The sequence below is a fragment of the Pseudomonas sp. 14P_5.3_Bac1 genome, from assembly GCF_025466135.1.
Classification (GTDB): Bacteria; Pseudomonadota; Gammaproteobacteria; order Pseudomonadales; family Pseudomonadaceae; genus Aquipseudomonas.
Genome location: NZ_JANLOF010000056.1, coordinates 1 through 56802, shown reverse-complemented (window position 1 = coordinate 56802; position 56802 = coordinate 1). Strand labels below are relative to the sequence as shown.

50 protein-coding genes and 1 pseudogene (1 of these 51 only partly in view) are annotated in these 56802 nt (G+C 62.0%); 18 read left to right on the top strand and 33 right to left on the bottom strand.

Annotation, left to right across the window (positions count from 1 at the left end):
- Together NTD89_RS12645 and NTD89_RS12640 are read left to right on the top strand one after the other, a co-directional pair.
- Positions 1-122, top strand: partial view of a phasin family protein gene (locus tag NTD89_RS12645; RefSeq protein WP_242198790.1) — the 3' portion only. 301 nt of this gene lie to the left of the window's left edge; the window shows 122 of its 423 coding nt (coding positions 302-423); the start codon falls outside the window, past its left edge; its stop codon occupies positions 120-122.
- A 12-nt stretch (positions 123-134) separates the two neighbouring features.
- Positions 135-1106, top strand: a complete 972-nt coding sequence (locus NTD89_RS12640) for a phasin family protein (protein WP_262207983.1) — start codon at positions 135-137, stop codon at positions 1104-1106.
- Positions 1107-1279: 173 nt separating this feature from the next.
- On the opposite strand, the gene NTD89_RS12635 is transcribed toward NTD89_RS12640, so the two are convergent.
- The 10 genes from NTD89_RS12635 to NTD89_RS12590 all read right to left on the bottom strand — a co-directional run bounded on the left by NTD89_RS12635 (position 1280) and on the right by NTD89_RS12590 (position 14187).
- Entirely contained in the window at positions 1280-1900 is a 621-nt protein-coding gene (locus tag NTD89_RS12635; RefSeq protein WP_145159967.1) for a TetR/AcrR family transcriptional regulator, read from the bottom strand.
- 27 nt (positions 1901-1927) lie between these two features.
- Entirely contained in the window at positions 1928-3610 is a 1683-nt protein-coding gene (gene phaC / locus NTD89_RS12630) for a class II poly(R)-hydroxyalkanoic acid synthase (protein ID WP_262207982.1), read from the bottom strand.
- Between the two features lie 88 nt (positions 3611-3698).
- Entirely contained in the window at positions 3699-4544 is an 846-nt protein-coding gene (phaZ, locus tag NTD89_RS12625) for a poly(3-hydroxyalkanoate) depolymerase (RefSeq protein ID WP_262207981.1), read from the bottom strand.
- Positions 4545-4696: 152 nt separating this feature from the next.
- The gene (gene phaC, locus NTD89_RS12620; protein ID WP_145159971.1) at positions 4697-6376 is read right to left on the bottom strand and encodes a class II poly(R)-hydroxyalkanoic acid synthase; all 1680 of its coding nucleotides are present in this window, start codon (positions 6374-6376) and stop codon (positions 4697-4699) included.
- Positions 6377-6625: 249 nt separating this feature from the next.
- Complete coding sequence (locus NTD89_RS12615) at positions 6626-7003, bottom strand: gamma-butyrobetaine hydroxylase-like domain-containing protein (protein ID WP_145159973.1); 378 nt, start codon at positions 7001-7003, stop codon at positions 6626-6628.
- Positions 7004-7174: 171 nt separating this feature from the next.
- A complete protein-coding gene (gene hslU, locus NTD89_RS12610; RefSeq protein WP_076018085.1) occupies positions 7175-8512 on the bottom strand; it encodes an ATP-dependent protease ATPase subunit HslU in 1338 nt (445 codons plus the stop codon).
- Between the two features lie 37 nt (positions 8513-8549).
- On the bottom strand, positions 8550-9080 hold the full coding sequence (hslV, locus tag NTD89_RS12605) for an ATP-dependent protease subunit HslV (RefSeq protein ID WP_003237338.1): 531 nt from the start codon (positions 9078-9080) through the stop codon (positions 8550-8552).
- 258 nt (positions 9081-9338) lie between these two features.
- Complete coding sequence (locus NTD89_RS12600; protein WP_053253947.1) at positions 9339-10040, bottom strand: SPOR domain-containing protein; 702 nt, start codon at positions 10038-10040, stop codon at positions 9339-9341.
- Between the two features lies 1 nt (position 10041).
- On the bottom strand, positions 10042-11778 hold the full coding sequence (gene argS / locus NTD89_RS12595; protein WP_242198799.1) for an arginine--tRNA ligase: 1737 nt from the start codon (positions 11776-11778) through the stop codon (positions 10042-10044).
- Positions 11779-11967: 189 nt separating this feature from the next.
- The gene (locus NTD89_RS12590) at positions 11968-14187 is read right to left on the bottom strand and encodes a primosomal protein N' (protein ID WP_106577524.1); all 2220 of its coding nucleotides are present in this window, start codon (positions 14185-14187) and stop codon (positions 11968-11970) included.
- 438 nt (positions 14188-14625) lie between these two features.
- On the opposite strand from NTD89_RS12590, the gene rpmE reads away from it, so the two are divergent.
- Positions 14626-14856, top strand: coding sequence for a 50S ribosomal protein L31 (rpmE, locus tag NTD89_RS12585; RefSeq protein WP_049710411.1), 231 nt, complete (start codon positions 14626-14628; stop codon positions 14854-14856).
- Between the two features lie 287 nt (positions 14857-15143).
- On the top strand, positions 15144-16412 hold the full coding sequence (locus NTD89_RS12580) for a malic enzyme-like NAD(P)-binding protein (protein WP_056860619.1): 1269 nt from the start codon (positions 15144-15146) through the stop codon (positions 16410-16412).
- Between the two features lie 211 nt (positions 16413-16623).
- On the opposite strand, the gene NTD89_RS12575 is transcribed toward NTD89_RS12580, so the two are convergent.
- On the bottom strand, positions 16624-19089 hold the full coding sequence (locus NTD89_RS12575; RefSeq protein ID WP_410017212.1) for a penicillin-binding protein 1A: 2466 nt from the start codon (positions 19087-19089) through the stop codon (positions 16624-16626).
- A gap of 221 nt (positions 19090-19310) precedes the next feature.
- Between NTD89_RS12575 and NTD89_RS12570 the strand changes: the two genes are divergently transcribed.
- The 10 genes and pseudogenes from NTD89_RS12570 (at position 19311) to hemE (ending at position 33771) form a co-directional block, all read left to right on the top strand.
- A complete protein-coding gene (locus tag NTD89_RS12570; protein WP_262207973.1) occupies positions 19311-19964 on the top strand; it encodes a pilus assembly protein PilM in 654 nt (217 codons plus the stop codon).
- Entirely contained in the window at positions 19964-20515 is a 552-nt protein-coding gene (locus NTD89_RS12565) for a PilN domain-containing protein (protein ID WP_106577526.1), read from the top strand. The genes NTD89_RS12570 and NTD89_RS12565 overlap by 1 nt, the downstream gene beginning before the upstream one ends.
- Positions 20512-21483 (top strand): pilus assembly protein PilP, encoded by a 972-nt coding sequence (locus NTD89_RS12560; RefSeq protein ID WP_262207971.1) that lies wholly within the window; start codon positions 20512-20514, stop codon positions 21481-21483. The genes NTD89_RS12565 and NTD89_RS12560 overlap by 4 nt, the downstream gene beginning before the upstream one ends.
- Before the next feature lie 141 nt (positions 21484-21624).
- Positions 21625-22878 (top strand): annotated as a pseudogene (locus NTD89_RS12555) (type IV pilus secretin PilQ); the annotation flags it as partial.
- 4 nt (positions 22879-22882) lie between these two features.
- On the top strand, positions 22883-23401 hold the full coding sequence (gene aroK, locus NTD89_RS12550) for a shikimate kinase AroK (protein ID WP_145159987.1): 519 nt from the start codon (positions 22883-22885) through the stop codon (positions 23399-23401).
- Positions 23402-23525: 124 nt separating this feature from the next.
- Complete coding sequence (gene aroB / locus NTD89_RS12545; RefSeq protein ID WP_242198807.1) at positions 23526-24626, top strand: 3-dehydroquinate synthase; 1101 nt, start codon at positions 23526-23528, stop codon at positions 24624-24626.
- A 10-nt stretch (positions 24627-24636) separates the two neighbouring features.
- Positions 24637-26211 (top strand): SPOR domain-containing protein, encoded by a 1575-nt coding sequence (locus tag NTD89_RS12540; RefSeq protein ID WP_262207970.1) that lies wholly within the window; start codon positions 24637-24639, stop codon positions 26209-26211.
- A gap of 348 nt (positions 26212-26559) precedes the next feature.
- Positions 26560-31005, top strand: a complete 4446-nt coding sequence (gene gltB, locus NTD89_RS12535; RefSeq protein ID WP_262207969.1) for a glutamate synthase large subunit — start codon at positions 26560-26562, stop codon at positions 31003-31005.
- 32 nt (positions 31006-31037) lie between these two features.
- Positions 31038-32456, top strand: a complete 1419-nt coding sequence (locus NTD89_RS12530) for an FAD-dependent oxidoreductase (protein ID WP_003171228.1) — start codon at positions 31038-31040, stop codon at positions 32454-32456.
- Between the two features lie 247 nt (positions 32457-32703).
- A complete protein-coding gene (gene hemE, locus NTD89_RS12525) occupies positions 32704-33771 on the top strand; it encodes a uroporphyrinogen decarboxylase (protein WP_106577532.1) in 1068 nt (355 codons plus the stop codon).
- 119 nt (positions 33772-33890) lie between these two features.
- Here hemE and NTD89_RS12520 read toward each other — a convergent pair whose 3' ends face one another.
- Positions 33891-35117 carry an MFS transporter gene (locus NTD89_RS12520; protein WP_370004712.1) on the bottom strand — a complete coding sequence of 409 codons (1227 nt, stop codon included), beginning with the start codon at positions 35115-35117 and terminating at the stop codon, positions 33891-33893.
- Positions 35118-35289: 172 nt separating this feature from the next.
- Here NTD89_RS12520 and NTD89_RS12515 point away from each other — a divergent pair, with 172 nt between their 5' ends.
- Positions 35290-36183 (top strand): LysR family transcriptional regulator, encoded by an 894-nt coding sequence (locus NTD89_RS12515; protein ID WP_242198815.1) that lies wholly within the window; start codon positions 35290-35292, stop codon positions 36181-36183.
- 10 nt (positions 36184-36193) lie between these two features.
- Complete coding sequence (locus NTD89_RS12510) at positions 36194-36475, top strand: type II toxin-antitoxin system PemK/MazF family toxin (protein ID WP_262208246.1); 282 nt, start codon at positions 36194-36196, stop codon at positions 36473-36475.
- Positions 36476-36688: 213 nt separating this feature from the next.
- Here the strand turns inward: NTD89_RS12510 and NTD89_RS12505 are convergent, their stop codons facing one another.
- From NTD89_RS12505 to NTD89_RS12410, 20 genes are all read right to left on the bottom strand, one after another.
- Complete coding sequence (locus tag NTD89_RS12505) at positions 36689-37141, bottom strand: hypothetical protein (protein ID WP_145160003.1); 453 nt, start codon at positions 37139-37141, stop codon at positions 36689-36691.
- A gap of 26 nt (positions 37142-37167) precedes the next feature.
- Positions 37168-38394, bottom strand: a complete 1227-nt coding sequence (locus NTD89_RS12500) for a beta-ketoacyl-ACP synthase (protein ID WP_106577537.1) — start codon at positions 38392-38394, stop codon at positions 37168-37170.
- Positions 38394-39122, bottom strand: coding sequence for a 3-oxoacyl-ACP reductase FabG (gene fabG, locus NTD89_RS12495; protein WP_145160005.1), 729 nt, complete (start codon positions 39120-39122; stop codon positions 38394-38396). The genes NTD89_RS12500 and fabG overlap by 1 nt, the downstream gene beginning before the upstream one ends.
- Positions 39119-39580, bottom strand: coding sequence for a hotdog family protein (locus NTD89_RS12490; protein ID WP_145160007.1), 462 nt, complete (start codon positions 39578-39580; stop codon positions 39119-39121). The genes fabG and NTD89_RS12490 overlap by 4 nt, the downstream gene beginning before the upstream one ends.
- A complete protein-coding gene (locus NTD89_RS12485; protein ID WP_262207968.1) occupies positions 39577-40743 on the bottom strand; it encodes a beta-ketoacyl-[acyl-carrier-protein] synthase family protein in 1167 nt (388 codons plus the stop codon). Before NTD89_RS12485 ends, NTD89_RS12490 begins: the two co-directional genes overlap by 4 nt.
- The gene (locus NTD89_RS12480) at positions 40740-41222 is read right to left on the bottom strand and encodes a hypothetical protein (protein WP_262207967.1); all 483 of its coding nucleotides are present in this window, start codon (positions 41220-41222) and stop codon (positions 40740-40742) included. Before NTD89_RS12480 ends, NTD89_RS12485 begins: the two co-directional genes overlap by 4 nt.
- Entirely contained in the window at positions 41219-41953 is a 735-nt protein-coding gene (locus tag NTD89_RS12475; protein WP_262208244.1) for a class I SAM-dependent methyltransferase, read from the bottom strand. Before NTD89_RS12475 ends, NTD89_RS12480 begins: the two co-directional genes overlap by 4 nt.
- An 11-nt stretch (positions 41954-41964) precedes the next feature.
- Positions 41965-43212, bottom strand: coding sequence for an NAD(P)/FAD-dependent oxidoreductase (locus NTD89_RS12470; RefSeq protein ID WP_262207966.1), 1248 nt, complete (start codon positions 43210-43212; stop codon positions 41965-41967).
- A 33-nt stretch (positions 43213-43245) separates the two neighbouring features.
- Positions 43246-45558 carry an MMPL family transporter gene (locus NTD89_RS12465; RefSeq protein WP_262207965.1) on the bottom strand — a complete coding sequence of 771 codons (2313 nt, stop codon included), beginning with the start codon at positions 45556-45558 and terminating at the stop codon, positions 43246-43248.
- Positions 45548-46243: an outer membrane lipoprotein carrier protein LolA gene (locus tag NTD89_RS12460; RefSeq protein WP_262207964.1), complete on the bottom strand. Its 696-nt coding sequence runs from the start codon at positions 46241-46243 to the stop codon at positions 45548-45550. Before NTD89_RS12460 ends, NTD89_RS12465 begins: the two co-directional genes overlap by 11 nt.
- Positions 46240-46665: an acyl-CoA thioesterase gene (locus tag NTD89_RS12455; RefSeq protein ID WP_262207963.1), complete on the bottom strand. Its 426-nt coding sequence runs from the start codon at positions 46663-46665 to the stop codon at positions 46240-46242. The genes NTD89_RS12460 and NTD89_RS12455 overlap by 4 nt, the downstream gene beginning before the upstream one ends.
- Entirely contained in the window at positions 46658-48199 is a 1542-nt protein-coding gene (hutH, locus tag NTD89_RS12450; protein WP_262207962.1) for a histidine ammonia-lyase, read from the bottom strand. Before hutH ends, NTD89_RS12455 begins: the two co-directional genes overlap by 8 nt.
- On the bottom strand, positions 48183-49118 hold the full coding sequence (locus tag NTD89_RS12445; RefSeq protein ID WP_262207961.1) for a glycosyl transferase: 936 nt from the start codon (positions 49116-49118) through the stop codon (positions 48183-48185). Before NTD89_RS12445 ends, hutH begins: the two co-directional genes overlap by 17 nt.
- A complete protein-coding gene (locus NTD89_RS12440; protein ID WP_262207960.1) occupies positions 49115-49849 on the bottom strand; it encodes a glycosyltransferase family 2 protein in 735 nt (244 codons plus the stop codon). The genes NTD89_RS12445 and NTD89_RS12440 overlap by 4 nt, the downstream gene beginning before the upstream one ends.
- Positions 49850-50091: 242 nt before the next feature.
- Positions 50092-51762, bottom strand: a complete 1671-nt coding sequence (locus NTD89_RS12435) for an AMP-binding protein (RefSeq protein WP_262207959.1) — start codon at positions 51760-51762, stop codon at positions 50092-50094.
- Positions 51759-52304: a hypothetical protein gene (locus NTD89_RS12430; protein WP_262207958.1), complete on the bottom strand. Its 546-nt coding sequence runs from the start codon at positions 52302-52304 to the stop codon at positions 51759-51761. The genes NTD89_RS12435 and NTD89_RS12430 overlap by 4 nt, the downstream gene beginning before the upstream one ends.
- Positions 52301-52555, bottom strand: coding sequence for an acyl carrier protein (locus tag NTD89_RS12425; RefSeq protein WP_106577551.1), 255 nt, complete (start codon positions 52553-52555; stop codon positions 52301-52303). The genes NTD89_RS12430 and NTD89_RS12425 overlap by 4 nt, the downstream gene beginning before the upstream one ends.
- A 9-nt stretch (positions 52556-52564) precedes the next feature.
- Positions 52565-52834 (bottom strand): phosphopantetheine-binding protein, encoded by a 270-nt coding sequence (locus tag NTD89_RS12420; protein WP_010213712.1) that lies wholly within the window; start codon positions 52832-52834, stop codon positions 52565-52567.
- Positions 52812-53624: a lysophospholipid acyltransferase family protein gene (locus NTD89_RS12415; protein WP_262207957.1), complete on the bottom strand. Its 813-nt coding sequence runs from the start codon at positions 53622-53624 to the stop codon at positions 52812-52814. The genes NTD89_RS12420 and NTD89_RS12415 overlap by 23 nt, the downstream gene beginning before the upstream one ends.
- On the bottom strand, positions 53600-54319 hold the full coding sequence (locus tag NTD89_RS12410; protein WP_262207956.1) for a beta-ketoacyl synthase chain length factor: 720 nt from the start codon (positions 54317-54319) through the stop codon (positions 53600-53602). Before NTD89_RS12410 ends, NTD89_RS12415 begins: the two co-directional genes overlap by 25 nt.
- 349 nt (positions 54320-54668) lie before the next feature.
- On the opposite strand from NTD89_RS12410, the gene NTD89_RS12405 reads away from it, so the two are divergent.
- Positions 54669-55439, top strand: coding sequence for a ParA family protein (locus NTD89_RS12405; protein ID WP_106577554.1), 771 nt, complete (start codon positions 54669-54671; stop codon positions 55437-55439).
- Positions 55440-55909: 470 nt separating this feature from the next.
- Complete coding sequence (locus NTD89_RS12400; RefSeq protein ID WP_145160035.1) at positions 55910-56131, top strand: DUF6124 family protein; 222 nt, start codon at positions 55910-55912, stop codon at positions 56129-56131.
- Between the two features lie 125 nt (positions 56132-56256).
- On the opposite strand, the gene trxC is transcribed toward NTD89_RS12400, so the two are convergent.
- On the bottom strand, positions 56257-56691 hold the full coding sequence (gene trxC, locus NTD89_RS12395; protein ID WP_262207953.1) for a thioredoxin TrxC: 435 nt from the start codon (positions 56689-56691) through the stop codon (positions 56257-56259).
- Between the last annotated feature and the right edge of the window lie 111 nt (positions 56692-56802).

Sequence of the window (56802 nt, the reverse complement as noted above, 5' to 3'; positions counted from 1 at the left end):
ACACGCGTGTTGCAAGTGCCTTGAATCGGATCGGCATTGCGTCTAAACATGACGTTGAGACACTCTCTGCTAAGCTCGAAGAGCTGACGGCATTGCTAGAACGTGTCGCGCGTAAACACTAAGGAGACATCGGGATGGCTGTTAAAAAGACTACTCAGAAAGAAGGCAGCTCGTGGATCGGGGAAGTTGAAAAATATTCCCGTAAGATCTGGCTTGCTGGTTTAGGCGTGTACTCGAAGGTTAGCAGTGACGGCGGTAAGTACTTCGAGACTTTGGTCAAGGACGGCGAAAAGGCCGAGAAGTTGACCAAGACTACAGTCGGTAAGAAAGTAGAAGCGGCAAAGGCGAGTGCGGGTTCTGCCAAGTCGAGCATTTCTGACACGTGGGGCAAGTTGGAAGAAACTTTCGACAAGCGCCTTAACAGTGCCATTTCGCGACTGGGCGTGCCGAGCAAAGCTGAGCTGAAGACGCTGCACGGCAAAGTCGATACGCTGACCCGTCAAATCGAAAAGCTCACGGGCGCAAAAGTGGCCCCGGCTAAAGCCGCAGCGGCCAAACCAGCGGCCAAACCAGCTGCCAAGCCTGCCGCTAAAACGGCTGCGGCTAAACCTGCTGCGAAAGCTGCAACCAAGCCTCTGGTTAAAGCGGCGGCTAAACCCGCTGCCAAACCTGCGGCCAAGGCTCCAGCCAAAGCCGCGGCTAAACCGGCTGCCAAGCCTGCCGCTAAAACAGCCGCTGCCAAACCAGCCGCCAAGTCTGCTGCTAAGCCAGTGGCGGCTAAAGCAACTGCCAAGCCAGCGGCTAAACCTGCGGCTAAAACGGCTGCTGCAAAACCCGCTGCCAAGCCTGCCGCGAAATCTGCAGCCAAGCCAGCCGCGGCAAAACCGGCTGCCAAAGCTGTGGCGGCCAAGCCAGCGGCAAAACCAGCCGCCGCCAAGAAGCCTGCTGTAGCGAAAAAGCCAGCAGCGGCAAAACCAGCGGTTGCGGCCAAGCCTGCAACGCCGGCGCCGACCGCTTCGACAGCCAACTCGGTGTCCGCATCGACGCACGCTGCTACTGCCCCGACTGCATCGCCGGCAACCCCGACGCCATCCAGTCAGTCCTGATTTTTTCAGGGCACAAAAAACGCCCGGCCTGTGAAGGTCGGGCGTTTTTTATTGGCCATCTTATGACCCACATAGTTCCAATGTGGGAGCGGGCTTGCCCGCGATTGCGGTCTGCCGATGACATAGGTGCTAACTGACTCACCGCTATCGCGGGCAAGCCCGCTCCCACATTTTCAATCCAGATCATCCAGATATTTCAGGGCAAACTTCTCGGTCGCCTGTCGCGCCGGCAGCAACAGATGCGGCGCCACCAGCATCATGATCTGGTACACCACCACGCGCACTTCGCCTTCTCGGTCGAGGATGCGCTGGTAGTCCAGCGAAAACAGCAGCGTCAGGGTGATCTGCTCTACCAATTGCCCCAGTGCCTGGGTATCACTGACCAACTGCCCCGCCGCCTTCAAGCGCGCAAGCAGCGACGCCAGCGTGCGCTTGAGCGCCGTGAGCAAGGTGCGAATGCCCTTGGCCAGCTTTGGCAGGCGCCCCGCGAGGTTTGACAGGTCCTGAAACAGGAACCGGTAATGGGCCATGCGCTCGACGATCAGGTGCAGGAACAGCCAGTAATCCTCGGCGCTGAGCTGCGCGTCCGCCGGCGGGTCAAGCAGCGGCGCCAGTTCATTCTGAAAGCGCTCGAACAACCCGAGCACCAACGGCTCCTTGCCATGGAAGTGGTAGTAGAGGTTGCCGGGGCTGATCCCCATTTCATTGGCTACCTCCATGGTCGACACGTTCGGTTCGCCCTTGTGGTTGAACAACTGCAAGGCACATTCAAGGATACGGTCGCGGGTCTTCATCCAGTCTTCTTAATGTGATCGTTGAGCTCAGCGCACATGCACGTAAGTGCCCGGCGCCGCTTCCATCGGTGGGTAATTCTGGTTGCCCAGGGCGGTGAGGGTTTCGCGCTGCACGCCGGAGCGTTGTTGAATCCACTCCAGCCACTGCGGCCACCAGCTGCCTTCGACGTGGTGGGCGTCGTAGTACCAGGCTCGCGGGTCGCTGCTCAGCTTGAGGTTTTCGACGTAATTGGCCTTGGGGTTGCCCGGCGGGTTGAGGATGCTCTGCACATGCCCGCTGTTGGACAGCACGAAGCGCCGCTCACCGCCCAGCAATTGCGTGGAGCGATACACCGCATCCCACGGCGTGATGTGGTCGTTGATGCCCGCCACGCTGAAGCTGTCCACCGTGACCTTCTGCAAGTCGATAGGCGTGCCGCACACCTCCAGGCCACCGGGATGGCTCAAAGGGTTGTGCTTGAAGAAGTCCAGCAAGTCGCCATGCAGCGCGGCAGGCAGGCGCGTGTTGTCGTTGTTCCAGTACAGGATGTCGAACGCCGGCGGCTCCTTGCCCAGCAGGTAATTGTTGATCCAGTAGTTCCAGATCAGGTCGTTGGGGCGCATCCAGGCAAACACCTTGGCCATGTCCCGGCCGTCGAGCACGCCTTGCTGGTAGGAACGGCGCTTGGCGGCTTCCAGGGTCTGCTCATCGGCGAACAGAGTGGCGGGGCTGTCGATCTGGCTGTCCAGCAGGCTCACCAGGTAGCTGGCGCTGGAGATGCGTCGCAACTGGCGCTTGGCTTGCAGATGGCCTTGCAGTGCGGCGATGGTCAGGCCACCCGCGCAGGCGCCCATCAGGTTGACTTCGCGGGCCCCGGTAATCGCGCGGCACACGTTCAGCGCTTCCTCCAGCGCGGCGACGTAGGTGGACAGGCCCCATTCACGGTGACGCACATCCGGGTTGCGCCAGCTGACCATAAACGTCTGCAGGCCGTTTTTCAGTGCGTACTGCACAAAGCTGTTGGCTGGGCTGAGGTCAAAAATGTAGTACTTGTTGATTTGCGGCGGCACGATCAGCAGCGGCTTGGCGTACTGTTTTTCGCTCATGGGTTTGTACTGGATCAGCTCCAGCAGCTCGTTGCGAAACACCACCGAGCCGGGTGTGGTCGCCACGGTCTTGCCGACTTCGAACGCATGCTTGCTGACCTGGCGGGGCAGGCCGTTGTTGTGCAGCAAATCATCAACCAGGTTGCTCACGCCGCGCACCACGCTGTTGCCGCCGGAGTTGAGCAGTTCCTTGACGGCCAATGGGTTGAGCAAGGTGTTGGAGGGCGACACCGCATCGTTGAGCAGCGAGAACGCAAAGTGCGCGCGGGCGCGATCGTCAGGGTTGAGGGTGCTGTCGTCGATCCAGTGGCGGGTTTGTTTCTGCCAGCTCAAATAGGCTTGCAGGCTGCGGCGGTACAACGGGTTGAGCTTCCAGGTCGGGTCAATGAAGCGCGCGTCGTTGGGGTTGGGCTCATGCACGGTTTCGCCCAGCAGCACGCGGCCCAGCTGACCACTCAGCGCCAGGGCGTGGCGCGCGGTGTGCACCGGGTTGCGCAAGCCGTGGGCGGCGACGCTGCGCAGGGTCGCCAGCAAATCCCGACCGCGCAGGCCGGTGATTGCATTTTGCGCGTTGATGAACACGGCAGGGGTGGGCGCCGGGTTCGTCACGGGTCTTTCTCGCATGAGCCAACACTCCTTCGTCAAGGCAACAACGGGCACGCCAATTCAGAACCATAGTCGGTTCTCGGCAAGTTGCGCGGCGGTGCGGTCCTTACACGGCCGGTCGCGGGTGAATCACGGCCCGCAGGCGCTCCTCTTCGAGAAACTTCATGATGATCGGCGCCACGGCTTCGGCCCGGGTGATCAGGAACAGGTGACCGTCATCGATGATGTGCAACTGCGCGTTGGGAATCCGCCAGGCCAGCATGCGCATATTGATCAGCGGAATCAGCGGGTCGTCGTCGCCCGCCAGCACCAGCGTGGGTTGGCGGATCTTGTGCAGCCAGTGAATGCTGGTCCAGCCCAGCCCGGCGAACAGCTGCCAGTAATAGCCGAGCTTGCCGGCCGAGCGCACTTTGCTGGCGTGCTCGGCGGCCAGTTTCGCGTCACGCCGGAACGAGCCGCCATAAATCATCGGCGCGATGCGCACCACGTGGGACGGTTGGATATAGCGCCGTGGGCTTGCCATCAGCCACAGCACCTTGGGCTTGCCCGGCACCATAAATGCACCGGCGGCGGTGGCGGCGAGGATGAGTTTTTTGCAGCGCTCCGGGTAGTCATAGGCGAACTGCTGCGCGAGCGCGCCGCCCCAGGACACACCCACGGCATTCACTTGGCCGTAGTCGAGGTAATCGAGCATGCGCGCGGTGAGTTTGGCCAGGCCAGGAAAGCGATAGGGCCGACTCGGCGTCGAGGAACCACCGACGCCGGGCACATCGAAGGCGATCACTTCCAGGTCCGGGTCCAGCGCCTGGACGAGCGGAAACACCAGCTCAAGGTTGGCGCCGATGCCGTTGAAAATCAGCAACGGCGTCAAGTGAGGCTTGCCCGGGCGTACCGCCGTGCGGATGGCTTGGCCATCCAGGTCGATGGTACGGAAGATGAACGGTTGCGGCATGGGCTTACCCTGCAAAATGGCGCTATTTCCCTGCGGGAACATGGTCAATGTGGGAGCTGGCTTGCCTGCGATGCAGGCGCTGCGGTGTATCAGGCCTACCGAGTGGATGCCATCGCAGGCAAGCCAGCTCCCACATTTGATCCCATTCCAGCCTACCTTTCGTGAACGTATGTACCCGGCGCCGCCTCAGCTGCGGCATAGGTTTTGTTACCCAAAATTGTCGGAGCTTTCTTCAACTTGCCCGCCCGCTCTGCCTGCCACACCTGCCAATGCAGCCACCACGAGTCAGTGTGTTTGGTCGCATTTTCCTGCCATTCCAGCGCCTTGCCCGCCAGGCCATCGCTGGTCTGGTAGCGCGCCTTGGGGTTGCCCGGTGGGTTGAGGATGCTCTGGATATGCCCACTGCTGGACAACACAAACTCGACCTTGCCGCCAAACAACTGCGCCGACTTGTAGCAGGATTGCCACGGCGTGATGTGGTCGTTGGTGCCGGCCAGGGAGTAGATGTCGGCGGTAACCTGCTTGAGGTCGATCGGCGTGCCGCACACTTCCAGGGCGTTGGCACGCACCAGCGGGTTGTTCTTGAACAGCTCAATCAAATCGCCATGGAAGGCGGCCGGCAAACGCGTGGTGTCGTTGTTCCAGAAGAGGATGTCGAACACCGGCGGCTCGTTGCCCAGCAGGTAGTTATTGACCCAGTAGTTCCAGATCAGGTCGTTGGGGCGCATCCAGGCAAACACCTTGGCCATATCGCGGCCTTCCAGCACGCCGGCCTGGTAGGAGTGGCGCTTGGCCGCCTCCAGGGTCTGTTCGTCGACGAACAGCGCCACCTGGGTGTCCAGGGTGGTGTCGAGCACGCTCACCAACAGGGTCAGGGCGTTGACCTTCTTCTCCCCAAGCGCCGCGTAGTGGCCCAGCAGCGCGGTGCAGGTGATGCCGCCGGAGCAGGCGCCGAGCATGTTGATGTCTTTGCTGCCGGTAATCGCCGTGACCACATCGACCGCTTCCTTGAGCGCCTCGATATAGGTCGACAGGCCCCACTCGCGCTGGGCCTTGGTCGGGTTGCGCCAGCTGACGATAAACGTCTGCTGGCCATTACGCAGGCAGAAGCGCGCCAGGCTCTTCTCCGGGCTCAGGTCGAATACATAGAATTTGTTGATCTGCGGCGGCACCACCAGCAGTGGGCGCTCGTGCACCTGCTCGGTGATCGGCTTGTACTGGATCAGCTCCAGCACGTCGTTGCGAAAGACCACGGCGCCTTCGGTGGTGCCCAGGGTCTTGCCCACTTCGAAGGCACCCATGTTGACCTGGCTCGGCATGCCGCCGTTATGCACCATGTCCTTGGCCAGATGGGACAAGCCATCGAGCAGGCTTTTGCCGCCGGTTTCAAAGAAGCGTTTGACCGCCGCCGGGTTGGCCGCGCTGTTGGTGGGGGCCATGGCTTCGGTCATCAGGTTGATCACGAAGTGGCCGCGGCTGATGTCTTGATCCGACAGGTTGCTGTCGCCGATCCAGTCGTGCAGTTCCTTGCGCCACGCCAGGTAGGTTTGCAGGTAGCGTTTGTAGAGCGGGTTCTGGCTCCACGCCGGGTCGCTGAAGCGACGGTCATCGCCTTCAGGCACAAGCGCGGATTTGCCGAACATCACGTTCTTCAACTCAACACCGAAATGCGCGACGTGTTTGACGCTGTGTAACGGTTGCTTGATGGCTTGGGTCAGCACCATCTTCGCCGAAGCGAGTAAGTCCTTTTTTCGTAACGCGATGATCGGGTTCAGCCCCAGGGTGTTTTCAGAGGCCTGGCGTTTCAAGTCATCGTTATTCTTGTTACTCATCTACGACGCTCCATTGTCCGAAAGACGAGTACCGGCGATTGCTGCGCACCCAATTTCGATACACGACACCAGCCTGGTACTGCGACTCGGGTGACCGTTGATACCGCATCGTCAAATGCAGGGAACTTGCCAGTTCCATTGGTTACCCGAGTTTAATTTTTTTCGCAAGCGGGCCAATCGTTGACCACGCGACAGGGCATTCAAGCAGATGAAATTAGAAAATGCCCTCTAAAGAGCAAGACGCCTGAGTTAGAGCATCAGCCGCACGACCGACTCGCTCGGGTCGCGGGTTTTACCGGCTGCTTTGAGCTCAGCAAGATAGTCGGCCCACAGGGCTTCCTGGCGTACGGCCAACTGGTAGAGGTAGTCCCAGGTGAACAGTCCGCTGTCATGGCCGTCGTCGAAGGTCAATTTCAGTGCGTACTGACCGGCCGGTTCTACCTTGATCAGCCTGACGTTGATCTTGCCGAATTGCAGGATGGGTTTGCCGTGGCCCTGGACCTCGGCGGAAGGCGAGTGGGTGCGCAATAGTTCGGCGGGGAGCTGGTAGACCTCGTCGGGCCCGTAGGTGAGACCGAGGGTGTTGGAGGTTTTGTGCAGGTTTACAGCAGTAGGAAATTTCGACATTGATAATAATCCTGAAGAAACCGGCTCAAAAATGTGGGAGGGCTTCTGTGGGAGCCGGGCTTGCCCGCAATGCAGGCACCTCGGTGTTTCAGAAACACTGAGGTGATGCTATCGCAGGCAAGCCAGCTCCCACAAAAGCCAGGCTCCTACATACGCCTTTTTCTAAAAGGCTTACAGGATATAACGAGACAGATCTTCGTTCTGCGCCAATTCGCCCAGGTGGCTGTTGACGTAGTCGGCGTCGATCTTGATCGCTTCGCCATTCTGCGCACCGGCCATGTCGCCAGCGCTGAAAGACACTTCCTCGAGCAGGCGCTCAAGCAAGGTGTGCAGACGACGCGCACCGATGTTCTCGGTCTTCTCGTTAACCTGCCAGGCAATCTCTGCCAGGCGCTTGATCCCGTCCGGCAGGAACTCGATCGCCAAGCCTTCGGTTTTCAGCAGCTCACGGTACTGCTCGGTAAGCGAGGCATGCGGCTCGCTGAGGATGCGTTCGAAGTCGCCGGGGGTCAGCGCCTTGAGTTCCACACGAATCGGCAGACGGCCCTGCAGCTCCGGCACCAGATCGCTTGGCTTGCTCAGGTGGAATGCACCGGAGGCGATAAACAGGATGTGGTCGGTCTTGACCATACCCAGCTTGGTGTTCACGGTGCAGCCTTCGATCAGCGGCAGCAGGTCGCGCTGTACGCCCTCGCGGGACACGTCGACGCCACCAGAGTTACCGCGCTTGGCCACCTTGTCGATCTCGTCGATAAACACGATGCCGTGCTGCTCGACCGCTTCCAGCGCCTTGGCCTTGAGTTCTTCCTCATTCACCAGGCGACCGGCTTCCTCGTCGCGCACCAGTTTCAGCGCTTCTTTCACCTTGAGCTTGCGGCTTTTCTTCTTGCCCTTGCCCATATTGGCGAACAGGTTCTGCAGCTGGCTGGTCATTTCTTCCATGCCAGGCGGTGCAGAAATATCCACGCCAGACACTTCGGCGACTTCGATCTCGATTTCCTTGTCGTCCAGCTGGCCTTCACGTAGGCGCTTGCGGAACAGCTGACGGGTATTGGAATCGGACGACGGCGCGGCGTCTTCGTTAAAGCCCATGCGTGCCGGTGGCAGCAGGGCGTCGAGGATACGTTCTTCGGCGGCGTCTTCGGCGCGGTGGCTGACCTTGGTCATTTCCTGTTCGCGCAGCAGCTTCAAGGCGGCGTCGGCCAGGTCACGGATGATCGACTCGACGTCGCGGCCCACATAGCCCACTTCGGTGAACTTGGTGGCTTCGACCTTGATGAACGGGGCGTTGGCCAGTTTGGCCAGGCGCCGGGCGATTTCGGTTTTACCGACGCCGGTCGGGCCGATCATCAGGATGTTCTTCGGCGTTACTTCAACGCGCAATTCTTCCGGCAATTGCATCCGGCGCCAGCGGTTACGCAGCGCAATGGCAACGGCGCGCTTGGCATCGTCCTGGCCGATGATATGGCGGTTAAGTTCATGGACGATTTCGCGGGGAGTCATGGACATAGTGTTTGGCGGCCTCAAGCGGGAATAAGCCTACGGCTTACTCGGCGAGGTCCTGCTCCTCAATGGTGAAGTTGTGGTTGGTGAACACGCAGATGTCGCCGGCAATGCCCAAGGCAGTCTCGACGACTTCACGGGCCGACAGGTCGGTTTTCTTCAGCAAGGCGCTGGCCGCCGCTTGGGCATAACCGCCGCCGGAACCCATGGCGATCAGGCCATGTTCAGGCTCAACCACATCGCCATTACCGGTGATGATCAAGGACGCGTCTTTGTTGGCGACGGCCAACATGGCTTCCAGGCGGCTGAGGGAGCGGTCGGTACGCCATTCTTTGGCGAGTTCGACAGCAGCGCGAACGAGGTGGCCCTGGTGTTTTTCCAGCTGGCCCTCGAAACGCTCGAAGAGAGTGAAGGCGTCGGCGGTAGCGCCGGCAAAGCCCGCGAGAACCTGACCGTGGTATAGACGACGCACCTTTTTGGCGTTGCCTTTCATCACGGTGTTGCCAAGGGAAACCTGGCCGTCGCCGCCCATGACGACTTTGCCGTGGCGACGTACTGAAACGATGGTGGTCAAGGGGAGAGTCTCCACGCAGCGGGGCGAAAATGCCCTGATGGAATCTCATATGGGGGTGGCGGGAGGGATTTCAACCGTAGAGGGTTATGGCGGACGGGCGGTGTTTATAGGTCTTACACCTTCTCAAGCACACCGCAAAACCGAATGTGGGAGGGGGCTTGCCCCCGATGGCGGTGCATCAGTCGCCAAAAATAGTGACTGATCTACCGCTATCGGGGGCAAGCCCCCTCCCACATTTTGATCCGCGTTGACTCTGAATCAGCGGCTCTGGCGTTGTTGTAACAACAGGTTGCTAAACCCTGCGCCGGCCAGTTGCTTCTGCGCCACGGTCAGCTGTTCACGGTTGCTGAACGGCCCCACCAGCACGCGATACCAGGTCGCATCCTTCACCGTGCCGGACTCCACCGTCACCGCCTGGCCCAGCAGGATGATCTGCGCACGCACGCGATCCGCGTCCGCCTGTTTCGGGAACGAGCCCGCTTGCAGGAAGAACTTGGTCACCGGCGCAGCCTTGGTGGTGGCCACGGGCGGCGGCGGCGGCGGGGTGATCCCGGCCAGCGCAGCTTGCGCCCGCGCGGTGTCGATTTTCGCCGCTTCCGCTGGCGTCACCGGCGTGGTCGGCACTTGCGGCGTCGGCAGGGTTTTCTCCGGCACGGCGTCGGGCGGCACAATCACTTCCGATTCTGGCAGCAGCGTGTAGAAGTCGTATTTCGGCTTCACCGGTGCAGTCGGGCTTGGCGCCGTCTTGTTGGCTTCAGCCATTTTCGTGGCCTTCTGCTGCTCTTGCTTGACGCGCTTGACGTCATCGCCCTTGCCCGGCTCCAGCTTCATCAGGATCACGACGAACGCACCGACCGCCAGGCCGATGGCCATCCACAACCAGCCCGGAATAGGCTTCTTTGCCGGGGCTTGATAGCGGCTGGCGCCGCGCTTGGGTGCAGGTTTTTTCTTGGCAGCCAACTTACATACGCTCCAGGGTTTCCAGGCCTAACAGTTCCAGGCCTTGCTTGAGGGTCCGTCCAGCCAGTGCGGCGAGGCGCAGGCGACTTTGCTTTTGGGCTTCGTCGTCGGCGGTGAGGATCGGGCAGTTCTCGTAGAAGCTGGAGAACAGACCGGCGACTTCGTACAAATAGGTGCACAGGATATGTGGCGTGCCTTTCTCACCGACGCTGTTCAGCACTTCGCCGAATTGCGCCAGTTTGGCCGCCAGTTCCTGTTCATGCGCGGCATCCAGCACGATCTGGCCTTCAACTTCGCTGAAGTCCTTGCCCAGCTTGCGGAACACACCGGCGACGCGAGTGTACGCGTACAGCAGGTACGGCGCGGTGTTGCCTTCAAAGTTGAGCATCAGTTCGAAGTTGAAGCTGTAGTCGCTGGTGCGGTGCTTGGACAGGTCGGCGTATTTCACCGCGCCAATGCCCACCACGCGGGCGATGTTGCGCAGCTCGGCTTCGGCCAGTTCCGGGTTCTTTTCCTTCACCAGGTTGTAGGCACGTTCCTGGGCTTCGTTCAGCAGGTCGATCAGCTTCACGGTGCCGCCGTCGCGGGTCTTGAACGGGCGGCCATCGGCGCCGTTCATGGTGCCGAAGCCCATGTGTTCCATGTGCATCGGGTGGGTGACGAAACCTGCGCGGCGTGCCACTTCAAACACCTGCTGGAAGTGCAGGGCCTGGCGCTGGTCGACGAAATACAGCGCGCGGTCGGCCTTGAGCACGCCGCTGCGGTAGCGCACGGCCGCCAGGTCGGTGGTGGCATAGAGGTAGCCGCCATCGGCCTTGACGATGATCACCGGCAGCGGCTCGCCGTCGGCGGTCTTGAATTCTTCGAGGAACACGCACTGTGCGCCGTTGCTCTCGACCAGCAGGCCTTTGGCCTTGAGGTCGTTGACCACGTTGATCAGGTCGTCGTTGTAGGCGCTTTCGCCCATCACGTCGGCCATGGTCAGTTTTACGTTGAGCAGTTCGTAGATTTCCTGGCAGTGCGAAAGCGAGATCTCGCGGAAGCGGCCCCACAACGCCAGGCATTCCTCGTCACCGGCTTGCAGCTTGACCACCAGGCCACGGGCGCGGTCGGCGAATTCTTCGGATTCGTCAAAACGCTTTTTAGCGGCGCGGTAGAAGTTTTCCAGGTCGGCCAGCTCGTTGCTGGTGATCGGGTTTTCCTGCAGGTAGGCCATCAGCATGCCGAACTGGGTGCCCCAGTCGCCCACGTGGTTTTGACGGATCACGGTGTCGCCGAGGAACTCCAGCACCCGCGCCACGCCGTCGCCGATGATGGTCGAACGCAAGTGGCCGACGTGCATCTCTTTGGCCAGGTTGGGTGCCGACAGGTCGATAGCCACGCGCTGCAGCGGGCCGGCCTTGCGCACGCCGATCCTGGCGTCGGCCAGGGCGGCGTCCAGGCGCGAGGCCAGGGCCTGGGTGTTCTGGAAGAAGTTGATGAAGCCTGGGCCGGCGATTTCGGCCTTGGTGACGCTGTCGTCAGCCGGCAGCGCGGCAATGATTTTTTCCGCCAGGTCGCGCGGCTTCATGCCCGCAGGCTTGGACAGCATCATCGCGATGTTGCTGGCGAAGTCACCGTGGGTCTTGTCGCGCGTGTTTTCCACCTGGATCGCCGGCGTCAGGCCTTCAGGCAACACACCTTCGTTGACGAGTTGGGTGAGGGCTTGTTGGATCAGCTGGCGAATGGTGTCTTTCATGGTGTTCTCTTTCGACCGCAAGCGGCGGCGCGCGATGCGCAGGTGGAAAAACTGGGCATTATCCGTGGCGAGGGCGGGCTTGCCAACCGTTCAGACCAGATGGCGGACCTGCGGGCCTCATCGCGGGCAAGCCCGCTCCCACATTTAAAGGTGTTCACATTTCAAATGTGGGCGCTGGCTTGCCTGTGATCAATACAAATCTACCGGGTCCACATCCAATGACCATCGCACCTGGCGGCCACTGGGCATTTGCTCCAGAGCAAGCAACCAGCTACTTAATAGTCGATGCAGGGGCGCGCGGGACGTTGCCTGCAAGAGTAGCTGAGCGCGATAACGCCCGGCGCGGCGCTCCATGGGCGCAGGCACCGGGCCGAGCAATTCGATGCCGGTCAGACCCAGTTCGCCGAGCAAACGTTCGGCGGCGCTGCACGCCTCATCCAGAAAACCTTCCGCCTGCCCCGGTTTATGGGCTTCGGCCCGCAACAGTGCAAGGTGTGAGAAGGGCGGCAAGCCGGCGGAGCGACGTTCGCTCAGCGCCTGCTCGGCGAAGGCGAAGTAGCCTTGTTCTGTCAGCTGGATCAGCAGCGGATGGTCGGCCAGGTGCGTCTGGATAATCACTTTGCCCGGTTCTTCAGCGCGCCCGGCGCGGCCTGCGACCTGCACGATCAGCTGCGCCATGCGCTCGCTGGCGCGGAAATCACCGGAGAATAGGCCGCCGTCGGCATCCAGGATCGACACCAGTGTCACCCGTGGAAAGTGGTGCCCCTTGGCAAGCATCTGCGTGCCGATCAGGATGCACGGCTGGCCTTTCTGGATGGTTGCGAACAGCTGGTTCATCGCGTCTTTGCGCGAGGTGCTGTCGCGGTCGACCCGCAGCACCGGGTAGTCCGGAAACAGGATGCCCAGGCGCTCTTCGGCGCGCTCGGTGCCCGCGCCCACTGGGCGCAAATCCACTTTGCCGCACTGCGGGCAGTGGCGCGGCACCCGCTCCACATGGCCGCAGTGATGGCAGCGCAGCTCGCCGTGGCGCTGGTGCACGGTCATGCGCGCATCGCAGCGCTCGCACTCGGACATCCAGCCGCAGTCATGGCACAGCAACGTCGGCGCAAACCCTCGGCGGTTGAGAAACACCAGCACTTGCTGGCCGGCGGCGAGGGTCTGGCCAATGGCTTGCTGCATCGGCCCGGAAATGCCGCTGTCCAGTGGACGGCTTTTTACATCCAGGCGCAGGAAGCGCGGTTGCTTGGCGCCGCCTGCACGCTCATTCAGGCGCAGCAGCCCGTAACGGCCGGTGTAGGCGTTGTGCAGGCTTTCCAGGGACGGCGTGGCCGAGCCCAGCACAATCGGGATGTCTTCCTGGCGTGCGCGCACCAGCGCCAGGTCGCGGGCGTGGTAGCGCAGGCCTTCCTGCTGTTTATAGGAGCCGTCGTGCTCCTCGTCGATGATGATCAGCCCGGGGTTCTTCATCGGCGTGAACAACGCCGAGCGGGTGCCGATAATAATGTCGGCTTCGCCGTCCCGCGCGGCCAGCCAGGACTCCAGGCGCTCGCGGTCGTTGACCGCCGAATGCACCAGGGCGATGCGCGCGTTGAAGCGCTGCTCGAAACGCGCCAGGGTTTGCGGGCCCAGGTTGATCTCGGGGATCAGCACCAGCGCCTGCTTGCCGGCCTGCAGGGTTTCGCGGATGAGCTGCAGATAGACTTCGGTCTTGCCGCTGCCCGTCACGCCCGCCAGCAGGAACGCGTGGAAGCTGTCGAAGCCTGCGCGAATCGCTTCATAGGCAGCACGTTGCTCGGTGTTCAGCGGCAGTTCGGGCTGGGCCAGCCAGTGTTCGTGGCGTGGGTCGGGGGCGTGCTTGCGGATTTCCACCTGCACCAAGCCCTTGGCCAGCAGCAGGTCGAGGCTGTCCTTGCTCAGCATCAGCTTGCTCAATAGCTGATGCGCCACGCCGTGGGGATGCTGCGCCAGCGTGGCCAGGGCTTCACGCTGGCGCGGCGCGCGTGCGATGCGCGGGTCATCGAGGCGCGCGCCGGGCACCATCGACCAGAAGCGCTCCTGGCGTGCCTCGGCCAGCTCGCCCTGACGCAGCAGCACCGGCAGCGCCCAGCTCAAGGTATCGCCCAAACTGTGCTGATAATACTGGGCGGTCCACAGGCACAGCTTGAACAGGGCCGGTGGCAGCGGCGCAGTGGCGTCGAGGATCGCGATGGCCGGCTTGAGCTTTTCTGCGGGTACTTCGCTGTGGTCGGCGACTTCCACCAGAATGCCGATCATTTCCCGGCGCCCGAACGGCACGCGCACGCGCATGCCTGGCTGCAACTGCGCCCGCAGCACGCCGGCGGGGGCTCGGTAGTCGAACAGACGGCGCAGGGGCGAGGGCAGGGCTAGGCGCAAAATGGCGTCGGGCACGCGGGGAGTCTCATATATAGGCAGGCGGTGGCGCAGGGGCGGGAGCCTAGCAGACCTGCGGTAGAGGTGTCCTGTCTCTACTGCACGAGGCAGCGCTTCTGTGGGCGCTGGGCCTTTTGTGGCGAGCAGGCTTGCCCTGCGCTGGGGCGCGCAGCGGCCCCGATGCCCGCAGCAAGTTTCAACTGCAAAATCGCACTAGCTTTATTGGGGCTGCTTTGCAGCCCAGCGCAGGGCGAGCCTGCTCGCCACAACACAACCCGGCTCCCATATTGATCGTGGTGTGTCGGGGGTTTTTCTGATGAAAGGGGCTTATATGTGGGCAATCGGCCGGAAGCGCCGCTTGCGCGTTTAAAAAGGTCTGGTAGAATCCGCGGCCTAATTACGTGCGGTATTCGACAATAGTGTCGAGTGGCGGCACGCTAGCCCGAGGAAGTCACCATGAAAGCCGATATCCATCCAGCGTACGAAACCATCGAAGTAACCTGCAGCTGCGGCAACAAGTTCGAAACACGTTCGAACCTGTGCAAGCCACTGGGTACTGACGTATGCAACGAGTGCCACCCGTTCTACACCGGTAAGCAGAAAACTCTGGACACCGGCGGCCGTGTACAGCGCTTCGCAGATCGCTTTGGTGCTTTCGGCAAGAAGCCTGCTACTCCAGCAGAGTAAGGCTCAAAAGCCCTCCGGGTTTTTGTCAGCTGTTGAAGAAGGCGTCCTTTGGGACGCCTTTTTTGTGCCTGCAATTTGGTCGCGCGTGATTCAAATCATTTTTAATAAAAAAATTGTAGACATTTTTTAATGCGATTGTGAACAGTTGAGCCCTTGTATCCCGTGGCTCTTGGCCAAAAGTCGTAGCGCAGGGCCCTTGACACCTGTGACTGCCCAGTCTTGTAGGGACTTTGCGACACGCGTATCCTCGGCGGTCCGTCGACCAACAGTAAAAGCGGAATGCCGATATGTCTGATTTGAAAACTGCCGCTCTCGAATATCATGCCCATCCTCGTCCAGGAAAGCTGAGTGTAGAGCTCACCAAAGCCACTGCCACCGCCCGCGACCTGTCGCTGGCCTACAGCCCTGGCGTTGCCGAGCCCGTACGTGAAATCGCCCGCGACCCTGAACTGGCGTACAAGTACACCGGCAAAGGCAACCTGGTTGCAGTGATTTCCGATGGCACCGCGATTCTCGGCCTGGGCAACCTTGGCCCATTGGCGTCCAAGCCAGTCATGGAAGGTAAAGGCGTGCTGTTCAAGCGCTTTGCCGGCATCGACGTTTTCGACATCGAAGTCGATTCCGAAAGCCCGCAGGCTTTCATCGACACCGTAAAGCGCATTTCCATCACGTTCGGTGGCATCAACCTGGAAGACATCAAGGCACCTGAGTGCTTCGAGATCGAAAAGGCCCTGATCGAGCAGTGCGACATTCCGGTATTCCACGATGACCAGCACGGCACTGCGATCGTTACCGCGGCCGGCATGATCAACGCCCTGGAAATCGCCGGCAAAACCCTGGCTGACGCGCAAATCGTCTGCCTGGGTGCCGGCGCTGCAGCCATCTCCTGCATGAAATTGCTGGTGAGCATGGGCGCCAAGCTGGAAAACATCTTCATGGTCGACAGCAAGGGCGTTGTTCAGTCCGAGCGTACCGACCTGAACCAGTACAAGGCGATGTTTGCCCACGCCACCGACAAGCGCACCCTGGCTGACGCCCTTGACGGTGCAGACGTGTTCGTTGGCCTGTCTGGCCCGAACCTGCTGAGCGCCGAAGGCCTCAAGTCGATGGCGGCCAACCCGATCGTGTTCGCCTGCTCCAACCCTGATCCGGAAATCTCCCCGGAACTGGCCCACGCCACCCGTAACGACGTGATCATGGCCACCGGCCGTTCGGACTACCCGAACCAGGTCAACAACGTACTGGGCTTCCCGTTCATCTTCCGCGGTGCCCTGGACGTTCGCGCCAAGCGCATCAACGAAGAGATGAAAGTGGCTGCGGCCAATGCCCTGCGTGAACTGGCCAAACTGCCGGTGCCTCAGGATGTATGCGATGCGTACGGTGGTGCTCCACTGGCGTTCGGCCGTGAGTACATCATTCCTAAACCAATGGATAAGCGCCTGATCACCCTGATCTCCGATGCCGTGGCCAAAGCCGCGATCGAGACCGGTGTGGCGACCCTGCCGTATCCGAAGCACTACCCGCTGCAAAGCGTGGATGATGTGTTCAACGGCTAAGTCGTTGTAGCGCACCAACAAAAAGCCCCGGCTCTTGCGAGTCGGGGCTTTTTATTACCTGCGATTTAACTGGAGCTGTTTAGACATCCAAATGTGGGAGGGGGCTTGCCCCCGATTGCGGTGTATCAGTCAGCGGATTCATTGGCTGAAAGTTCGCTATCGGGGGCAAGCCCCCTCCCACATGTTGCATCTCATCGGCTTGAGGTCGCGATCAGAACAAATCGATCGGCGCCCCTTCATCCGCCGGCAGCGGGCTGCCCGGCGCAACGCCATTGCCCAGTTCGTTGACCGACGGCGGCGTGTCTTCGCTCTTGAACAGCTCGAAGTACGCGTTCGGCGTGCTTGGCGAAGCCGCACGGCCACTCACCGGGTCAATCCGCAGGCTGAGAATGCCTTCAGGCTCAGGCTGGGTGTGCAGCGGCTTGTCTTTCAAGGCCGCGCCCATGTAGCTCATCCAGATCGGCAGCGCGACGGTGCCACCAAACTCGCGGCGACCCAGGCTTTCCGGCTGGTCGTAGCCGGTCCACACGGTGGTCACGTAGTCGGCGTTGTAGCCGGAGAACCAGGCGTCCTTGGAGTCGTTGGTGGTACCGGTCTTGCCGGCGATGTCCGCACGGCCCAGCGCCAGGGCGCGACGGCCGGTGCCTTTCTTGATCACGTCTTCCAGGATGCTGTTGAGGATATACGTGGTGCGGCCATCCACTACGCGTTCAGCGACTGCTGGCGTTTGTGGCTCGTTTGCGGCGGAGGTGTTCGGTGTGGCTGGCGCTGCGCCCGGTGTCGGCTCGATGGTGATGCCGCCGTTGCTGGGCGCCGCGATGCCATCAGGCGCCGCCACGCCGTTGACCACGTCACCCGGCACGCGCGGAGGGTTGGCGGTAAACAGGGTGTCGCCATTGCGGCTTTCGATCTTGTCGATCAGGTACGGTGAGATCTTGTAGCCGCCGTTGGCAAAGGTGCTCCAGCCCGTGGCGATCTCCATCGGCGTGAGAGTCGCGGTGCCCAGCGCCAGGGACAGGTTGGGCGGCAGGTCCGACTTGTTGAAGCCAAAACGCGTCATGTAGTCGATAGTTTTGCCCACGCCCATCGCCTGCAGCAGGCGGATCGACACCAGGTTACGCGACTTGTACAGCGCCTCGCGGATGCGGATCGGGCCGAGGAAGGTGTTGGTGTCGTTCTTCGGGCGCCAGACCTTGTCCAGGTACTCGTCGACAAACACGATCGGGGCGTCGTTGACCAGGCTGGCGGCGGTGTAGCCGTTATCCAGTGCGGCGCTGTAGACGAACGGCTTGAAGCTCGAGCCCGGCTGGCGCTTGGCCTGGATGGCACGGTTGTAGTTGCTCTGCTCGAAGGCAAAACCGCCGACCAGGGCGCGGATCGCACCGTTCTGCGGGTCCAGGGACACCAGCGCGCCTTGGGCCACAGGGACCTGGCTGAATTTCAGGCTGTCGTCTTTCTGGCGTTGCACGCGGATCAAATCACCCACCTGTGCCACGTCCGACGGCTGCTTGGGCATCGGGCCCATGCTGTTGGTGTTCAGGAAGGGACGTGCCCACTTCATGCTGTCCCACGCCACATGCGCTTCGCCGGAGCGGGTCAGCACCTGCACGCCATCTTTCTTCACTTGGGTGACGATGGCGGGCTCCAGGCCGCTGATCGGGCGCTGTTTGCCCAGTTCAGTGGTCCAGGCGCTCAAAGTCTTGCCTGGCAGGCGGGATTCGGGGCCCCGGTAGCCGTGGCGCTGGTCATAGGTGACGAGGCCATCGCGTACCGCGTTGTTGGCAATTTCCTGCAAGTTGCTGGGAACGGTCGTGGTCACGCGGAAGCCTTCGGTGTAGGCCTCGCTGCCGTAACGGCCGACCATCTCGGCGCGCGCCATTTCAGCGATGTACGGTGCGTTCACCTCCGGCGTCGGCACGTGGTAGCTGGCATTCAGCGGTTCGGCCACGGCGCTTTCATAGGCGGCCTGGTCGATCTTGCCCAGCTTGTACATGCGGCCGAGGATCCAGTCGCGGCGCTCTTTGCTGCGCGCCGGGTTGGCCAGCGGGTTAAAGCGCGAAGGGGCCTTGGGCAGGCCGGCAATCATTGCCATTTGCGCCAGGCTGGCGTCACGAATCGACTTGCCGTAGTAGACCTGCGACGCCGCCTCGATCCCGTAGGCGCGGTTGCCCAGGTAGATCTTGTTGACGTACAGCTCGAGGATCTCGTCCTTGGTCAGCTGGCGTTCGATCTGCAGGGCCAGCAGGATTTCAGTGGCCTTGCGCGAAAAACTGCGCTCGCTGGTGAGGAAGAAGTTCTTCGCCACCTGCATGGTGATGGTGCTGCCACCGGATTGAATGTGTCCGCTTTTTACCAGCTGGGTAGCCGCACGCACCAGACTGCTGGGGTCAACGCCGTAGTGATTGGCGAAATTATCGTCTTCTGCCGACAGCAGGGCATTGATGAAATTGGGTGGAATGTCGGCGAAACGGATCGGTGTGCGGCGCATCTCGCCGAACTCCGCGATCAGTTTTTCGTCGCTGCTGTAGACCCGCAAAGGAATCTGCAACTGGATACTTCTGAGTGCCTCTACGGAAGGCAAACCCGGACTAAGGTAGAGGTAGGCACCGCTGAGTACGAGCAGCAGCCCGCAGACAATCGCGACAATGGAGTACCCGAAAAACTTCAGCAGACGAATCAAGGCTTTTGGATTTCCAGAGAAAAGAATGAGTTAGGCGTCGGGGCATGCATGGCAAACGATGGATCGACCCGAGCAGCAGATAAATAGCGGGAAAAAACGCTGGGCATTAAAGCATTTTTCGGCTTGGGGCGTCATTCACGCCACTCAAACAAGTCGACCGAATGCACGATGGTCGGCGGCAATCAGGCGGTATGACAGGCAAAGTTTTGGGGAGTTTTATGAGAAAAGGATTTTTCAGGCGCAAAACCGACACCCTGCTGGGCGTCGACATCAATGACATGGGCATCAAGCTGATAGAGCTGGACCATTCGGCCGCGGGTTACCGGGTGCAGGGCTACAGCACCCAGGTGTTGCCGCCGAATGCGATGGTCGACGGCACCTTGTTGGACCTTGAAGAGGCAGGGCGGGCCTTGCACCTGGCGTTATCCCGGCTGCGTACGTCCGCTCGGCAGGCGGCCGTCGCTGTGGCGGGCCCTTCGGTCATCACGCGGGTCATCGACATGGAGGCCGGGCTCAGTGATGAAGAGATGGTCTGGAAGATCCAGATGGAAGCCGATCAGTACATTCCTTACCCGCTGGATGATGTAGCCATCGATTTTCAGGTGCGTGGCACTTCGGCCCAGGATCCGGCCCGGGTCGAGGTTTTACTGGCTGCCTGCCTGAGGGAGCAGGTCGAGGCGCGCACTGCGGTTTTGGCCCTGGCGGGGCTCGTGACACGGGTGGTGGATGTCGAAGGGTTTGCATTGGAGCGCGCTTGCAGTCAGGATTTCGCCAGCTTCACGCCGGGTCATCAAGTCGATGGCACACAATGGGCCGTGGATGCCCACGGGATGGGAATTGCTTGCGGGTTGGCCCTGAGGAGTTTCGCTTGATGACAAGAATCAACCTTTTGCCTTGGCGCCAAGCCCTGGCGGACCGGCGTCGCAAATACTTTCTGATGTTTTTGCTGGCGTTCGCCTGTGCGGCCTTCGCGGCGTTATGGCTGGCGGACCAGGTGATTGACCAGGCCATCGACCGGCAGGGTGCACGCAATAACCACCTGAGCAAAGAAGTGACTGTCGTCGATTCGCGCATCAAGACCATCGGCGACTTGCAGGAGCAAAGCCAGCAACTGGCCGCGCGCATGAAAGTCGTGCAGGACCTGCATGATGCCCGCTCCTCTAGCGCGCAGATGTTTGATCAACTGGCCCGCGCGGTGCCCGAGGGTGTCCATCTGCATGAAGTGGTGGCGAACGGCGACACCATCAGTGTCAGCGGGAGTGCCGAGTCCAGCCAGGACATTGCTCAGCTGATGCGCCGCCTGGAAGCCTCGCAAGGCACCCACGCCACTCGGCTTCAGCATGTGCGGGCAGAGGGCGAGCGTGGCGGTAACGAATTCCAATTGATGGTGCGCCAGGGGGAATCCACCGAGGCTCAGCCTTGAGCCTGCCCAGGCTCGACTTTTCCACGTTCTCTCACAACGCTTCGAAATGGCCCTTGCCGGGCAAGCTTCTGCTGGGCTGTGCGCTGGCAGGCTTGGTGCTGGCGGTGGGCGATAGCGTTTATTTGAGCCCGTCACGCGAGCGTTTGCACGAGTGGGAGGCGCAGGAAAAGGCCTTACAACAGGTACTCGCGCAGAAGGTCGATCTGGCCACCCGCCTTGAGGGCAGCGCCCACCTGGCTCAGGTGATGCAGGAAAAAACCGATGGGGGCTTAGGGCAGTTGTCTGGCGCACCTGACATGCCAGCCCTGCTGGATGAAATGGCGCGGCTGGTGGCTGCCAACGGCGTGGTGGTTGAAGGTGTCACGGTGCTGGACGAGCAAACTCGGCCGTTTTACATCGAGGAGCCGGTGCAGGTCGATGTGGTTGGGGCTTACCACGACCTGGCTACCTTCGTGAGTGCGTTGGGCGGCTTGTCTCGGATTGTTACCGTGCATGACATCACGCTTCGTTCCGAAGGGTCGTTGCTGCGCCTTGGCATGTTGGTGAAGACCTACCGGAGCACGTCGCTGCGCGGCGAACCTGACTCGGTTTTCGAGTCGAGGCCGGCATTTGTCTACGACGCATTTTCCCTGCGTGACCCGTTCCAGCCGGTCGCATTGCAGGTTAATCACCTGCCCGGACGCCCGGTGCTGGCGCCTGACCTTGCCCGGGTCCGCGGCGCCCTGGAAAAGGTCGCTATCGACCAGTTCGAGATGGTCGGTACGCTGTCCCGTGGGGAGCAGAGCTTTGCGCTGTTGCGTGTGGCCTCCACGGTGCACCGGCTGGCCGTTGGCGACTACCTGGGGCTGAACCACGGCAAGGTCACGGCCATTCATGACGGCTACATCGAACTGGCAGAGCTGTTCCCCGATAAACAGGGCGCGTGGCTGGAGCGCCCGCGAACCCTCGTGTTGAAACTCAACTCATAACGGAATCAAACAATGAAATGGACTTTCTCGTCCTTCGGTGTGGCGCTATGGATAGCGTTCACGGCACCGACGGCATTCGCTGTGCCCACTCGTGTGGATCTGATCCAGCTGCCGCCGCCTGGCAGTGCGGCGCCAGGCACCTACCACGGCGCCAAGCTGAACCTCAACTTCCAGAACATCGATGTGCGCGCGGTATTGCAGCAGATTGCCGATGTCGCCGGGCTCAATCTGGTTGCCAGCGATGAAGTGCAAGGCTCCATCACCTTGCGGCTCAAGGACGTGCCCTGGGACCAGGCGCTGGACCTGGTATTGCAGACCAAAGGGCTGGATAAGCGGGTGAAGGCCGGCGTTTTGCTGGTGGCACCGGCCGATGAGCTGGCTGCGCGTGAATTGCTCACGCTGGAATCGCGCAGGCAGATGGCCGAGCTGGCGCCTTTGCGCCGGGAGCTGTTGCAGGTCAACTACGCCAAGGCGGCGGACCTGGCCAAGCTGTTCCAGTCGGTGACAGGCCTTGAAGGCGCCGGCGATGAGCGCGGTTCCGTGGCAGTGGATGACCGCACCAATAACATCATTGCCTACCAGACTGGCGAGCGCCTCGAAGAGCTGCGCCGGATTGTGGCGCAACTGGACGTCCCGGTGCGCCAAGTGATGATCGAGGCACGGATCGTCGAGGCCAATGTTGATTACGACAAAAGCCTCGGCGTGCGCTGGGGAGGGCGACTCAACCGTGCCAATTGGGGCGCTGGGGGCATCAGCAAACCCTTGGCCGCCGGTGCCGAGCCACCGCAGAACCCTGTCAGTTCGCCATTTGTCGACATGGGGGCGCTCACCGGTACATCGGGCTTGGGCATCGCCTATATCACCAACAACCTGTTGCTGGACCTTGAACTGACGGCCATGGAGAAAACCGGCAACGGCGAAATCGTCTCACAGCCCAAGGTGGTCACTTCCGACAAGGAAACGGCACGGATCCTCAAGGGCACCGAGATTCCCTATCAGGAATCCAGCTCCAGTGGCGCCACCTCAGTGTCGTTCAAGGAAGCTTCGCTATCGCTGGAGGTGACCCCGCAAATCACCCCCGATGGCTGGGTGATCATGGAGGTCAAGGTCACCAAGGATGAGCCCGACTACCTGAACAAGCTCAACGACGTGCCGCCGATCAAGAAAAACGAAGTCAACGCCAAGGTGCTGGTCAAGGATGGCGAGACCATCGTCATCGGTGGCGTTTTCTCCAACACCCAAAGCAAAGTGGTAGATAAAGTGCCATTTTTAGGCGATGTGCCGTATCTTGGCCGCCTTTTCCGGCGCGATGTGATGGCGGAAAGAAAATCCGAGCTGCTGGTATTCCTGACTCCGCGTATTATGAATAACCAGGCGATTGCTGTGAGTCGTTGATTCTGTGCGAAATTTGATTCTTGTAGGACCGATGGGGGCTGGAAAAAGCACCATCGGCCGTTTGCTGGCCAAAGAGCTGCGCCTGCCATTCAAAGATTCCGACAAGGAAATTGAATTGCGCACGGGCGCCAATATCCCATGGATCTTCGATAAGGAAGGCGAACTGGGCTTTCGCGACCGCGAGCAGGCGATGATTGCCGAGCTGTGCGGTTGCGACGGCTTGGTATTGGCCACCGGCGGCGGCGCTGTCATGCGCGATGAAAACCGCCGGGCGCTGCATGCCGGTGGGCGCGTGGTCTACCTGCATGCGTCAGTCGAGCAGCAAGTGGGTCGCACCGCCCGCGACCGGAATCGCCCATTGTTGCGCACCGCTGACCCGGCAAAAACCCTGCGGGATTTGCTGGCGCTGCGCGATCCGCTGTATCGGGAAATTGCCGATCTGGTGGTGGAAACCGATGAGCGGCCGCCGCGAATGGTCGTTCTCGACATTCTCGAGCGTTTACAGCAGCTGCCACCCCGTTAAAGCCAGACCCGAAATGCGCTATTCTCGGCGGCGCGCTAACAGCCTTCGAGGTGTGGCGTAGAGCCATCAGGCAGCGTCAGATCCGAGCGTTGCCGATCGTATATCCATCTTCACGCGGGGACACATGCAGACACTTAAGGTCGATCTAGGCGAGCGCAGCTACCCAATCCATATTGGTGAGGGTTTGTTGGACCTGCCCGAGTTGCTCGCCCCGCATATTGCCGGTCGGCAAGTGGCGATCATCTCCAATGAAACGGTCGCGCCGCTGTATCTTGAGCGCCTGAGCCGCAGCCTTGCGGCGTACTCGGTGATTTCGGTGATCCTGCCTGACGGCGAGGCCCACAAGAACTGGGAAACCCTGCAACTGATCTTTGATGGCCTGCTGACTGCGCGTCATGACCGCCGGACCACGGTGGTCGCTTTGGGCGGCGGTGTAATCGGCGACATGGCCGGCTTTGCGGCGGCCTGTTATCAGCGCGGCGTGGACTTTATCCAGGTGCCGACCACCTTGCTGTCCCAGGTCGATTCGTCGGTAGGCGGCAAAACCGGCATCAACCACCCGCTGGGCAAGAACATGGTGGGTGCGTTCTATCAGCCCCAGGCCGTGCTGATCGACACCGCGACGCTGAACACGCTGCCACCGCGCGAGCTGTCGGCGGGCCTGGCGGAAGTCATCAAGTACGGGCTGATCTGCGACGAGCCGTTCCTGACCTGGCTTGAAGAGCATATGGACGCCTTGCGCGCTCTGGATCAAGTGGCACTTACCGAAGCGATTTCCCGCTCCTGCGCCGCCAAGGCGCTGGTGGTGAATGCCGACGAGCGGGAGTCTGGCGTACGCGCCACCTTGAACCTGGGTCACACCTTCGGCCATGCGATCGAAACGCACATGGGCTATGGTGTGTGGTTGCATGGGGAAGCCGTAGCGGCTGGCACAGTGATGGCGTTGGAGATGTCGCAACGCCTGGGCTGGATCAGTGCCCAGGAGCGGGATCGGGGTATTGGCCTGTTCCAGCGCGCCGGTTTGCCGGTAGTTCCTCCTGAGGAGATGACCGAGGCGGATTTCCTCGAACATATGGCAATAGACAAGAAAGTGATCGACGGTCGCCTACGACTGGTGCTGCTGCGCCACATGGGCGAAGCGGTAGTGACCGACGATTATCCGAAAGAGATTTTACAGGCCACGCTGGGAGCGGATTACCGCGCCCTGGCCCAGCTTAAAGGTTAATAAGATCCCGATGACTAGTTTGCATGCCGACGAGGCGTTCCTCGGCCATTACCAGTTAAGCCACGACCCTTTTGCTCCGCGGGTACCTGGCTTCAAATTTTTCCCTGCCCAGCGCAAGCCGGTGCTTGGCCAGTTGCACCATCTGGCGCGCTACAGCCAGCTGTTGCTGGTGGTCACCGGGCCGTTGGGCAGCGGCAAGACCCTGCTGCGCCAGGCACTGGTCGCCAGCACCAACAAGCAATCGGTACAGAGCGTGGTGGTGTCGGCCCGCGGTGCCGGTGACGCGGCGGGCGTATTGCGCCAAGTGGCCCAGGCGCTGAACGTGTCCAATGCCGAGCCGAACGCGATCCTCAAGCAAGTGGTGCAGCTGGGCCTGACCGGCCAGGAAGTCTACTTGCTGGTCGACGACGCCGAGCAGCTCGACGAATCCGCCCTGGAAGCGCTGTTGGCGCTGGCTGCGGGCACGCCTGAAGGCCGCCCGCACGTGTTCCTGTTTGGCGAGTCGTCGTTGATCGCCGATCTGGAACAGATCAGCGGTGATCAGGAGCTGTTTCACGTCATCGAATTGCAGCCGTACGAAGAGGAAGAAACCCGCGAATACCTGGCGCAACGCCTTGAGGGCGCCGGGGCCGGTATCGAACTTTTCTCCGCTGCGCAGATCTCTGATATTCACGAAAGCTCCGACGGCTGGCCTGGCACCATCAACCAGGTTGCCCGGGATGCCTTGATCGAAGCCATGATTGCAAGCCGCTCTGCGGTTAAGCGTCCAAAGATGGGGTTTACTATGCCTAAGAAGCACGTATTGGCTATTTCCGCCGTTGTCGTGGTCGCTGTCGCCGCCGCCTGGTTGATCCCTGGCCGTAGCAAGGCGCCCGCCACCGCCGGCGCGCCAACCGAACAGGCGCAGTTGCCACTGGGCAAGCCCACACCAAACGTCGAATTCGCCAACTCCGGCCAACCGACCAACCTGCCGATGGTTGGCCAGCCGGTAATGCGTGGCCCGCTCGCCGAAGAAGCCGGTGGCATTTCCGAAGGCGACGACGGTGTGCCGGTGGAGGGCTCCAGCGCCACGCCGCCGACCGTAACCACTACCGCGCCGCCTGCGGGCGTGCCAGCCGGTCAGCCGGCAGCGCCGGTTGCCAAGTCGACCCCTGCACCGACTGTCGCCACTGCCAAGCCAGCGCCAGCGCCGGTGACCAAGCCTGTCGCACCCGCGCCAGCCGCCAAGCCAGCGCCGGCACCGGCCGCCAAGCCTGCCGAGAAACCTGCGGCGACCGTCGCCAAAGCAGGCGGCGCCGGCAGCAGCTGGTACACCAGCCAGCCAACCGGCAACTTCGTGGTGCAGATCCTCGGCACCAGCTCCGAAGCCAACGCTCAGGCGTTCGTGAAAGAGCAGGGCGGTGAGTACCGTTATTTCAAGAAAGTGCTCAACGGCAAGCCTCTCTACGTGATCACCTACGGCAACTTCTCCAGCCGTGCAGCAGCTGAATCCGCTATCAAGGCCTTGCCAGCGAAGGTTCAGGCTGGTAAACCTTGGCCTCGCACTGTCGCCAGCGTCCAACAGGAACTGGCAACAACTCGCTGAAGATTCGGCGGCCTTACCCAGGCCGCCTCTCCCGGCACCTCAAAAAACTACAAAAGCGTGCAGCCCTGAAGGCCGCGCGCTTTGTGGTGTCTGCGCCCGTTGCTTTTGAGTCGTAGCGGTCAAAATTAAAAAAGTTTTGACTAGCACAGCATATCGTTTTAAACCTTTCATAAATGCGACATAGATTTGCGACATTTCGTCGTTAAATTTGTGAGCGTTCGTGACGGTGTGTACAATGACCTCCCTTTTGCCCCCGCTAAGCCGGCGTACGTTCGGCGTGGAAGGTAACCGGTTGAATTGAAAAGAAATTTGCCTCGTTATAAGAGGCAGCCTGGTGAGAAAGTGTCTATGAAAGCAGGTCTGTACCAACCCGATGAATTCAAGGATAACTGCGGTTTCGGCCTGATAGCCCACATGCAGGGCGAGCCCAGTCACACCCTTTTGCAAACGGCCATCGAGGCCCTGACCTGCATGACCCACCGCGGTGGGATCAACGCCGACGGCAAGACCGGTGACGGTTGCGGCTTGCTGATTCAAAAGCCCGACCAGTTCCTGCGCGCTGTCGCAAAAGAGCAATTTGCGGTCGACCTGCCCAAGCAGTACGCCGTGGGCATGGTGTTTTTCAACCAGGACCCGGTTAAAGCCGAAGCCGCTCGCGAAAACATGAACCGCGAAATCCTGGCTGCCGGCCTGCAGCTCGTCGGCTGGCGCAAAGTGCCAATCGACACCAGCGTGCTCGGCCGTCTGGCCCTGGAGCGCCTGCCGCAGATCGAACAAGTGTTCATCGCAGGCGAAGGCCTGAGCGACCAGGACATGGCGATCAAGCTGTTCACCTCGCGTCGTCGTTCGTCGGTGGCCAACGCCGCCGACACCGACCACTACATCTGCAGCTTTTCGCACAAAACCATCATTTATAAAGGCCTGATGATGCCGGCGGACTTGACCGCCTTTTATCCAGACCTGAGCGATGAGCGCCTGCAAACCGCGATCTGCGTGTTCCACCAGCGCTTCTCCACCAACACCCTGCCGAAATGGCCGCTCGCCCAGCCATTCCGCTTCCTCGCCCACAACGGCGAGATCAACACCATCACCGGCAACCGCAACTGGGCCGTGGCCCGTCGCACCAAGTTTGCCAACGATTTGATGGACCTCGAAGAGCTCGGCCCGCTGGTCAATCGCGTGGGTTCGGACTCCTCGAGCATGGACAACATGCTCGAACTGATGGTCACCGGCGGCATCGACCTGTTCCGTGGCGTGCGCATGATCATTCCGCCAGCGTGGCAAAACGTCGAAACCATGGACCCGGACCTGCGTGCGTTCTACGAGTACAACTCGATGCACATGGAGCCGTGGGACGGCCCGGCGGGCGTGGTCATGACCGACGGCCGCTACGCGGTGTGCCTGCTCGACCGTAACGGTCTGCGCCCGGCGCGTTGGGTCACCACCACCAACGGTTTCATCACCCTGGCGTCGGAAATCGGCGTGTGGGACTACAAGCCTGAAGACGTGATCGCCAAAGGCCGCGTCGGCCCTGGCCAGATCCTGGCCGTGGACACCGAAACCGGGCAGATCCTCGACACCGATGCCATCGACAACCGCTTGAAGTCGCGTCACCCCTACAAGCAATGGCTGCGCAAGAACGCCCTGCGCATCCAGGCGACCATGGAAGACAACGACCACGGTTCGGCTTTCTATGACGTCGACCAGCTCAAGCAATACATGAAGATGTACCAGGTCACGTTCGAAGAGCGCGACCAGGTGCTGCGTCCGCTCGGCGAGCAAGGCTATGAGGCCGTCGGCTCCATGGGCGATGACACGCCGATGGCCGTGCTGTCCCAGCGCGTGCGCACGCCGTACGACTACTTCCGCCAGCAGTTCGCCCAGGTGACCAACCCGCCAATCGACCCGCTGCGCGAAGCCATCGTGATGTCGCTGGAAGTGTGCCTCGGTGCCGAGCGCAACATCTTCCAGGAATCGCCTGAGCACGCCTCGCGTGTGATCCTCAGCTCGCCGGTGGTGTCTCCGGCCAAGTGGCGTTCGTTGATGACCCTGGATCGCCCAGGCTTCGACCGCCAGATCATCGACCTGAACTACGACGAGAGCCTCGGCCTTGAAGCCGCAGTGCGTAACGTCGCCGATCAGGCCGAAGAAGCCGTGCGTGCCGGTCGTACCCAGATCGTGCTGACCGACCGCCACATCGCGCCGGGCAAGCTGCCGATCCACGCCTCGTTGGCGACCGGTGCGGTGCACCACCGTCTGACCGAAAAAGGCCTGCGTTGCGACTCCAACATCCTGGTTGAAACCGCCACCGCCCGTGACCCGCACCACTTCGCGGTGTTGATCGGCTTCGGCGCCTCGGCGGTGTACCCGTTCCTGGCGTACGAAGTGCTCGGTGACCTGATCCGCACTGGTGAAGTGCTGGGCGACCTCTATGAGGTGTTCAAGAACTACCGCAAAGGCATCACCAAGGGCCTGCTGAAGATCCTGTCGAAGATGGGCATCTCCACCGTCACGTCCTACCGCGGCGCGCAGCTGTTCGAGGCCATCGGCCTGTCCGAAGAAGTCTGCGAGCTGAGCTTCCGTGGCGTGCCGAGCCGCATCAAGGGTGCGCGTTTCGTCGACATCGAGGCCGAGCAGAAAGCCCTGGCAGCCGAAGCCTGGAGCGCGCGCAAGCCGATCCAGCAAGGCGGCCTGCTCAAGTTCGTGCACGGTGGCGAATACCACGCCTACAACCCGGACGTGGTCAGCACCCTGCAAGCCGCCGTGCAGCAGGGCGACTACGCCAAGTTCAAGGAATACACCGCGCTGGTGGATAACCGCCCGGTGTCGATGATCCGCGATTTGTTCAAGGTGAAAACCCTGGACACGCCGCTGGCCATCAGCGAGATCGAACCGCTGGAATCGATCCTCAAGCGTTTCGACTCCGCCGGTATTTCCCTGGGCGCCTTGTCGCCTGAGGCTCACGAAGCCCTGGCCGAAGCCATGAACCGCCTGGGTGCGCGTTCCAACTCCGGCGAAGGCGGTGAAGACCCGGCGCGCTACGGCACCATCAAGAGCTCGAAAATCAAGCAGGTCGCGACCGGCCGTTTCGGTGTCACCCCGGAATACCTGGTCAACGCCGAAGTGCTGCAGATCAAAGTCGCCCAGGGCGCCAAGCCGGGTGAAGGCGGGCAACTGCCAGGCGGCAAGGTCAACGGCCTGATTGCCAAGCTGCGTTATGCGGTGCCGGGCGTGACCCTGATTTCGCCGCCGCCGCACCACGACATCTACTCGATTGAAGACTTGTCGCAGCTGATTTTCGACCTGAAACAAGTCAACCCGCAGGCGTTGGTCTCGGTGAAACTGGTCGCGGAAGCCGGCGTGGGCACCATTGCCGCTGGCGTGGCCAAAGCCTATGCCGACCTGATCACCATCTCCGGCTACGACGGCGGCACCGGCGCATCGCCGCTGACCTCCATCAAGTACGCCGGTGCGCCGTGGGAACTGGGCCTGGCGGAAACTCACCAGACCCTGCGCGGCAACGACCTGCGCGGCAAAGTGCGCGTGCAGACCGACGGCGGCCTGAAAACCGGCCTCGACGTGATCAAGGCGGCGATCCTCGGCGCCGAAAGCTTCGGCTTCGGTACCGCGCCAATGATCGCCCTGGGCTGCAAATACCTGCGCATCTGCCACCTGAACAACTGCGCCACCGGCGTGGCGACTCAGAACGAGAAGCTGCGCAAGGATCACTACATCGGCACCGTCGACATGGTGGTGAATTTCTTCACCTACGTCGCCGAAGAAACCCGTGAGTGGCTGGCCAAGCTGGGCGTGCGCTCCCTCGAAGAACTGATCGGGCGTACCGACCTGCTCGACATCCTCGAAGGCCAGACCGCCAAGCAACAACACCTGGACCTGACGCCGCTGCTGGGCAGCGATCACATCCCGGCAGACAAGCCGCAATTCTGCCAGGTGGACCGCAACCCGCCGTTCGACAAAGGCCTGCTGGCCGAGAAGATGGTCGACATGGCCAGTTCCTCGATTAACGACGCCAGCGGTGGCGAATTCGCCCTGGACATCTGCAACTGCGACCGTTCCATCGGCGCACGCATCTCCGGCGAAATCGCGCGCAAGCACGGCAACCAGGGCATGGCCAAGGCGCCGATCACCTTCCGTTTCAAGGGCACTGCGGGCCAGAGCTTCGGCGTGTGGAACGCCGGCGGCCTGCACATGTACCTGGAAGGTGACGCCAACGACTACGTGGGCAAGGGCATGACCGGCGGCAAGCTGGTGATCGTTCCGCCAGTCGGCAGCGTCTACAAGACTCAAGACAGTGCCATCATCGGCAACACCTGCCTGTACGGCGCAACCGGCGGCAAGCTGTTTGCAGCCGGTACGGCCGGTGAGCGTTTCGCGGTGCGTAACTCCGGTGCCCACACCGTGGTGGAAGGCACGGGCGATCACTGCTGCGAATACATGACCGGTGGTTTTGTCGCGGTGCTGGGCAAGACTGGCTACAACTTCGGCTCGGGCATGACTGGCGGTTTCGCCTACGTGCTCGACCAGGACAACACCTTCGTCGACAAGGTCAACCACGAGTTGGTCGAGATCCAGCGGATCAGCGGCGAAGCGATGGAATCCTATCGCAACCACTTGCAGCATGTGCTGGACGAATACGTCGAGGAAACCAACAGCGAATGGGGTCGTAACCTCGCTGAAAACCTTGATGACTACCTGCGTCGTTTCTGGCTGGTCAAGCCCAAGGCTGCCAACCTGAAATCGTTGCTTTCCAGCATCCGTGCCAACCCGCAGTGATATGCGCCTGAAGAGTTTGATGAGGTTTTAACATGGCTGAACGTCTGAATAACGACTTCCAGTTCATCGATGTCGGGCGCAAAGATCCGAAGAAGAAACTGTTGCGTCAACGCAAGAAAGAGTTCGTGGAAATCTACGAACCCTTCAAACCCCAGCACTCGGCCGACCAGGCCCACCGCTGCCTGGGTTGCGGTAACCCGTATTGCGAATGGAAGTGCCCGGTGCACAACTTCATTCCCAATTGGCTGAAGCTTGTGGCCGAGGGCAACATCCTCGCCGCCGCCGAGCTGTCGCACCAAACCAACACCCTGCCGGAAGTGTGTGGCCGGGTGTGCCCGCAGGATCGTCTGTGCGAGGGTGCCTGCACCCTCAACGACGGCTTTGGCGCGGTGACCATCGGTTCGGTGGAGAAGTACATCACCGACACCGCGTTCGCCATGGGCTGGCGCCCGGACATGTCCAAGGTCAAACCGACCGGCAAGCGCGTCGCGATCATCGGCGCGGGCCCGGCGGGCCTGGGCTGCGCCGACGTGCTGGTGCGTGGTGGCGTGACCCCGGTGGTGTTCGACAAGAACCCGGAAATCGGTGGCCTGCTGACCTTCGGCATCCCCGAGTTCAAGCTGGAAAAAACCGTACTGAGCAACCGTCGTGAAGTGTTCACCGGCATGGGTATCGAGTTCCGTCTCAATACCGAAATCGGCAAAGACATCACCATGGAGCAACTGCTCGCCGAATACGATGCGGTGTTCATGGGCATGGGCACCTACACCTACATGAAAGGCGGCTTTGCCGGTGAGGACCTGCCGGGCGTGTATGACGCGCTCGACTTCCTGATCGCCAACGTCAACCGCAACCTGGGCTTTGAAAAGTCGCCGGAAGATTTCGTCGACATGAAAGGCAAGAAGGTTGTGGTACTGGGCGGTGGCGACACCGCGATGGACTGCAACCGTACCTCGATCCGCCAGGGCGCCAAGTCGGTGACCTGTGCGTACCGTCGTGACGAAGCCAACATGCCCGGCTCGCGCAAAGAGGTGAAGAATGCCAAGGAAGAAGGCGTGAAGTTCCTCTATAACCGCCAGCCGATCGCCATTGTCGGCGAGGACCGTGTCGAAGGCGTGAAAGTGGTCGAGACCCGTCTCGGCGAGCCGGACGCCCGTGGCCGTCGCAGCCCCGAGCCGATCCCGGGTTCCGAAGAAATCATCCCGGCCGACGCCGTGGTCATCGCCTTCGGTTTCCGCCCAAGCCCGGCGCCGTGGTTCGAGCAGTTCGAAATCCAGACCGACAGTCAGGGCCGCGTTGTAGCCCCGGAACAAGGCCAGTACAAGCACCAGACCAGCAACCCGAAAATCTTCGCCGGTGGCGATATGGTGCGCGGTTCTGACCTGGTGGTCACCGCGATCTTCGAAGGGCGTAACGCTGCCGAAGGCATCCTGGATTACTTGCAGGTCTGATCCCGATCCCGATCCCGAGCTGAAATGGGATCAAAATGTGGGAGGGGGCTTGCCCCCGATAGCGGTGGTTCAGTGACAAAGACTGAAACTGACACACTGCAATCGGGGGCAAGCCCCCTCCCACATTGGTTTTGCAGCGCTTCCATGTCCGCGACAAATTGACCCGATAGACAAAAGGCACGGCTCACTCCGTGCCTTTTGCGTCGCGCTCTGAGAAAATGCCCGCACTTTTTTTGCGGATGCCGACATGACTGCCCTCAAGAACGACCGTTTCCTTCGTGCCCTGCTCAAGCAACCCGTAGACGTCACGCCCGTGTGGATGATGCGTCAAGCCGGTCGCTACCTGCCGGAATACCGCGCCAGTCGCGCCCACGCCGGTGACTTCATGAGCCTGTGCATGAACCCGGAGTTCGCCTGCGAAGTCACGATGCAGCCGCTGGACCGCTACCCACAACTGGACGCGGCCATTCTGTTCTCCGACATCCTGACCATCCCTGACGCCATGGGCCAAGGCCTGTACTTTGAAACCGGCGAAGGCCCGCGTTTCAAGAAAGTCGTCAGCACCCTGGCCGACATCGAAGCCCTGCCGATCCCCGATCCGCACAAAGACCTGGGCTACGTGATGGACGCGGTCAGCACCATCCGCCGCGAGCTCAATGGCCGTGTGCCGCTGATCGGCTTCTCTGGCAGCCCGTGGACCCTGGCCACCTACATGGTCGAAGGCGGCTCGTCGAAAGACTTCCGCAAGACCAAAGCCATGCTCTACGACAACCCACAGGCCATGCACCTGCTGCTGGATAAACTGGCGCAGTCGGTTACCGCCTACCTCAACGGCCAGATCATGGCCGGCGCGCAAGCGGTACAGATTTTCGATACCTGGGGTGGCAACCTGTCGGCGGCGGCGTATCAGGAATTCTCCCTGGCCTACATGCGCAAGATCGTCAGCGGCCTGATCCGCGAACACGAAGGCCGCAAAGTGCCGGTCATCCTGTTCACCAAAGGCGGCGGCCTGTGGCTGGAAAGCATCGCCGACGCGGGCGCCGATGCGCTGGGCCTGGACTGGACCTGCGACATCGGTGAAGCCCGTCGTCGCGTTGGCAACCAAGTCGCGCTGCAAGGCAACATGGACCCGACCGTGCTCTACGCCAAGCCTGAAGCGATCCGCACCGAAGTCGGCCGCATCCTGGCCAGCTACGGCAAGGGCACCGGGCATGTGTTCAACCTCGGCCATGGCATCACCCCGGAAGTGAATCCGGAGCACGCCGGCGCGTTCCTGCGCGCGGTGCACGAGTTGTCCGCCCAGTATCACGAATAAACGCAAAACCAATGTGGGAGGGGGCTTGCCCCCGATAGCGGTGTATCAGTCACCAGATTCATCGGCTGACACACTGCAATCGGGGGCAAGCCCCCTCCCACATTAAAAGCCAAAAATCCTCAGGCTTTCACATGGCCCAGCGGTGGCAGCTTCGCCAGCTTCAGCGCCACCAACAGCGCGCCAATCAGCAATGCCACGATAAACCCGCCAATCCCGTTCCACCCGGCAAAGTGCCAGAAGAACCCGCCCGCCGTCCCCGCAATGCTTGAGCCCACGTAGTAGCAAAACAGGTACAGCGACGACGCCTGCCCCTTGGCCTTGACCGCGCGCCGGCCAATCCAGCTGCTGGCCACCGAGTGCGCGCCGAAGAAGCCGAAGGTAAAGATCAGCATGCCCGGCACCACCAGCCACAGCGGGGTGAACAGGGTCAGTAACATGCCCGAAAGCATCAACACGATCGTGCCCCACAACACGCGCCGCCGGCCGAGGCGGTCGGCCAGCGAGCCGATTTTCGCCGAGCTGTAGATGCCCGACAGGTACACCAGCGACAGCAGGCCGACCACGGCCTGGCTCAACGCGTAAGGCGACGCCAGCAGGCGATAGCCGATGTAGTTGAACATCGTCACGAACGCGCCCATCAGCAGGAAGGCTTCGAGAAAAAGCCAGGGCAGGCCGGCGTCCTTGAAATGCATCACAAAGCCGTCTACCAGGCTGCGCGGCTTGAGGCTGCTGGCGCGGAAGTTGCGCGACTCGGGGAGGATCTTCCAGAACACCGTGGCAGCGATCAACGCCAGGGCGCCGATGATCAGCGTGGCGGTGTGCCAACTGACGAAGTCGATCAACACGCCCATGATCAGGCGCCCGCTCATGCCGCCAATCGCGTTGCCGCCGATGTACAAGCCCATGGCCAGGCCGATGTGTTGCGGGTGGATCTCTTCGCTCAGGTAAGTCATCGCGACGGCTGCCAGGCCGCTCAGGGACAGGCCGACCAGCGCACGCATCAGCAGGATGCCTTCCCAGGACGGCATCAGGCCGCTGGCGATAGTGGCCAGTGCGGCGCAAAACAGCGCGGCGACCATCACCGGTTTGCGCCCGAGGGTGTCGGAAATCGGTCCGGTGATCAGCAGGCCAAACGCGAGCATGGCGGTGGCGACTGACAGGATCAGGCTGCTCTGCGCCGCGTTGATGGAAAACTCGTGGGACAGCGCGGGCATCATAGGTTGCACGCAATACAGCAGGGCAAAGGTGGCAAACCCACCGGAGAACAGCGCCAGCACGGTGCGCATGAACATTGGCGTGCCTTTTTCGATGAACTGCTCGTTGAGCTGGGCCACCACCTCATCCAGGGCGGTAGGCGGGACTTCTTGAGCAAATGGAGCGACAGCAGATTTCACGGGGACCTCGGCGAGGGAAAGCCTGCCAGAACTGGCAATGCAAAAAAGAATATAGCTGGCTAATGATTCTTTCCAATATATTGTTCGACCTGTTTGATAGCTTTTACGACCTAAAGAGGTTTGCATGGAATTGCGTCACCTGCGGTACTTCATCGCCGTCGCCGAAGAACTGCATTTCGGCCGCGCCGCGCAGGTGCTGGGCATCTCGCAACCGCCGCTGAGCCAGCAGATCCAGGCCCTGGAGCAAGAGGTGGGCGCGCGCTTGTTTGAACGCACCAATCGTCGGGTCGAGCTCAGTGAGGCCGGGCGCTTGTTCCTGCAGGAGGCGCGACTGGTGCTGGCACAGGTCGACAAGGCCGCGGATGTTGCTCGGCGTGCCCAGTTGGGAGAGCTGGGGGAACTGAAGATTGGTTTCACGTCTTCCGCACCCTTCAATTCGAGCATTCCGCAGGCGATCTTTGCGTTTCGCCAGGCCTTCCCGGCGGTGCACTTGAGCCTGCAGGAAATGAGCAGCACCGAAGTGGCCGAATCGTTGGTGGATCAGTCGATCCAGGTCGGCCTGATGCGCCCGCTGCCGTTGCCGGATTCGCTGAGTGTCATCGAGCTGATGCGCGAACCGCTGGTTGCCGTACTGAACGCCGGCCACCCGCTGGCGGAAGGCAGCGAGCGCGGTTTGCACCTGGCGCAACTGGCACAGGAGCCGTTTGTATTCTTCCCGCGCAGCTATGGCAGCGGCCTTTACGCGCAGCTGCTCAACCTGGCCCGTGACGCCGGCTTCAGCCCGCACTTCGCCCAGGAAGCGGGGGAGGCGATGACGATTATCGGGTTGGTGGCGGCGGGCTTGGGCGTGTCGGTGCTGCCGGCGTCTTACCAGCGCATACGCATTGATGGCGTGGTGTATCGCACGTTGCTCGATCAGGAAGCGGTCACGGCGGTGTGGCTGGTGCAGCGCAAGGGTGCGCAGTCGCCGAGGGCGAGGGCGTTTGTAGAGTTGTTGACGCGCAAGGCCGTGGTGTAGGCGAAGTCACATATCAGGTAACGGGACTGGCTTAGTGACGGTTGTGCCTTTGAGCACCACCGCCCCGCAAACGCTGCTGGAGCATCATTTGCAGCTAGACAGTCATCTTCAGGGCGCGAACCCCATCTGCTGGGCGAAGTGCGACATTGTGGCGACCGTAAGCCTGGGGCGACTGGATCGAATCAAAAGCAAAGACCGTCATGGAAAACGAACTTACAAAATCGCGGAGCTCACCAATGATCAGTTTTCAGCGATAAAAGCAGCGGTGCGCAGTGCGCTGGGGTTGCGATGAAGTGGGTAAGGAATAAGCGGCGCTTTGCCACCGATTGCAGGCGAGTTGTTTTCAGGCATACTGGCCGAGTTCCCGAAAGGGGCTTGTGAGACTCTGAGGATCCTGGGCAACCAGCCATCGCAGAGCCAGGCAGGAAGCGGCGATGACAAGCCAACCTGTTTGTGAAGAGGGCGCCGAAAGGCGCCCTTTTTCGTTTCTGACGGACCGCGATCCTCAGTTCTGCTTCGACGCCCCTGTCTGCTCAAACGACTGCGCCGCAGGTCCCGGCGCGTTACCCACGCCATTGCTGCGCAGCGCGGCCATGATGTCGCGATCGAGCATGCTCACCCAGCGGTTGTAGTTGCGATGGATCTTGCCGTCCTTGTAGCCCAGGTCGCGGCTGTCGCGGTAGGTGATGGCGTAGCTGTTGCGGCTGTAACGGATGTCGATGGCCGCGTAGAACTGGTTGCGCACGGTGATCTGGGCCTGCACGAGTTGTGGGCTGAAACGCTGCACGGTCCACTCGCGTTTTTGCAGGGCCGTGACGATGACCTGCTTCATGGTTTCTTCGCTCACCTGAGTGCCGGCCGGCAGCTCGTGCTGGGTGTTGAGCACGGGTTTGCTGGTGCAACCGGCGGCGGTCAGCAAGGCCAGGGTGATCAGGGTGGCGCGTAGCAAGGAAGACATTCCATTTTCTCCAATCAATTAAAAAATCAGGCCCAGCGACGGAAGATCAGCGAGGTGTTGACGCCGCCAAACGCAAAGTTGTTGTTCATCACGTAGTCGTGGTGCATCTCGCGAAAGCCGCCCTGCAGATAATCCAGCTCGCCACATTGCGGGTCGACCACGTCCAGGTTGAAGGTGTGTACGTACTGGTCGCGGTTCATCATTTCGATGCTGAACCACGACTCCAGCGCGCCGCATGCACCCAGGGTGTGACCAAGGAAGCTCTTCTGCGAACTGATCGGCATGTGGCGGCCGAACAGGCTGCTGGTGGCCAGGGTTTCGGCAATATCACCTTGATCGGTGGCGGTGCCATGGCCGTTGACGTAGCCAATGGCCGACGGCTCCAGCCCGGCATCTTCCAAGGCCAGCTCCATCGCGCGGCGCATGGTTTTCTGCTCCGGGCGGGTGGTGTGCTGGCCGTCGGCGTTGCTGCCGAAACCCACGAGTTCGGCGTGGATGTGCGCACCGCGCGCCAACGCGTGTTCCAGTTCTTCGAGCACCAGCATGCCGCCGCCTTCACCGATCACCAGGCCATCACGGCCGCTGTCGTACGGACGTGGGCTGGTCTGCGGCGCGTCGTTTTTCAGGCTGGTGGCGTAGAGCGCATCAAACACCATGGCTTCGGTGGGGCACAGCTCTTCGGCGCCGCCGGCGAGCATCAACGGCAGGCGTCCGAACTTGATCGCTTCATACGCATAGCCGATGCCCTGGCTGCCGCTGGTGCAGGCGCTGGACGTCGGGATCAGCCGCCCGGTAAGGCCAAAAAAGATGCTGATATTCGCCGCCGTGGTGTGCGGCATCATGCGCACGTAGGAGTTGGCGTTCAGCCCCTCGGCCACCGAGTTCAGCAGCATGTTGCCGAATGCCTTGATCTCGTCGGTGCTGCCGGTGGACGAGCCACAGGCCACGCCCATGCGCCCGTCCTTGATCGACTCGTCGCCGAGCAACCCGGCGTCCTGCAACGCCTGCTCCGCCGCCCACACTGCCAGGCGCGACACGCGGCCCATGCTGCGCAGTTGCTTGCGCGTCCAGTGGGCCGGCACCACGAAATCGTCAATCGGCCCGGCCAGGCGCGTGTTCAGTTCGGTGAAACGGTCCCACTCGTCCATGCGCCGAATGCCACTGCGGTTGGCGCGAAAGTTGGCGGCGATGGTGTCCCAATCGCTGCCCAGGGAGGTCATGCCGGCCATGCCGGTGACGACGACGCGTTTCATCAGCACAGGCCTCCGTTCACGGCCAACACCTGGCGCGTGATGTAGCCGGCTTCGGCCGACATCAGGAAATTCACTGCACCGGCCACTTCTTCCGGGGTGCCCATGCGCTGCGCCGGGATCATTTTCATCAGTTCTTCGACCGGCACGTTTTCATCCAGCATCGCGGTGTCGATCAAGCCGGGCGCTACACAGTTGACGGTGATCTTGCGCTTGCCCAGCTCGATGGCCAGCGCCTTGGCCGCGCCAATCAGACCGGCCTTCGACGCGCTGTAATTGACCTGCCCACGGTTGCCGATCAGCCCCGACACCGAGGTGATGCACACAATGCGGCCGGCGGCGCGACGACGAATCATCGGCATCATCACCGGGTGCAGCACGTTGTAGAAACCGTCGAGATTGGTGCGCATCACCACGTCCCAATCGTCTTCGGACAAGGCCGGGAACGCGCCGTCACGGGTCAGGCCGGCATTGAGCACCACGCCGTAGTAGGCGCCATGTTGCTCCACGTCGGCTTCAAGGATTTGCTTGCAGCTGGCGCGATCGGCCACGTCAAACTGCAGCACCCGCGCCTTGCGGCCCAGGGCTTCAATCTCGACCTGCACCGCGTCCGCTTCCGCGCGACCGCTGCGGCAATGCAGCACGATGTCATGCCCGGCCTGCGCCAGACGCAGGGCAATGGCGCGGCCGATGCCACGGCTGGAGCCGGTGACCAGTACGGATTCAGTCATGGCGTTTCGTCCTTCGATTCATCTAAATAGGTGGCCGCCTGGGGCGGTCGAAATACGTTCAAGCGCGCGCTGGCCTGGATACCGTCGCCGGTGAGGTGGCATTCGAACACACCCATGCCGTTGTCGTCTTCCAGCGAGCGCAGGCCGTGGATACGCAGTTCGGCGCCTGCCGGAAAGTGTTCCACGTTGCACTCGAACTTACGCGTGCCGAGCAGGAAGCCCAGCTCCACTGCTTCGCCGTTCTGGCGCGCGCGGCACCCGGCATACGCGGCGACGCTCTGCGCCATCAGCTCGATGCCGACCCAGGCCGGCAGGCTGCCGTCCGGGCGGTTGAACAGGCCGCCGGGTTTGACGGTAAGGCGCGTGTGAATCTGCTCTTCATCGAACGACAGCACCTGGTCGATCAGGATCATGTCGCCCGCGTGGGGCAGCAATTGGGCGAGTGGCCAATCAATCATGGGGCCTCTGCGATTATCAGGCTGACGTTGTTACCGCCGAAGGCAAACGAGTTGCTCATCAGGCAGCGTTTTTCCAAGGTGTCGCCGGTCTGCGCCCATTGCAGGGCGGGCAGCGCCGGGTCGGCCTGGCCGTCCCACACATGCGGCGGCACGCAGCCGTGGGTCAGGCTCAGCCAGCAGAACGCCGCTTCCAGCGCGCCGGCTGCACCGAGGGTGTGGCCGCTCATGGGTTTGGTCGACGAACAGGCCACGCCGTGGGGAAACAGGCTGGCCACGGCCAGGCTTTCCATGGCGTCGTTGTGCTGGGTGGCGGTGCCGTGCAGGTTCAAGTAACCGATCTGCTCGGGCACCAGCTTCGCGCTGGCCAAGGCCTTGCGCATCGCCTGCAATGCGCCTTTGCCGGTAGGCTCGGGCGCGGAGATATGGTGCGCGTCGCAACTGGCGCCACTGCCCAGCAGGGCAATCGGCGCCGGTTGTTGGGTCATCACAAACAGCACGGCCGCTTCGCCGATATTGATGCCATTACGGTTCACTGAAAACGGATTGCAGCGCTCGCTGGAGACCGCCTCCAGCGCGGTAAAACCGTTGAGTGTCAGCTTGCACAGGCTGTCGACACCGCCGCAGATCACCGCGTCGCACACGCCCAGATCCAGCAGGCGTTGGGCGCTCATCAACGCGCGGGCGCTGGAGGTGCAGGCGGTAGAAATCACATAGGCCGGGCCGCTCAGTTGCAGCCAGTCGGCGAGGAAGTTGGCGGGGGCGCTGAGTTCCTGTTGCTGGTAGTCGTAGTCGCCGGGGAACTGCTTGTCGCGCAGGTAATTGGCGATGCCGCGGCTGGCCTCGTCGATGCCCGAGGTGCTGGTGCCCAGCACCACACCGACTCGCGAGGCGCCATAGGTGTGAATGGCCTGGCGGATCTCGCCCTCGATCTGCAACGCCGCTTCCAGTAACAACTGGTTGTTGCGGCTGCTTTGCTGGTTCAGTTCGAGCGGAATAGTCACCAGCTCGCTGCGCACGCCGCCGACCGGCAACACGCGTTCCGGCACCCAGCCACTCTCGGCACGCATGCCCGAGCAGTCGCCGGCAAACAGGCTGCGACTGACCTCGGCCTGGCCGCGTCCCAGGGCGCAAATCACGCCCAGCGCATTCAGATAAGCCGTCATCGAGCGACCCCCAGCGGTGTGATGCGATAGCTCAGCGGTTGGCCCGTCATGTTCACGCTGAACACCTCTGAAGACTGATAGACGATTTGCCAATGGCCCGGCAGCGTGCGTGTGAGGTCCATCGCCTGGGCGCTCGGGTAAAGCGCGCGCACGTTATCCGATGAAGTCAGGGCAAACAGCAAGGCGGCAAACAGCTCGCGCGCCGCCGGGTTGGGCGGCAGCAGACCATCGGCCTGCCACTGGCCATTAAGCAGTTTTTGCCGGGCCTGGGGAATGCCCAGCGGGTCCATCATCGACCAGCGAAGGGCCGCGCCTTCGCGCTGGATCACCAACAGCCAGTCCTGGCTCTGGCCACCCGAAAGGCGCTGCACATGCAATTGCATCGGCAAGGCCAGCGCCGGGGTTTTTGCGGGCAGCGGCGGTTGGCTGGCGCAGGCGCTCAGCAGCAACAGGCAACCGATCAACAGCAGACGGATCATGGTGCGGCGCTCGCTGCAGGTTTGCGCGCTACACAGTTGACCAGCGTCTCTTCGCGCTGGCCCACCGGTGGCGGGTTGCGCAGGCCCCAGCGCTCGAGCAGGCCAAAATCACTGGAGCGGCTCCACCACAAGTACGGGTACGAGACGTTCTGCGGGGCGAATTCAAACCCCTGCTCGCGCAGCATCTCCAGGTATTCGTCGGCGCTTCTCTGCACGTGCATCGGGTGGCGGAACAGCCAGCGAATCACCCAGGTATCGATATAGGCTTCGGTGGACTCGGCAAACAGCAGGTAGCCGCCCGGCTTGAGCACGCGGTAGAACTCCTTCAAGGCGCGATGCTGTTCCACCAGATGGTGGAAGGTCTGGTGGCAGAACAGGATATCGACGCTGGCGTCGGGCACCTCAAGGGTGGCGCAGTCACTGCCGATCAGCTCGACGGCCAGGCCCTGGCGCTCGGCTTCGGCCTTGCTCAGCGCCAGGCTATGCGGGTCGGCATCCACCCCGATCAGGCGCTGCGGCGCGAACACCTGCTGCAAATACTGGAACGACTTGCCCTGGCCGCAACCGGCGTCCAGCAGCACCGGCGCGACCGGCAATGGCTCGGTGAACAAGCTGCGCAAGTCGTTGATCGCCACGCGCAACACGTGGTGCTGCCAAGTGTGGCTGCGCAGGAACCAGAAGCCGAACCGGGTTTCTTCGACGTAGTTTTTACTCAGGTAGTTTTTTTCCAGCGCTGGACTGCTCATACCGGCTCACTCGCGCAAATCTCCGACAACATCCGCAACCGCCGCTTGGGCTCGCTGACAAACGGGTTGCGCTCATCCCACGCGTAGCCGGCGAGGATCGAGCTGATCATCCGGCGAATGTCCGGCGAGCTGCCCGGATGGAAAATCACATCCTGGAAGGTGCCGGCGTACCAGCCTTCGACGTAGCAGCGGAAGGTGTCGACGCCGCGTTTCAACGGTTCGGCAAACTCGGTTTGCCAGTCCACTGTTTCGCCCTTGAGTTGGCGATGCAGCAAGCCTGCCGCCATGCTCGCCGAGCGCATGGCGATGGTCACGCCGGACGAAAATACCGGGTCGAGGAATTCCGCCGCGTTGCCCAGCAGCGCAAAGCCCGGACCGTGCAGGGTTTTGACGTTGGCCGAGTAGCCGCCGATGGTGCGCGCAGGCGTGTCCCACACGGCGTTTTGCAGCACGCCGGCCACGCTCGGCGTTTCAGCGATAAAGCCGCGCAGGCACGCGTCGAGGTCGCTGTCGCGGCCGTCGAAATGCTCCTTCGCCGCGACCACGCCCACCGAGCAGCGGCCGTTGCTGAACGGGATGGTCCAGAACCAGATGTCACGCTGGGTCGGATGGGTGGTCACGAGGATTTTGGTGCGGTCGAAACCGGGGTGTTCGATGCGGTCTTCGACGTGAGTGAACACCGCCTGGCGCACCGGGAAATTCGATGGCGCCTCAAGGTCCAGCAGGCGCGGCAACACACGGCCGTAGCCGCTGGCGTCGAGCACAAATTTGGCTTTGAGGTGGTATTCGCTGCCATTCTCGCGGCGCACGTGCAGGTAGCGGCTGTCACCGGAAAAATCCACACCGACGACGCTTTCGCCGTAGCGAATGTCGACGCCTTGCAAGGCGGCCTGGTCGGCCAGCAATTTGTCGAATTCACCGCGCTGCACCTGGAAGGTGGTGGGTTTGCCGTGGCTGAACGTGTCGCCAAAATCAAACGCGCTGTAGCGCTCGCCCCAGGCAAACGCAGCGCCGGTTTTTACCTGGAAACCCGCCGCCTGCACGGCCTCGAGCATGCCGGCTTCTTCAATAAAATCGATGCAGTGCGACAGCAGGCTTTCGCCAATCGAGAAGCGTGGAAAATGCTGGCGCTCGATAATCAATACATCATGCCCGTTGCGCTTTAACAGCGCGGCGGCGATGGCACCGGACGGGCCGGCACCGATCACCACCACCTGGCGACGTTCCATTTCAACTGTGGGCACGAGGGCTCCTTGCCGCTATGGCGATAATCACATTCATAAGGCGTGCTTCTGATGGCCGGCCCAGGGCGCCAGCATAAAGCTGAAGGCCAGGCCCAGGCTGACCGACAGGCCGAAATTGCTCACGGCCGGTGTACTCGACACCGCCAGCAGGCCAAACGACAACCAGGTCGTCAGCGCCGCCAGCAGCGTACCTAAAAGACTCACGGCAGGGCCGCCGATCTGTTCGCGCATCAAAATCGCGTAGTCAACGCTGATCGCCGTGACCAGTAGCAGGCCGAACAGGCTGAACAAGGTCAGTGGCTGGCCCAGCCAACCCAGGCTGGCCAGGCTGCACAGCGCCGCGAGCAGCGGCAGGGCGACGATGCGCAAGGCGCCGCCAAACCCGAACGGCAGGATCAGCAACAGCACGATCAGCACGCACGACATCAATTTCAATTCAGCGGCGCTGATCTGCGTGTCGGCGAATACCCGGTTCAAGTCGCCCAGGCGATCCACCAACTGTACGCCAGGCAGGTCCAGCGCCTGCACCCGCAGCAGCGCCGGGTTGTTCAGGCCTTGCAAGCTGACCATCGCCGCCACGCCGCCGTCCACCGGGCCCAGCCACAGCGTGCGCCAAGGCTCGGCGAGCGGGCCGACCAGCGCCGCGTCGATGTCTTCGGTGGGCAAGGCTTGCAGTTGCGCGATTTCGGCGTGCAGGGCGCTGGCGGGCACGCCCAGGTCCAACAGCGGCTGCCAGTGTTGCGGCAATTGGTTCAGCGCGTCGCGCAGCTGTTGCTGCTCCGCGGGCAGGTTGACCAGTTGGTTGAGCGCCAGGTAGCCCTGCAGCTTGTCCATGTTCACCAGTTGATCCAGGCGCTGGCCCAGGGCGGCCTGACGTTCGAGCAACTGCTGCTGATTGTCGGCGCGCACCAGAAAGAACTGGCTGGTGGGCTGGAACCCGGTGATGCGCGCCACGGCCTGGGCTTCCTGCAGCAATTGCGGCGGGGCACCGATCCATTGGCGGATATCGTTCTTGCTGTTCAGGTGCCACAGACCACCGGCGCAAAACAGCAGCACCAGGGCCAGGAGCAGCGGGCTCGGTAAGTGTTTGATCAAGGTGGCCCGCAGCAGCCACAGGCCTTCAGCGATGCGCAGCGGCCATTGCGCCGGGCGCAGGTCCACGCCTTGGAGCAGCGCGGGCAACAGGCACACGGCCGACAGGTAGGCGCCGACCAGACCGGCGGCAGAGAACACCGCGATCTGGGTGAGCGCCGGGAACGGCGTCCAGGCCAGCGCCAGGTAGCCGATGCAACTGGTCGCCAGGCTCAGGCTCAACCCCGGCAGGGTCAGGCGCAACGCCGGCCAACTGCGCCACGGCTGCAGGCTCCAGCTTTTGGACAGGTAATGCAGCGGGTAATCCACCGCCACGCCGATCAGGCTGGAGCCGAGCACCAAGGTCATCACATGCATATGGCCGAACAGCGCCACACAGGCCACCGCGCCAAACAGCATGCCCACCAGCACCGGCACAAAGGCCAGCAGCACGCGCCAGCGGCGGAAGGCGAGCAACAGCAATAACAGGATGCCCAGCGTGGCGCCGCCGCCTACCCAGGTAATTTCCCGGGTCGCCTGCTGCTGCCCATTGGCCGCGTAGAGCAAACCGCTGGCGGCGAGCAATTGCGCGCCTTGCTCGCCGGCCTGGGCGCGGCTGGCCTGAAGCAGATCCGCCACTTGCAGCGGCAGTTTCATGTCGAAGGCATTGCCGGTGGTGCGCGCCCGCAACATCACCCAGCTTTTGCCGTCGGCATCGGCGATCAAGGTGCCGCTGCCGATATCCAGTTGCACCGAGCCGTGTTGCGGCTGGCTGTTCTGGATACGCCCGGTCAGGCCCAGCCAGTCGTCCTGGCTCGGCACCAGGCTGAACCCGGTGAAGGGGTCGAACAGTGCTTGCACGCGCTGCTGGATGAAGGCGTCGGGATGCTCGATCAGTTGTTCGCGGTCCTTGGCCGAGAGCATCGCCAGACGCCCGCGCAGCAATTGCTCGCGCAGGGCCGGCAAGTCGGCCTGCAGGTTCCACTGCACCTTTTCAAACAGCCCGCTGGCCTGCCAGCGCTCGCCCAATTGCTGCGCCACCGCCACGGCTGTTTGCCGATCGGCATGCCCGACCAATACCAGCATTTCGCGGTTCAGCGGCTCTTGCATGCGTTGTTCGGCTTTGAGCTCAAGCGCATCCGGGGTGCTGCCAGGCACCAGCTCCATCAGGTTGGCCGACAGCGGCGCGCCATGGCGCCACTGCCAGCCGGCCAGCGCCAGCACGGCCACCAGCAGGATCAGGAACAGGCGCGGCAGCAGGCGCTCACTGGGCAAAGTCGTGTTGCTCCGCATCGCTTAACGGTTGGGCGGCAGTGCTGTCCTGCATGCGTAGCACGGTGCTGTCGCCTTGGGTTTCCAGCAGCTGGATGGTCTGCACCAATTCGCCGCCGTCGATATTGATCTGGGTGAAGACCTGCTTGAGCAGCAATGAGCGTGGGATCAGCGTCAGCTTCCACTGCTTGGCTTCGCCTTGCAGTTGCAATTCGAAGTCGCGTTGCAGGCCGCTGCTGTCGCCTTGGAGTACGGCGAGGAACAGGCGGTTCTGCTCGGCCCCGGCGCTCTTGTTTGGCAGCAGTTGCCAGCCATTGGCGTCACGGCGCGCGATGCCTTGGGCGCTGATGCGGTAGTCCTGCTGCAGCGGGGTTTTCAACAGCCACAGCAGGCCGTGGTCTTTGGCGAGTACGAAGGTGCCTTTGCTGACCAGGGGTTGGGGCAGGGCGCGCAGGTGTTTTTCCTGGATGAAGTTGCCGTGGATCACCGAGGGCTTGGCCAACTGATCGCTGAGCTGTTGGAGATCAAAAGCATGGGCGAAACCTGGAATGCTCAATAACAGAGTCAACGCGATCCCTGTGGGAGCGGGCTTGCTCGCGAAGGACGTTAACGATGACGCGGACCGTCTGATACTACACAGGGCCCTCAAGACCTTCGCGGGCAAGCCCGCTCCCACAGGGAATCTCATTTCAAGGCTCTCTCTACGGCGTCGGTGAAGACGTTGGGGGAGGCCAGCTGCATTTCGCGGCTGGCGATTTCTACCGCCACTTGCACGGTGCTGGCGCGGGTCAGGCGTTCGCCGCTGGCGAGGTCGGTGATCAGGTAATTGACCTTCAAACGGTTCTCCCACTCCACCAAACTGGCGCGCACATTGATCGTCTGGCCGAACACCGCGCCGCGCACGTAGCGCAGCTGCATGTCGATCACTGGCCATGCGTAGCCGGACTCCAGCATTGCCGTGTAGTTATGGCCGATCTTGTCCAGCAGCGCGCAGCGCGCCACTTCCAGATACTTCACGTAATGCCCGTGCCACACCACGTGCATGGTGTCGATGTCGAAAAACGGCACGAGGATTTCAGTGTCGCAATGCAACACGCCCTGGCTACGCATGCAGCCTCCAGTGTTGCTCGGCAATACGTTTGAGGCACAGGCGCAGCTCGCCTTCCAGCGCACGGTCTTCGATGACCGGCGGGAAGTCTTTACCCAGCGCTTCATGCATGGCTGCCAGCGCCGGTGGCAGGGGGCGCGCATCGTCAGCCTGGGCGCGCAGCCACACACCCTGGTTGGCCGCGAGCAACGTGGCGGCCGCCACTTGTTCGGTCAGCTCCAGCACGCGGATAGCATCGCGGGCGGCGATGGTGCCCATGCTGACTTTGTCCTGGTTGTGGCACTCGGTGGAGCGCGAGAACACGCTGGCCGGCATGGTGTTTTTCAACGCTTCGGCGGTCCAGGCGCTGGTGCCGATCTGCACGGCCTTGAAGCCATGGTTGATCATCGCGCGATCGGCCGGCGCGCCGGACAGGTTGCTCGGCAGGCCGTGGTTGTAACGCACGTCCACCAGCAGCGCGAGCTGGCGGTCGAGCAGGTCGGCGACGTTGGCCACCAGGGTCTTGAGGCTGTCCATGGCAAAGGCGATGTGCCCGCCGTAGAAGTGTCCGCCGTGCAGCACGCGCTCTTCTTCGGCGTCGATGATCGGGTTGTCGTTGGCGCTGTTCAGTTCGATTTCGATAAACGAACGCAGCCAGTTCAAGCTGTCGGCCAGCACGCCAAGCACGTGCGGTGCGCAGCGCAGCGAGTAGCGGTCCTGCAGGCGGTGCAGCGGCGCGGTCGGTGCATCAATCGCCAGGTCTTTGCGCAGCCACGCGGCGACTTGCATCTGCCCTGGGTGCGGTTTGGCGGCGAACAGGCGCTCGTCGAAGTGTTCCGGGTTGCCTTGCAGCGCCACCACGTTCATCGCGGTGATGCGCGTGGCCAGTTGCAGCAGGTAGTCGGCGCGGGCGAAGGCCAGGCAGGCCAGGCCGGTCATGACGGCAGTGCCATTCATCAAGGCCAGGGCTTCTTTGGGGCGCAGCACCAGCGGCTCCCAACCGAGTTCGCGGTGCACGTCAGCCGCCTGGCGACGCTCGCCACGGCACATCACTTCACGCTCGCCGGACAAGGTCGCGGCCACGTAGGACAGCGGCGTCAAATCACCGCTGGCGCCTACCGAGCCTTCTTCCGGAATCAGCGGCAGCACATCGTGTTGCAGAAACGCATGCAGCCGCTCGAGCAACTCCACACGCACCCCGGACACGCCGTGGCACAGCGACTGCAAACGCGCTGCCAGCACGGCGCGGGTGGCTTGTGCGTCGAGCAATTTGCCCAGGCCGCAACCGTGGAAGGTATACAGATGACGCGGCAGCGCCTCGACGTGCTGCAACGGCACCGCCACCACGCACGAGTCGCCGTAGCCGGTGGTCACGCCGTAGATCACGCCTTCCTTGTCCAGCAGCGAGTCGAGGAACTGCGCGCCTTTGGCAATGCGCTGGCGGTACGCGGCGTCGTCCTGCAACTGCGTGGGCGCCTGACGGTTGGCCAAGGCCAGCACGTCTTCAATGCGCAAAGCGCGTTCGCCAAAGGTTACTGGCTCAAGATGCGTCGTCATCGGTTTTCCAGAAAGGGTAAAAGTTGAACCACTGTTGGGGCGCTTCCAGGCAGAACTGGCCCAGGCGTGCGGCGTAGCGCGCGGTCCACAGGGCGATGACCTGCTCGCGGGTGCTGCGCTTCCATTCGATCAATTGCGCGAACGGCTCGATGGTCAGGCGATAGCGACCGTCGTGCTTCAGGCACATCAGCAGGTTCACCGGGCATTTGAGCAGCCCGGCCAGCAGCCACGGGCCTTGCGGGAACGCCGCGTCAAAGCCGAGGAAATCCACGCGCACCTTGCGCCCGCCGTGCAGCGGCACGCGGTCGCCGGCAATCGCCAGCCACTCGCCGTCGTCCAGGCGCTGGCTGAGCAGCAGCATGGTCGCCGGGTCCAGTTCGCTGACCTGGATCAGGCGCAAATGCGTGGCCCCGGCTTCGCCCAGCAAGCGGTTGAAACGCTCGGCGTGCTTGGTGTGCACCAGCACGTTCATGGTGACTTGCTCACCGATCTCGGCCAGCGCGCGGCACACTTCGAGGTTGCCCAGGTGCGCGCCGACCAGCATCTGCCCGCGCTCGCCGCGCAGTTGCCCGCGCAATTGCGCCGGGTCGTTGATTTCGATCTGTTCGATGCGCAGCTTGCCGTTCCACACGTCGAGTTTGTCGAGCAGCGAGTCGGCAAACGCCATGAACTGGCCGAAGACTCTTTTATGCGTGGGCCGCAGCTCATCGCGCCCGCTCCAGTCGGCCAGGCGCTGCTGGTATTCCCAGGCGCTGTGGCGCGCGGTGCGGCCGAACAGGAAAAAGTACAGCACGATGCTGTACAGCAACGGGCTCAGCAGGCGACGGCCAAGGACCTTGGCGGCGACGGCAGTGAGCTTCATCAGCCAGAAGCTGCCGCGCTCCTCGCGGTCGGCCCAGTGTTTGGTGCGCTCGCTCATGCCTGCCACCGTCGCCACAGAATCATCGGCGCGCGCACCAACATGCCGAAAAACAGCCGCGTGTGCATGGCCGAAATGCGCACGTTGTCGCGAAACAGGCGGAAGTGCGACAAGCCATCGGCGGGGTAATGCACTTGGGTCGGCAGCCAGCGCATCGGCTGGTTACGCCAGGCCAGGCGCACCAGGATGTCGGAATCGAAATCCATGCGCGTGCCGATGTAGGCCGAGTCCATCAGCGCGAGCGTAGGCGCCAGCGGGTACACGCGAAAGCCGCACATCGAGTCGCGAATCTGCAGCGACAGGGTGTTGATCCACACCCACACGTGGGTCAGGTAGCGCGCGTACAAGCGGCCCTTGGGCACGCTGTCGTCGTATTCGGGGTAGCCGCAGATCACCGCGTCGGGGTGCCTGCGTGAGGTATCGAGAAAGCTCTCGACTTCGCGCAGGTCGTGCTGGCCGTCGGCGTCCACTTGCAGCGCATGCGTGAAGCCCCGGCGTGCGGCTTCGCGGAAGCCAGCCATGACCGCGCCGCCTTTGCCTTGGTTGTTGGGCAAGGTCAGCAGGGTGACGTTGTCGAGTGTCGCCAGTTGCGCCAGCACCGCCGCGCACGCCGGGCTGCTGCCGTCGTCGACCAGCAGGCACGGCAAGCCGCTGTTCAACAGGCTGTGCACCACGGCCGGTACGGCGGCTTCGTGGTTGTAGACCGGGATGAGCGCGCAGGGGTTATGCATGGCTCACCCCACTTGCTGATAGCAGGCTTGTTGGGATGAATGGGCCTCCTGTGGTGAGCGCGCTTGTTGTGGCGAGCGGGCTTGCCCCGCGTTGGGCTGCGAAGCGGCCCCAAAACCTGCCAACTCGGTATGCCTGACACACCTCGATTACCTTACTGGGGCTGCTTCGCAGCCCAGCGCAGGGCAAGCCTGCTCGCCACAAAAAGCCTGCTGACCACAGGAAACCCGCTGGCCACAAAGGGTTATGCACTTGGCGCCTCCAACACTATTCGGCCACTGGAGCAGGCGGCGACGCCATTGCGGTAGGAAAAATACAGCTTGCCGCGTTCCTGGTCGAAGCGCAGGTGCAGTTCAACCTGATCGCCGGGGCGCACCAGTTGCTGGAACTTGAGCACTTCCATGCCGGCAAAGGTCGCGGGCAGGTCGAGCAATTGCTGGCCGAGGTTGAAGGCCCATTCCACCTGCACCACGCCCGGCAACACCGGCGTGACGGGGAAGTGGCCGCTGAAGTAGGCAAGGTCCGGCGGGATGCTCAGTTGCACGGTCCATTCGCCGTTGGCTTGCACTTGCTCGAGCACATCCGGCGCTTTGGGCCGGGGGGCGAGTAACAGCGCTGTGACGTCGGCTTGAGGCAGTTTGCCCTGGGCATTCAACGGCAACTGGCGCAGCAACCGCCAGCGCCGCGGCAGCGCCAGGGCTTCGCAGTGTTGGCTCAGGTGCTGGCGCAGGGTTTGAGTGACGGCGCGGCGGCCTTGATTGCGCAGGGCATGCAGGCCATCGGCGCTCAACACCACCAGCGCGCCGAGCGAGGCGCGGTTTTCCTGCACCACGCCCAGGCGGGTTTCGGCGACCCAGGCGTGGGCCATCAGCGCCTGTTCGAGCATCGGCAGGGAGATGCGTTTCTCTTCCAGCTTGACGATACGGTCCAGGCGGCCGAGCAACTCGAAGCGCCCGTCGCAGTGGATGCGGGCGGCATCGGCGGTCTGTTCAATGTGCCCAGCCGGTAGATAAGGTGAGGCAATGCGCAGGGCGCCGTCGGCATCCTGGCTCAGTTCGACCTCGGCAAACGGCTGCCACGGCTGCGCGCCTTGGCGCCAGGCAATGCCGCCGGTTTCCGAGCTGCCGAGGATTTCCGTTGGCCATTGCTGCAAACGGTCGTACAGGCTGCCGGCAGCCTCGATGGGCAGCGCGCCACCGGACGAAAACACCCGCGACACGTGGCTCAGGGCGGGCCAGTCGAGGTTGTCGCCCATGCGTTTGAGCAGCGCGGGGCTGGCGACCCAGGCAAATTGTGGGTGTTCGCGGCTGGCGCGCTGCAGGTCTTCGGGGAAGGCCAGTTGTTTGCGTACAAAGGTGCGCCCGGCGCACAGCGGCCACAACACCCGGAACAGCAACCCGTAGATGTGCTGGGTGGCGACGCTGCCGATGATGCAGGCGTCTTTAAGGTCCGCGCCCCACAAGGCCTCCAGCGCTTCCACTTCGTTGGCAAGTTGGCGCAGGGTCTTGTCGATGCGCTTGGGCTCGCCGCTGGAGCCGGAGGTGCACAGGCTCAAGTGGCAGGCGTCCAGGTCGAGTGCGGCGGCGCTTAACGGCGCCTGGTACAGCGTGTCGAGATCGGCGGCCTCAACCAGCCAGGCGTCCACGGCGTCGTCCCAGCGCTGGCGCGTCTGCGGTTGCAGGTCGGCCGGCAGCAGTACACTGACCCCGGCCCGCCAGGCGCCCAGCAGGGCAATGGCCAACAGGCCGGCGTCTTCCAGGTGCACGGCCAAACGCCAGATGCCGCGCGCTTGCAGGCCCGCCGCCAGGCTCAGGGAGTGCGCCCACAGTTGGGCATGGTTCATTTCAGGCTCGGTGGTAACCCAGCGCTGTTGCAGCGGCTCAAGCAGCAGGTGCTCAAGTTTCAACCCATTCATACGCGGCCTCGAACCCTTTGTCGTACCAGCCATTCCACGGCAAACAACAACCCCATCAGCCCGTAGGCGATCAGGCCGTTGTACAACGTCCACCAGCCCAGCGGCGCCCACAGGGTGAGGGCGGCGGCGAGCAGGCCATTACACAGAAAAAATACACTCCACACCACGGTGACCTGACGCGTATAGCGGATGGCCTCGGGCGGCAGTTGCGGTTCAGTGATGCGGGCCAGGCGCTCGACCATCGGCGGGCCGTATTTCAGGCTCAAGCCGAACAGCGCCAGCATGAACGCGCTGACCAGGCTGGGGTACCAGCGCAGCAGCTGCGGGTTGTCGAACCAGGCCAGCAGCAGGCAAAACACGATCACCGCCATCGCCATCCAGCGGCTGCCCGGGCGGCGTGCGCCGGTCAGCGCGCGCAGCAACCACAGGCTGCCCAGCAGCAGGCCGAATTGCCACGGCGCAAAGTGCTCGGTGCCGTAATACACCGCAAAAGGGTACAACAGCCCCGCCAGCAACAGGCCAAGGCCGATCAGCCGGCTCATGCGGCAGGTGCGACCAGACGGTACACCGCCTCAACCACGTCGTTCACGGTGCGCACGGCCTTGAATTCTTCGGCGGCGATCTTCTTGCCAGTCTGGCGCTTGATGTGATCGATCAAGTCCACGGCGTCGATGCTGTCGATTTCCAGGTCCTGGTACAGGTTGGCGTCGAGGGTGACGCGCGAAGGCTCCAGTTCAAACAGTTCCACCAAGGCGTCGCGCAGGGTGTTGAAAATATCGTCACGAGTTTGCATGGTCCGGTCTCAAGCTGCCTGTCTGGCCGTGACGAACGCCGCAAGGCTGGCCACGTTGGTGAAGTGATTGCGCGTGTCTTTGGCGTCGGCATCGATCTTGATGCCGTACTTTTTCTGGATCGCCAGGCCCAATTCCAGGGCGTCTACCGAATCCAGGCCCAGGCCTTCGCCGAACAGGGTCTGCTCGCTGCCGATGTCGTCGACGCTGATGTCTTCCAGGCCCAGGGCCTCGATGATCAGCATCTTTATGTCGTGCTCAAGGCGGTGTTGGTCGCTCATCTTCGGCGAGCTCCTTAATGAAATAGTGGTGCAGGTAATCGTTGAGCTTGCGTGAAGCCTGGGGCGCGGGCCCGAGTGCGGCAAAGGTGTGTGGTTCTATATCGGCACCCACGCGCAAACTGAAGTGAAATCGACGTTTGGGAATGCGGTACCAGGGTTCTGCCTTGGTCAATGTGGTAGGGCTGACCTTGATCACCACGGGGGTGATGATTGTCGCACCGCGCAGCGCGATGGCGGCGCCACCGCGATGAAAGGCGGGCGCCGCGCCGGGTGTGGTGCGGGTGCCCTCGGGAAAAATGATCAGGGTCTGGCCCTGGCGCAACGCCTCGGCGGCGGCGTCGAGCATGTCGGCGCTGCCGTCATTGCTGATATAGCCTGCATCGCGCACCGGCCCACGGGTGAACGGGTTCTGAAACAGGCTCTGCTTGACCACGCAGTTGGTCTGGCGCATCAGGCCGATCAGGAACACCACGTCGATCAGCGACGGGTGGTTGGCGATGATCATCTGGCCCGGGCGACCGAGCTTTTCCGCGCCTTCGACGCTGTACGTCAGCACGCCGGCGCGCTGCATCAGGCGGACGAAGAACCAGAACAGTTTGCTGATGGTGTGGCGGGCGCGGCGCTGATGATTTTCAGCGCTGCCTGGCAGGCAACTGAGCAGCGGAAACACCAGCAAACGCAGGCACAACCCGCCGACGCCGAAGAAGAAAAAGCTCGCGGCGGTGGCGAACAGGCGCCAGTAATAGGCGTCCCGGGGTTTTTCGGTCAGGGCTTGCGTTGCCAGTTCCATACACGGTTCTTCCAGGCATGTTGGCAGGCAACCTGTTCGGTGAGCAGGGTGCGTAGCAGGTTCAGGGCGTGGGGCCACTGGGTTTGAGTGAGTTGGACAGCGCCGCTGTTTAGTTCCAGTCGCCACTCGTCGCCCGGTGTCAGCAGCAGGCCGAGGGCGTAAGGGAAGGGCACATCATGAATCCAGCGAGCATAGGCTTCGGGGGGCTGTTCCTCGGTGATCACCAGCAACACCGCCGGGGCACCCTCGTTGAGCAGCGCAGCGGCTTCGAGCATGCCGTGCTCCAGGCCGTCGCCTGCGGCGGCGAGCGCAGTCATTTCGCTGGTTTCATTGCGCAGGATCGACCACAGGCCGATCACCGCGTTATGCACCGATAGGCTGAACTGGGTCGGCGACAGTGGCTGGCCGTCGGCCAGATCACTGAGGATGTCGAGGGTGCGCGGGGTTTCGCCGTGCCGGGAAATAAACACCAGCGGCAGGTCTTGCAGGCCTTCGGCCAACGGCCAGCCGACACTGAACGCCATGCGTGCCAGGCGGCTCAGGCGTCGGCGCTGCATGGCCGGCAAAAAGGACACGTCAGGCCAAGCATCGCTGGCAGGCAGCGCCACTGGGGCCTGGCACCAGGCGTGCCAGTCGTGCGCACTCTCCAGGCCGGGAGCCCAGGCGCGCCATTGGGCGATGTTGAAAGTGATCACTGAGAAGTTATCCCGCCCCTGCGGGCTTCCATGTGCGGCCGTTGGCCCCGAATACCGGGACAGGGAACGCAGGCCGAATGGCGCGCATTATCCCGGTGCTGCGGGCTTCTAGCAAACTTTGGTAAAGAATTGTTCACGGCTGATTACAATTTACTGGGAAAGATTTACAGATTGTCCTTTACGCGAGGACTGACGGGGTTGTCGGAGTATTCCTTTTAGTTTGTCGGCGCTGGATTACGGGTATCGCGCATCCGGCCGTGCAATGCGCCAGTGCATGGATGAACGAGGTAGCTAACAGGCGCTTTTGCCCTCTACACTCGGACATTCATTGATACACGGAGGTTTTTCCATGCGGCGTGTGGTGTTCAATCAGAAAGGCGGCGTTGGCAAGTCCAGCATTGCCTGCAACCTGGCGGCGGTCAGCGCCAGTGAAGGCTATCGAACCCTGTTGGTGGACCTCGATGCGCAAGCCAACTCGACTCAGTACCTCACCGGGCTGACCGGCGACGATATCCCGATGGGCATCGCCGAGTTCTTCAAGCAAACCCTGTCATCCGGGCCGTTTTCCAAGAAAAACCGCGTGGATATCTACGAAACGCCGTTCGACAACCTGCACGTCATTACCGCGACGGCCGAGCTTGCCGACCTGCAGCCCAAGCTTGAGGCCAAGCACAAGATCAACAAGCTGCGAAAGCTGCTCGATGAACTGAGCGAGGACTACGACCGGATTTACCTGGACACGCCGCCCGCGCTGAATTTTTATGCGGTTTCGGCGCTGATTGCCGCTGATCGTGTATTGATTCCGTTCGATTGCGACAGTTTTTCACGTCAGGCGCTGTATGGCCTGCTGGCGGAAATCGAAGAATTGAAGGAAGACCACAACGAAGGCCTGGAAGTGGAAGGCATTGTGGTCAATCAGTTCCAGGCCCGCGCGAGCCTGCCGCAGCAGATGCTCGATGAGCTGATTGCCGAAGGCCTGCCGGTGCTGCCGGTGTACCTGGCCAGCTCCGTGCGCATGCGCGAGTCGCACCAGGAGAGCAAGCCGCTGATCCACCTGGACCCACGGCATAAGCTGACGCAGCAGTTTGTGGAGTTGCATAACTTGCTGGAAAGCGCGTGATTCTTGCCGGCACCGCCTGACCCTGTGGGAGCTGGCTTGCCTGCGATAGCATCACCTCGGTTTAACTGGCAAACCGAGTTGCCTGCATCGCAGGCAAGCCCGCTCCCACATTTGTTTTTGCATTCCTGCAGGGGGGATTTGGATTTGTCTCACAGAGGCTGTAGGACACGTCTGGCAAGCGGGGTTGCGCCTTGTCTCGCTGCCTACAGATAAGCCAGAATCCGCCGGCTTGTGCGTCTGGATGGGCGTCTCTAAGGTTATTCGGTCGTTGAATGTTCAGCGATCGGGTTTAGTAGCCCGTGGTGAGACGTACAGCAACTCTTCGGTCAGGATCTTCCTGAGCGTGATGGTGGCTGTACGGAGGGTGCTTTCGAGCGCGCCGGTTGCGTCTCCCCGGTCTACTAACCTGCGTACAGCTGCCACCCTCCGTTTAGTAGCGGCTGGTTGCGGCTCCTGCTCGGAGACGTTCCATGGTTAACCTTTATACCGTTGCACCCAACCTCCCTACCGAAACCCTCGTGCTCAACAGCTACGAAACCTTCTCTTCCGTGCGCACGCTATTACTCAAGCTGTCCAACGACCTAAGCGGCGAACACCGCGACGTGGCCCTGGCCATCCATCAATTAAGCGAGCTGGGCGTACAACTCGTAGGCCAGATGATGGACCGCGAAACCCCCGTAGCACGGGCTTAAAACGCGGTCAGTGTGGGAGCTGGCTTGCCTGCGATGCAGACAACCCGGTCTGTCAGGCAAACCGAGGGGACGCCATCGCAGGCAAGCCAGCTCCCACATTTGACCGAGTTGATGTTGGGTTTGGGTTATATGCCCTGGCTACGCAACCAGCTCATCAACTGCGGCAACGGGAATGCCCCACTCTGGCGCGCCACTTCGCGGCCGTTCTTGAACAGAATCAAACTGGGAATCGAGCGAATCCCCAACTGCGCCGACAGCTGCTGATTGGCCTCGCTGTCGAGCTTGGCCAACCGGCACTTGCCCTCCAACTGCCCAGCCGCCTGCTCAAACACCGGCGCAAACGACTTGCACGGCCCGCACCATTCGGCCCACACATCCACCAGCAGCGGCAGATCGCCCTTGATCTGGCTGGCGTAGTCGCCCTGTTTCAACTCAAAGGGCTTGTTCAACAACACCGGCTGTTTACAGCGCCCGCATTTAGGCGCATCACCCAGGCGCTCGCCGGGGATGCGGTTGAGGCCGTTGCAATGGGGGCAGGGAATGACGAGAGGTTCGGACATGGAGGGCTCCTGGAGATGGCCAATAGTTTGTATTTGGAGCCAGCGCCGATATTTATCAAGGCAAGTACATAACTGTGGCGAGCGGGCTTGCCCCGCGTTGGGCTGCGGAGC

What these genes read in the sequence shown, in the direction of transcription:
- NTD89_RS12640 (WP_262207983.1), top strand. Translation starts at nt 135, where the DNA reads ATGGCTGTTAAAAAGACTACTCAGAAAGAAGGCAGCTCGTGGATCGGG.
- NTD89_RS12635 (WP_145159967.1), bottom strand. Translation starts at nt 1,900, where the DNA reads ATGAAGACCCGCGACCGTATCCTTGAATGTGCCTTGCAGTTGTTCAAC.
- phaC (WP_262207982.1), bottom strand. Translation starts at nt 3,610, where the DNA reads ATGCGAGAAAGACCCGTGACGAACCCGGCGCCCACCCCTGCCGTGTTC.
- phaZ (WP_262207981.1), bottom strand. Translation starts at nt 4,544, where the DNA reads ATGCCGCAACCGTTCATCTTCCGTACCATCGACCTGGATGGCCAAGCC.
- phaC (WP_145159971.1), bottom strand. Translation starts at nt 6,376, where the DNA reads ATGAGTAACAAGAATAACGATGACTTGAAACGCCAGGCCTCTGAAAAC.
- NTD89_RS12615 (WP_145159973.1), bottom strand. Translation starts at nt 7,003, where the DNA reads ATGTCGAAATTTCCTACTGCTGTAAACCTGCACAAAACCTCCAACACC.
- hslU (WP_076018085.1), bottom strand. Translation starts at nt 8,512, where the DNA reads ATGTCCATGACTCCCCGCGAAATCGTCCATGAACTTAACCGCCATATC.
- argS (WP_242198799.1), bottom strand. Translation starts at nt 11,778, where the DNA reads ATGAAAGACACCATTCGCCAGCTGATCCAACAAGCCCTCACCCAACTC.
- rpmE (WP_049710411.1), top strand. Translation starts at nt 14,626, where the DNA reads ATGAAAGCCGATATCCATCCAGCGTACGAAACCATCGAAGTAACCTGC.
- NTD89_RS12580 (WP_056860619.1), top strand. Translation starts at nt 15,144, where the DNA reads ATGTCTGATTTGAAAACTGCCGCTCTCGAATATCATGCCCATCCTCGT.
- NTD89_RS12570 (WP_262207973.1), top strand. Translation starts at nt 19,311, where the DNA reads ATGAGAAAAGGATTTTTCAGGCGCAAAACCGACACCCTGCTGGGCGTC.
- NTD89_RS12565 (WP_106577526.1), top strand. Translation starts at nt 19,964, where the DNA reads ATGACAAGAATCAACCTTTTGCCTTGGCGCCAAGCCCTGGCGGACCGG.
- aroB (WP_242198807.1), top strand. Translation starts at nt 23,526, where the DNA reads ATGCAGACACTTAAGGTCGATCTAGGCGAGCGCAGCTACCCAATCCAT.
- NTD89_RS12540 (WP_262207970.1), top strand. Translation starts at nt 24,637, where the DNA reads ATGACTAGTTTGCATGCCGACGAGGCGTTCCTCGGCCATTACCAGTTA.
- gltB (WP_262207969.1), top strand. Translation starts at nt 26,560, where the DNA reads ATGAAAGCAGGTCTGTACCAACCCGATGAATTCAAGGATAACTGCGGT.
- NTD89_RS12530 (WP_003171228.1), top strand. Translation starts at nt 31,038, where the DNA reads ATGGCTGAACGTCTGAATAACGACTTCCAGTTCATCGATGTCGGGCGC.
- hemE (WP_106577532.1), top strand. Translation starts at nt 32,704, where the DNA reads ATGACTGCCCTCAAGAACGACCGTTTCCTTCGTGCCCTGCTCAAGCAA.
- NTD89_RS12515 (WP_242198815.1), top strand. Translation starts at nt 35,290, where the DNA reads ATGGAATTGCGTCACCTGCGGTACTTCATCGCCGTCGCCGAAGAACTG.
- NTD89_RS12505 (WP_145160003.1), bottom strand. Translation starts at nt 37,141, where the DNA reads ATGTCTTCCTTGCTACGCGCCACCCTGATCACCCTGGCCTTGCTGACC.
- NTD89_RS12500 (WP_106577537.1), bottom strand. Translation starts at nt 38,394, where the DNA reads ATGAAACGCGTCGTCGTCACCGGCATGGCCGGCATGACCTCCCTGGGC.
- fabG (WP_145160005.1), bottom strand. Translation starts at nt 39,122, where the DNA reads ATGACTGAATCCGTACTGGTCACCGGCTCCAGCCGTGGCATCGGCCGC.
- NTD89_RS12490 (WP_145160007.1), bottom strand. Translation starts at nt 39,580, where the DNA reads ATGATTGATTGGCCACTCGCCCAATTGCTGCCCCACGCGGGCGACATG.
- NTD89_RS12485 (WP_262207968.1), bottom strand. Translation starts at nt 40,743, where the DNA reads ATGACGGCTTATCTGAATGCGCTGGGCGTGATTTGCGCCCTGGGACGC.
- NTD89_RS12480 (WP_262207967.1), bottom strand. Translation starts at nt 41,222, where the DNA reads ATGATCCGTCTGCTGTTGATCGGTTGCCTGTTGCTGCTGAGCGCCTGC.
- NTD89_RS12460 (WP_262207964.1), bottom strand. Translation starts at nt 46,243, where the DNA reads ATGAGATTCCCTGTGGGAGCGGGCTTGCCCGCGAAGGTCTTGAGGGCC.
- NTD89_RS12455 (WP_262207963.1), bottom strand. Translation starts at nt 46,665, where the DNA reads ATGCGTAGCCAGGGCGTGTTGCATTGCGACACTGAAATCCTCGTGCCG.
- hutH (WP_262207962.1), bottom strand. Translation starts at nt 48,199, where the DNA reads ATGACGACGCATCTTGAGCCAGTAACCTTTGGCGAACGCGCTTTGCGC.
- NTD89_RS12445 (WP_262207961.1), bottom strand. Translation starts at nt 49,118, where the DNA reads ATGAGCGAGCGCACCAAACACTGGGCCGACCGCGAGGAGCGCGGCAGC.
- NTD89_RS12440 (WP_262207960.1), bottom strand. Translation starts at nt 49,849, where the DNA reads ATGCATAACCCCTGCGCGCTCATCCCGGTCTACAACCACGAAGCCGCC.
- NTD89_RS12435 (WP_262207959.1), bottom strand. Translation starts at nt 51,762, where the DNA reads ATGAATGGGTTGAAACTTGAGCACCTGCTGCTTGAGCCGCTGCAACAG.
- NTD89_RS12430 (WP_262207958.1), bottom strand. Translation starts at nt 52,304, where the DNA reads ATGAGCCGGCTGATCGGCCTTGGCCTGTTGCTGGCGGGGCTGTTGTAC.
- NTD89_RS12425 (WP_106577551.1), bottom strand. Translation starts at nt 52,555, where the DNA reads ATGCAAACTCGTGACGATATTTTCAACACCCTGCGCGACGCCTTGGTG.
- NTD89_RS12420 (WP_010213712.1), bottom strand. Translation starts at nt 52,834, where the DNA reads ATGAGCGACCAACACCGCCTTGAGCACGACATAAAGATGCTGATCATC.
- NTD89_RS12415 (WP_262207957.1), bottom strand. Translation starts at nt 53,624, where the DNA reads ATGGAACTGGCAACGCAAGCCCTGACCGAAAAACCCCGGGACGCCTAT.
- NTD89_RS12405 (WP_106577554.1), top strand. Translation starts at nt 54,669, where the DNA reads ATGCGGCGTGTGGTGTTCAATCAGAAAGGCGGCGTTGGCAAGTCCAGC.
- NTD89_RS12400 (WP_145160035.1), top strand. Translation starts at nt 55,910, where the DNA reads ATGGTTAACCTTTATACCGTTGCACCCAACCTCCCTACCGAAACCCTC.
- trxC (WP_262207953.1), bottom strand. Translation starts at nt 56,691, where the DNA reads ATGTCCGAACCTCTCGTCATTCCCTGCCCCCATTGCAACGGCCTCAAC.